A 46987-nucleotide genomic window follows, 5' to 3' on the forward strand; every position below is an offset into this window, starting at 1 on the left:
GTCTCGGCCAGGTCGCTCAACAGCGTGACCGCGGGGTGCTTGAGGTAGCTGCCGCCGAACACGTGGGTGAGCAGACGGGCGACCGGCGGCAGCAGCGAGTCGGCCATCGTGCCCAGGTGCAGCGGCGTCAGCGGGCGGCCGAGCGACTCCGACTCCAGCCGGGGCAGCTCCCGCTCGGCGTCGAGGGTGACGACCAGATCGTGCGGAGCGATCCGCGCGTGTTCCGGGGCGGCGGTCACCACGCCGGGGTAGTCGAGCTCCCGGTCGGCGGTCGGCCGTTTCCGGTTCAGCCCCGATCCGAACACGCCCGCGAGCTCGGCGGTCAGCGCGCCGTCCCCGGCGGCGGTGACGCCGATCGGTTCCGGTTCGGCACCGGCCGCCTCCAACTGGCGGTGCAGCCGGTTGCGNCGGCGTTCAGCACCAGGTGGGCGGAGTCGTCGGCGGTACGGCCGGGCACGTGCTGGACGAAGCACATCAGCGAGCGCGGCGGCCGGATCCACGCGGGCCAGCCGTCGGCCATCGCGGCGATCCGCGCGGGGTCGGCGTACACCTCGCCGCCGCTCCCGCCCTCGGTGAGCAGGGCGCGCGCGGCCGCGTCCTGCAGGCGGTAGAGCTCCCGCACGCGGTCCAGGCCGCTGGAGCGGCGCAGCAGCGGGTTCGTGGTGAACGCGAGCTCCATCGCGGCCCGCAGCTCACCGGCGTACGGCCCGCCCCCGTCGATCTCCTCGTGGATCGCGCGCTGCAGATCGACCACCGGCAGGCGGCATCCGGGCCCGAACCGCGCGGCCAGGAACGAGCCGAGCACCAGCCGAAGCGGCGCGACCGGGTCGTGGACGGCCAACCAGCGGCGGACGACGTCGAGGTCGTCCAGCGCCGCCCGCCACTCCGGCAGCGCGCACTCCGCGGGGACGCCGGTGTGGACGGCGTTCTCGTGCAGGGTGATCTGGTCCGCGGGGCGCTCCTCCGGGGCCGTCGCGGCCCCGGTCGCCTCCCGTACGGCGTCGGTGAGCGCGGCGACCGTCTCGCGGACAGCGCGCGCCCGGGCCGTTCCGGCGTCGAGGTCGGCGGGCGGGATCGTCCGGCTCAGCTCCAGGTCGAGCGTGCTCGCCAGCTTCCGGCAGGCGTCGAAGCCGTCCGGCGCGGCGCCCCCGAGCCAGTCGGCCAGCTCCGCGAACGGCCGCTCCGCCTGGTCGGCGACCGGCAGCTGCGCCTCCAACAGCCCGCCGGCGCGGAGCTTGTCGACGTACCGGCGGATCGCGTCGGGGTTCCCACCCGAGCGGCCGAGGTGCGCGCACAGCTCCGAGACCGTGAGCGGCCCGTGCTCACGGACGGCCCTCAGGACCGCGGCCACTGTCGCCGAAGCGGGGAGCGAGACGATCGGCTCGTCCCGGCTCGGCGCGAGGAACCGCACCGTGCCGTCGCGCTCGGACGCGCTCGGATTCACCCGTACGACGAGCTCACCGGCCAACCGCGGGTCGCGCGCGAGCGCGTCGCGGACCCGCTCGAAGACGAGCCGGTCGGTTTCGAGCAGCACCCGTGCCTCGCCGGGATCCGGGGGGCGCGTCGTGGGCCGGTCGGTCCACCGGCCGAGGCCGCTGATCGTGAAGGTGCTGTAGGGGCTGGTCTTCGCGGCTGCGCGCGCGACGTACTTCACCAGCCGGTTGACGCTCTTTCGGCGCGGTCGGCGCCCGGGGTCGGCCTGCCATTTCCGCAGCACCGCGTACAGCGACGGGCTGGACAGGGAAAGCGCGTGCAGGAACAGCGGGTCCGCGGTGAGGTCCCGCAGCCGGTCCCGGGCCGCGCGGGTCTCCGCCTCGAGAAGGTCGTGCGCGTCGGCGAGGTGCGCGTGGTGGGCGCGCAGGCGGGTCGCCCAGTCCTCGACCCGGTCGCGCAGCCCGTTCGGCAGCAGGGCCGCGATGTCGTCGTTCCACTCGCGTTCGCCGGGCACTCGGGTCTGGAACACGGCCCGGCGCAGGCCCACGAGCCCGGGTCTGGCGGCCGGATCGCTCAGGCCGCCGATCACGGGGTACAGCTCGTCCGACAGCAGTGCGCCCCGCTCGGTGAGCCGCTCGCGATCGGCGCGGCACGCGTCGAGCAGCGCGAGCGACTCGGTGCACCTCAGCTCGGAGAGCGCGGACAGCGGGAGACCGGCGATGCGTACGGCGGGCGGGGCCTCCACCCCGAGGAGGCCGCGGCGTGGGCCGGGATCGGTTGCTGGCAAGGCGGCTCTCGTCCCTCTCCTGCTGGGAGCCTGGGAGCCCACGCCGGTGGGGCCGCTGCCGACCCCACCGGCGTGGGCGGATCACGCACGGGTCGTCATCAGGAACACGAGCAGCAGGAGCCCTGGTCCAGGCTGCAGCATGACGCGCCGTTCTCCGGGAGGCCGTGTCCGGCGGTCAGCGATTCGACGGTGAGGCCCTTCGACGTCAGCGAGAACACGTCCATGGGCAGGTCGTCGACCTCGAAGTCCACTTGGTCCGGGCTGTCAGGGGATTGCATTGACCACTCCTTATGCCGGCACTCTGTGCTACCACACGCCACGGCTGGAAAGAAAGGATGGGATACCGATCGACTGCGAAGGGCGCGGCATTCTATGGCACTGGAACACAATGCACCAAGGAAAGCGCGGAACGCCTTTCTCAGCCCCCCTCCGCCCCTCGAACCGCCGCCTGCGGGCCGCCGGACCTTGCATGCCGCAGGATCCAGCGTTGGGCGGGAGCGTAAGCGAGATACGGACGATTCGTCAATACCGGAAAATTGCCCCGCGGGTCCGGCGTACGGGGGCGCGCCGGGCCCGGAGCGGGCACCTCCAGGTCAGGCGCTACCAGGCCACCGGAAGCTCGGCCGAGCCGACCGCGAGCCGGGGATCGCGGGGCCGGATCCGGCTCGGTGGAACGGCGAGCCGCATGGCCGGAAAACGCCCGATCAGGGCGTGGAAAAGAATGCCCAGTTGCATGCGGGCCAGCGGCGCGCCCAGACAATAATGCGCACCGGCCCCGAAGATCAGCGCGGTCTTTCCGGACCGGTGTACGTCGAGCCGGTGCGGCGCTTCGATGTGCCGCTCATCGTGGTTCGCAGCATGAATGTCGAGCAGCACCATCTCACCTTTTCGGATCGTGGTCCCGTCGACGGTGACGTCGGTGGCGGCCCAGCGGGGAATCCCGAACGGCGTCTGAGTTCCGGCGGCCGTGATCGCCGAGAGCCGGAGCAGTTCCTCCACGGCGTTCTCGACCAGCGCGGGGTCCTCGCGCACCGCGGCCCACTGGTCGGCGTCGGCCGACAGCCTGACCAGCGAGTCGTCGATCGCGTCCATCGTCGGGCCGACGCCCGCGAGCAGGATCAGGCAGGCCGCCCCGGTCAGCCGCTCCATCGTCCAGTATTCGGGGTCCTCGGTGTGCGCGGCCGCGAGATCGGTCGGCACATCACCGCGCGGCTCGTCGATCCGCCGCCGCACGAGCGTTCCGACGTACGCCGAAAGGCCGGTGAACCCGCGCACCATCCGGCCGGGGTCGTGGTCGCTGATCGCGTCGTACAGCCATCCGTCGAAGTCGGTGCCCTCGTCGTCGGGTACGCCGAACAGCTCGCGCAACACGAGCGGCGGCAGCGGGGCCGACACCAGGCGGTGGAAGTCGGCGGGCGGCGGGGCCGCGGCGAGGTCGTCGAGCAGGCCGTCCACGATCGCCTGGATACGCGGCCGCAGGCCCGCGAGCCGGCGCGCGGACATCGAGCGGCCGACCAGCCTCCGCATCCGCAGGTGATCCTCCGCGGCGTCGGGCGTCCACTGCTGCGGCGGGCCGAAGGGGCCGGACTCGAAGCAGCGCGGCGCGCCCGCCGGGTCCTCGTGGTAGACGTCCAGGCGCGGATCGGTGAGCAGCCGCCGCACCGTGCCGTGGTCGCTGACCAGCCAGGCCGGGTGGCCGCTCGCGGTGGTGGTGAGCCGGACCTCGCCGTGTGCCATCGCGCCGCCCCCGGAGCCGAAGAGAACCCGAAACAGGACCGCCACCCAACCAGGCGGGCCGAGGACCCGCAAGCGGTCGACGGCGCCGAAGCAGCAACGGAGATGGCCGGTCCGCGTCGCACCGACCGACCGGCTCAAGAGGATCGATGAACAGGGTCGCGTTCTTGATGTGCACTTGAGAGCGCACATGTCCGCGATGGGCCCGCCCGGCGAGGGGCCCACGATCCCTCGCCGGGCGGGGTGGCCGCCCTCCCCCTCCGTGCCGGGGCGGCCTGGGAGGCCGCCGGTCCGGGGGCGGCAGGCCATCCTCAACGGCCAAGACCGCCCTGAGCTCTGGGCCGTCATCGACGAAGCCGCGCTACTCCGCCTCGGGGACGGCGAGATGATGCGGGAGCAGGTCCAGCATCTGATCGACGTAGCGGAGGACACGTCGAACTCGGTCACGATCCAAGTACTGGGGATCGACGCCGGACTCCACGCAGGCGTGGGTGGCCCGTTCGTTCTCTTGGACTTCGACGAGGGTATGAACGCGCTCGTCTACATCGAGACGGACACGGACGGGCTCTACCTGGTAGAGGCTTCCGAGGTCGAGCGGTACCGCAAGCTCCTCCTTCACATACAGGTGGCGGCGATGAAGCCTCCGCGCTCCCTGGCGTATCTGAAGGACATGCTCACTTAGAGAGACAACGATGAAACCGATCCCAAGCACAGCGCCCGAACAGTTCCGCAAGTCGTCGTACTCCAGAACGAACGACTGTGTTGAAGTCGCTGACGGCATCGGAGTGAGCGCGGTGCGCGACACCAGACACCGTGCCTTCGGCACGCTGCTGTTCAGCTCCTCCGAGTGGCGAGCGTTCATCCAAGCGACCAAGCGCGGCGAGACCCGATCCCCCGAACCGCATAAAGAGGAGACCCCACCGAAGACAGTGGGGCCTCCTCCAACTCAATCCCGTGATCAGACTACCGTGGCCGACGCCGCGCGGTGGCGATCAGTGTGCCCAACAGTTCGGGGTCAGGGGCGGGGTGAACGCGCACGTCCACGTCGGTGAAGCCGTGCCCGGTCATAATGTCGGCCCACTGTTCGGGCTCGTAGGCCCACCTGTACAACCACACCGGCCGTCCTGTGAACCCGGCCCCGTACATGCCCTGCGCGCCATAGGCGCCGGGAACCGCCGGTGCGTGGGAGAAGACGATCCGTCCGCCCGGCTCCAGGCGGTCGAGAATCAGGGGCAGCAGCCGCCCCGGGTCGGTGAACCACACCGCGCCCCAGATGGAGTAGATGGCGTCCCAACGCCGTCCGCCCGCGCTGGACAGGAAGTCGACCACGTCGGAGCAGGCGAACTCCACGTTCGGCAGGTGCCCCCATCGTTCGGCCGCACGGTCGCACTGAACGGCGGAGACGTCGACCCCGGCGGCATCGATGCCCTTGGAGGCGAGCGCGGCGACGGCATTGCCGCGGCCGAAACCCAGCTCCAGGGCGGTGAGGGGTTCGCCGAGCAGTTCGTCGCCGGGTCCGTGCCCCTCGTACTGACACCAGCCGAAGGCGTTCTTCAGTGCTTCTTCGGGCGACGCGGTGTCGGCCTGGCCATGGCCGTAGCGGTCCCAGTAACCGGCGGGGCTGACGGTCTGCGCGGGGTCAATGCGTGTACTCATCGTCTCCGGTGTCCGTGTGGCGGCTGCGCGATGGCCGACACGGTAGCGCCGGACGCCCCATGATCGCCGGTGAACACGGCAACGGGACCCGAGCGGTGCTCGAGCCCCGCGTGGTCAGGGAGTCAGTGACAGTTGGAGCCGGGGTGGCAGGGGGTGCACTTGGCGCCGTCGCGCTCCCACAGCGGCCAGTCGACGGCGAACCCGTTGTTCTCGACGACGTGCGCAGTATTCATGACCGACCCGTCGTACTTGAATTCGATCTCGGGGGTGTGCTCCAGGAGGCGCCCTCCGAAGTGGCGGTGGCAGAACTCCCGGTAGTTGACCGTGTCGAGGATGAATCCGTGCACAGCGATGTCGATCAGCGGGCCGCAGCCGAGCCCGAGGTGCCGGCCGTGCTCCTCCATGGCGGTGATCAGGTAGGCCACGGCTTGGCCGAAGCAGCGCTCGGCCATGACGGTGTCCCAGGGGTGGTCGCGGGTGAGCAGGGCGATCTCGCGGTCCCACACCACGGCGGGGACGTAGTCGCGGGGGTCGCGGGTGGCGGTGCGGGCCGACTCCGTGGCAGTTGTGATCATCGGGATTCCTCCTTCGAGGGGGACCTGCCGGACACCTTCTAGGAGACGGCCCCGGGCGCGGGGGGCTCAATGACGCAGGGTGAGGGTGGCATTGCCCCGCGGGGCAATGTCTCCGCCGGTGCGGTCGGGCTAGCCTCACACCACCCCCTGTCGGAGGTGCCCATGCCGCCGATCACCCGTCGCCGCCGCGCAGAGCTGGCCCGCGCCGCCGCACAGATCCGTGTCGAGGGCCAGCGCTCAGGCCACAGCGTCCAGGCGGTCGCCGCCGAGATCACCAGGCGCCTGCCGCAGATTCGCCCGCTGGAGGCGCACCGGCACGCCCACGGATGGACCCGCCGCCAGCTCGCCGATGCCGTCGTGGAAGCGCTGCGTGCCCGCGGGCAGGCCGACCCTGGGCTCACCGAGGCACGGATCTGCCGCTGGGAGCACAACGGGGTTCGCCCGTCCGCCGACTACGCAGAGGCGCTGGTCGAGGTGTTCGGTGTTCCCCCGGCGCGCCTTGGCCTGACTGCCCCCGGGTCTGCTTGGTACCGTCAGCCCCACCCGTGCGCCCAGGGAGTCACCATGGCCGACCACTCGCCGCTGACCGCGGTGACCGACAGCATCGTGCTGCACCTGGAAGTGGAGGGCCCTGGCGGCGGACCGCAGAGCCGCGAAGAGGTGTATCGGGCGCTGGAGTACTTCGCCACCCGGTACGGTGACCACCCGCCGACGGTCATGGCCTCAGAAGTACACTGGTGCCGCGGCCTGGTCGTGGGCATGCTCGCCAGGCCCCAGACCGACCGGGACCGCAGAGAACTGCGCACCCTCGCCGGGTGGCTTTCGGTTTTGCTCGGGGACTTCGTGTTCTCGGGTTCCGACTACGAGGGGGCGCTCATCCACCTGGGTACCGGCGCCCGCCTTGGGGCCGACGTGGGTGATGGCCGTCTGGTGAGCTGGAGCGTGGGAGCGCAGTCCATGGTCACCGCCTTCCGCGGCAGGGACGCCGATGCCCTGGAGCTAGCGGTTCAGGCCGGCGATCTCGCCGCAGGACCGCTCCAACAGGCACAGATTGCCGCGTGGTGCGAACTACGGCCGCTAGCGCGCATGGGGCGGGCACGGGAGGCCCGGGACGCGGCCGGGCGGGCACAACGCAGCATGGACGCCGCCGAAGAGGACCCTCGGAACCGCTGGGGGTTCGACCGGCCGGAGTTGCACCAGCACTTGGCCGAGGCGCACCTGACGCTCGGCGACTCGGCGCAGGCGCGCCGCCACGCCGAGGCGGCCCGAAGGCTGAAGCGCACCGGGTCGGGCGGCTGGGCCGCCGCAACCGCGATCCTGGCGCGGGCGGCCGCCGCCGACCGCGACGCAGACGGGGCGGTGGCGCTCGCCGACCAGATCCTCGACACGGTGCCCGCCGAGTCGCTGCGCGAGACCACTCGGCGCCGCCTTCACGCACTTGACACCGACCTCGCCGCTGATCCCGTCCCGGGTTCGGCTGCACGAGCCCTGGCCGACCGACTTCGGACCCTGCCCACTCACGGCCCGATCCAGCGATCCAGCCCGGAGCCCAATGGCCGGTGAGAAGCAGCACTGCTTCGAAGAAGCGCGATACGCCCCTGCGCTTGCCCTTATCACCACAGCACATTAAGCGGACTGGGCCGGGAGCGGCCATGGCACCGAGGATGGCGACGTTCTTGAGCTCGGCTTCCTGGTGTCGCCGCCGTTCGCTGCCTGTATGACCTCCGGCAGCCCCAGCGGGGGGGCGCGGCGCCCGCACCACGGGGGTGGGGTGGGCCCGCCAAGCAGCGGTAACCCACTGCAACGGGCGGTGGGGATGCCTCCTGAACCGACGAACGTGGCAGAAGAACCGTTCATAAGACGATCACGTGGTGGAACCACCCCCTCAAGCGCCCCCGGCACCGCCCGCCTCGCTGACCACGCCGCCTGGTCGGACCGCGGGAGGCCTGCCGCCCGGCGAGCAGCGCCGGGGAACCGCTCAGCTCTTGCCGTCGCCGCCATCCACGGCGACCACGCACACGCCAATCGCCCGACAAGGCTGCCGGAAGGGCCACCAACCCGGGGCGTCAGCAAGAAGCGCGACGCCGCGCCACTGGGTGGTGGGGTGGGCCCGCCAAGCAGCATCGACCCGAAGCAACGCGCGGTGGGGATGCCTCCTGAACCCACTCCCCTGACCACAGCCGGGCGACACGACGGCCATGAGGGGCGGCGGGGGTGCCTCCTTGGGCGCGTTTTGGTGGAGGCGGCGGTCGCGGCCTCGCCCTGGCCGTGACCGCCGTCCTTCCTACTCGCTGTGGCCCTGGCGCATCAGGCCGTACCTCACGGCCTGCTCCAACGCCGTCCACGATGCGTCGATCACGTTCTCGCCCACGCCGACCGTCGTCCACTCGCTGTGGCCGTCGCCGAAGGTCACCAGGATCCGCGTCACCGCGCCGGTCCCTCCGCCCTCCAGGATGCGGACCTTGTAGTCCACCAGCCGCAGTGCCCCCAGCTCGGGGTACACCCCCTCCACGGCCTGGCGCAGGGCCCGGTCCAGTGCGTTCACCGGGCCGTTGCCCTCCGCGGTGGCGATCAGCCGCTCGCCCTTGACGTGCAGCTTCACGGTGGCCTCGCTGACGGCCACCCCGTCCGCGCGGCGTTCGGTGATGACGCGCCAGGACTCGGCGGTGAAGAGCTCGGGGGCTTGGCCCAGTTCCTCGCGTAGCAACAACTCCAAAGAGGCGTCCGCCGCCTCGAAGCTGTACCCGCGGGTCTCCAGCTCCTTGATCCGCTCGACCGCCCGTGCCGCCGGGGCCCGGTCGCCGCCCAGGTCCACGCCCAGCTCCTCGGCCTTCAGCTCGATCGAGGCGCGCCCGGCCATGTCCGAGACCAGCATCCGCATGTCGTTGCCGACCAGCTCCGGGTCGGTGTGCTGGTACAGGTCCGGGTCGACCTTGATCGCCGAGGCGTGCAGCCCCGCCTTGTGCGCGAACGCCGACACCCCCACGTACGGCTGGTGCGTCGCCGGGGCGATGTTCACCAGCTCGGCGACGGCCGTGGAGACCCGGGATGCCTCGGCCAGGCGCCCCTCCGGCAGCACCTTGCGCCCGTGCTTGAGCTCCAGCGCCGCCACGACCGAGAACAGGTCGGCGTTGCCCACCCGCTCCCCGTAGCCGTTGGCGGTGCACTGCACGTGCGTCGCCCCGGCATCGACCGCGGCGAGTGTGTTGGCGACCGCGCACCCGGTGTCGTCCTGGGCGTGCATGCCCAGCCGCGCCCCGGTCCCCTCCAGGGCCTCGGCGACGACCCGCCCGACCCCGGCGGGCAGCATCCCGCCGTTGGTGTCGCACAGCACCGCCACGTCGGCCCCGGCCCCGGCGGCGGTGCACACCGCCTCCAGGGCGTAGGACGGGTCGTACAGGTACCCGTCGAAGAAGTGCTCCAGGTCGACGAAGACCCTGCGCCCCTCGGCCCGCAGGTGCGCCACGGTGTCGGCGATCATCGCCAGGTTCTCCTCCGGCGTGGTGCGCAGCGCGCGTTCCACATGCCGGACGTCGCTCTTGGCCACCAGCGTCACCACGGGAGCACCCGAGTCGCGCAGTGCGGCGACCTGTGGGTCGTCCGCCGCCTGGGCCCCCGGTCGGCGGGTCGCGCCGAACGCGGTGAGCCGCGCGTGTTCCAGGTCGAGCTCTTGTGAAGCCCGCCGGAAGAACTCGGTGTCCTTGGGGTTGGCCCCCGGCCAGCCGCCTTCGATGAAGCCCACCCCGAAGGTGTCGAGCAGCCGCGCGATGGCGAGCTTGTCGGCGACGGTCAGGGTGACCCCCTCGCGCTGGGCGCCGTCGCGCAGGGTGGTGTCGAAGACGTGGAAGCTGTCGTCTGGCATCGGTGGTACTCCCGAGTCGGATGCTGCCCGTGGTGCCGGAGCCCGCCCGTGCGCCGCCAATAAAAAAGACCCCTCGTGGACACGAGAGGTCGGCGCGCCGGCGGGGTCCGTTTTCAGCCGGCGCGCCTGGCGATAATGATCACCTGAGACGGCACGCTGCCAGTCTGCCACAGGGGTTCGGGAAAGCCCGAGTTCACGGCCGAAATGTCTCAGAGTATGAGACCCATTGTCCTGGATCCGGACGTCGTGGCAGGTCCCGGCGGGAGCAGGGCCGGGCCGAGGGCACCACTCAGGCCTTGGGGAAGGTGCGGATCCACCCGTGGGTGTCGGGCCGCTTGCCGTACTGCAGCGCCACCAGCTCCTCGCGCAGCCGCATGGTCACCGGGCCCGGCGCGCCGTCGCCGACGGTGAACTCGCCCTGGGCGCTCTTGACGTGCCCGACCGGGGTGATGACCGCCGCGGTGCCGCACGCGAACACCTCGGTGATCTCCCCGCTCAGCGCGCCCTGGCGCCACTCCTCGGTGGAGATGCGCCCCTCCTCCGCGGGCACTCCCAGCTCCGGCGCGAGCTTGAGCAGCGAGTCGCGGGTGATGCCGGGAAGAAGCGTCCCGGTCAGCCCCGGGGTCAGGATGCGGGCGTCCTCGCCGGAGCCGAAGACGAAGAACAGGTTCATCCCGCCCATCTCCTCGACCCAGCGGTGCTCGACCGCGTCCAGCCACACGCACTGGTCGCAGCCCTGCTCCACCGCCTGGCGCTGGGCCAGGAAGCTGGCGGCGTAGTTGCCCGCGAACTTGGCCTCGCCGGTCCCGCCGGGCGCGGCGCGGGTGTAGTCCTCGCTCAGCCACACGGTCACCGGGCGGACGCCCCCGGAGAAGTACGGCCCCGACGGCGAGGCGATCAGCCCGAACAGGTAGCTCGACGAGGGCCCGTTGACGCCCAGGCCGACCTCGGTGGCGATCATGTAGGGACGCAGGTAGAGGCTGGCGTCCTTCTGGGTGGGGATCCAGTCCCCGTCGTGCTCCAGCAGCAGCTCGATGGAGCGCACGAACAGCTCCTCGGGCAGCTCGGGCATGGCCATGCGCCGCGCGCTGCGGTTCATGCGCTCGGCGTTGGCCTCGGGCCGGAACGCCGCGGCCGTGCCGTCCGGGTGCCGGTAGGCCTTGAGCCCTTCGAAGATCTCCTGTGCGTAGTGCAGTGCCTTGGTGGCCGGGTCGAGCGACAGCGGCCCATAGGGCTCCAGCCGCGCGTCGTGCCACCCCTTCCCCTCGGTGTAGCGGATGGTCACCATGTGGTCGGTGAACACGTTCCCGAACCCGGGGTCGCCCAGCAGCGCCTCTCGCTCCTGCGGGGTCCGCCGCGAGGCCGAGGGCTGGACGTCGAACGTCAACCCGCTTGTGGTGGTGCCGTTGCTCATGGGTTACTCAGGTCCTCTCACCTACGTCGGTCCGGCAGCGCTGCCGGTCCGAAGTCCAGTCTGACGGAATCGGCGCGCCCGCTGCCAGTGCCCGTTCCGGCCGGGCACCGGCGCACTCCGGGCGCGCCCCGAAGGGGAGAGGATCCCCGGCGCGGCCCGCCCGGCGGTGCAGGGCGGGCCGCGCTCACGGCTGCGGCTAGCCCTGCCCGGCTACTCGCCCGGCCAGGTCGTCGCCGATCTGGGCGGTGGTGCGCTCGCCGCCCTCCTTGGCCCGCACCTGCAGGTCCTCGGCGACCGCCGCCTCCACGCGGCGCGCGGCGGCGGGCAGCCCGAGGTGCTCCAGCATCAGGGCGACCGAGAGCACCGTGGCGGTGGGGTCGGCGACGCCCTGGCCCGCGATGTCCGGGGCCGACCCGTGGACCGGCTCGAACATGCTGGGGAAGTCCCCCTCGGGGTTGACGTTCCCGCTGGCGGCCAGGCCGATGCCGCCGGTGACGGCGGCGCCGATGTCGGTGATGATGTCGCCGAACAGGTTGTCGGTGACGATCACGTCGAAGCGCTCGGGGCGGTTCACGAAGAACATCGCCGCCGCGTCCACGTGGCAGTAGTCCACGGTGACCCGCGGGTACTCGGCGCCGACCTCCCGGACGGTGCGCTGCCACAGGTCTCCGGCGTAGGAGAGCACGTTGTCCTTGTGCACCAGGGTGAGGTGGCGGCGGGGCCGCTCGGCCGCCTTGGCGAAGGCGTAGCGCACGACCCGCTCCACGCCCATGCGGGTGTTGACGCTGTCCTGGGTGGCGATCTCGTCCGGGGTGCCCTTGCGCAGCACCCCGCCCATCCCGGCGTAGGGCCCCTCGGTGCCCTCGCGGACCACGAGCATGTCGATGTCCTCGGGGGCCCGGTCGGCCAGCGGGGTGGCCACGCCCGGGTACAGCTTGACCGGGCGCAGGTTGGCGTAGTGAGCGAAGGCGAAGCGCAGCCGCAGCAGCAGCCCGCGCTCCAGCACCCCGCTGGGCACCGAGGGGTCGCCCACGGCGCCCAGCAGGATCGCGTCGTGGCCGCGCAGCTCGGCCTCCACCGCGTCGGTGAGCGTCTCGCCGGCGGCGTGGTACCGGCGCGCCCCCAGGTCGTACTCGGTGGTCGCGACGGCGAGGTCGTCCCCGGCGGCGGCCGAGAGCACCTTCAGGCCCTCGGCGACGACCTCGGGGCCGATCCCGTCGCCGGGGATGACGGCCAGATTCACGCTGCGCGCAGCCATGTGCCCTGCCTATCGGGTCGGGCCGGCCCCGGCACGTCTCACATGCCGAGACCGGCGTTGCGGTCTCTGAGACAACTGTAGCGCCTCAGCGCTCCTGGGGCGCCCCGTTGTCCCTGCGCTCGAAGGCGTCCTGCAGCGCGCGGGCGGTCTCGTCGCGGTCCTCGGCCGGGGTGTCTGCGGTGTCGTACACGGCGGTCCTCACAAGCGTCGTGGAGTGGAGCGGAAAGAAGGAACGGCAGAAGGGATGACGCGTGCGGTCGCACTCGAAAGGTCGCGCATGGGTGGCACCCGCGGAAGTGGTCCTGCGGGGCGGCGCCGGACCCGGGCCCGAGTTGCGGGCGGGGGCGGCGGGGCGCGTGGCCGCGGCACGGAGTCGCGCCGACGGATTTACTCGGACGACAGAATATCGGATGTCCGACCTTCTTACCAGGCGCCAGGGGTGATTCGGCGGGGGGAATCCGAGCAAAAGCGGCGGGGGGGGGCCCNAGCGCAGAGGGTGCGCAGTGCCTTGCACCGCGCAGGAGGGATCAGTCCTCCAGGTCCACCTGGCGGGTGGTCTCGGCGCGGATCTCGGTGGAGATCGCCTCCAGCGTGGCGGCCGGGATCGCCGAGTCGACGGTGAGGATGATCAGCGCCTTGCCGCCCTGCTCGTCCCGGCTGACCTGCATGCCCGCGATGTTCACCGCGGACTCGCCGAGCAGCGCGCCCACGGTGCCCACGATGCCCGGGCGGTCGTCGTAGGACAGGAACGCCATGTGGTCGCTGAGCGCGATCTCCATGCTGTACCCGTTGACCTCGACGAGCTTCTCGGTGTGCCGCGGCCCGGTCAGGGTCCCCGACACCGCCACCCGGCGGCCGTCGGCCAGCACGCCGCGCACGGTGATCAGGTTGCGCCAGTCGGAGTCGCCGTCGCCGGTGGACAGCGTCACCTCCACCCCCCGCTCCTTGGCCAGCAGCGGGGCGTTGACGAAGGTCACCGCCTCCTCGACTACGGGTCCGAACACGCCCTTGAGCGCGGCCAGCTCCACGACCTTCACGTCGTGCGCGGCGATCTCGCCCCGCACCTCGACGTCGATGCGGTCGGGCAGCCCCCCGGCCAGCGAGGTGAAGATCCGGCCCAGCTTCTCGGCCAGCGGCAGCCCCGGCTTGACCTCCTCGGCCACCGAGCCGCCCTGCACGTTGACCGCGTCCGGCACGAACTCCCCGGCCAGCGCCAGCTTGACCGAGCGGACCACCTGGGTCCCGGCCTTCTCCTGGGCCTCGTGGGTGCTGGCGCCCAGGTGCGGGGCGACCACCACGTTCTCGAACTCGAACAGCGGGCTGTCGGTGCACGGCTCGCTGGCCCACACGTCGATGCCCGCGCCGGCCACCCGGCCCTCCTTGATGGCCCGGTAGAGCGCGTCCTCGTCGAGGATGCCGCCGCGCGCGGCGTTGATCACCCGCACCTCGGGCTTGACCTTGTGCAGCGCCTCGTCGCCGATCAGGCCCAGGGTGTCCTTGTTCTTGGGCAGGTGGATCGTGATGAAGTCCGAGCGCCGCAGCAGCTCGTCCAGGCTCACCATCTCCACGCCCATCTGCGCCGCCCGGGCGGGCTGCACGAACGGGTCGTAGGCGATGAGCTTGGTGCCGAACGCCGACAGGCGCTGGGCGACCAGGGCGCCGATGCGGCCCAGGCCGACCACGCCCACCGTCTTGTCGTAGACCTCCACCCCGGTGTACTTGGACCGCTTCCACTCCCCGTTCACCAGGGCGTTGTGCGCGGGGGCGGTGTTGCGGGCGCTGGCCAGCAGCAGGTTCACCGCCTGCTCGGCGGCGCTGACGATGTTGGAGGTGGGGGCGTTGACGACCAGCACGCCGGCCTTGGTGGCGGCGTCCACGTCGACGTTGTCCAGGCCGACCCCCGCACGGGCGACGACCTTGAGCTTCGGAGCGGCCGCGAGCGCCTCGGCGTCCACCTGGGTGGCGCTGCGCACGATCAGCGCGTCCACGTCGGCGAGGGCCGGGAGCAGCTGGGACCGGTCCGCGCCGGTGGTGTGGCGGACGTCGAAGTCCCCCTCCAGGAGAGCGAGTCCGGCGGGCGAGAGTTCTTCCGCGACGAGTACGGAGGGCTTGGGCACAGCGTGATCCTTATGGTTGCCAGTCGGTCTCTGTCGGGTGCGTCGGCCGTGAAAAGTCTAGTCCGCAGGTCGGGATCGCGGGCGGGGAGGGCGCGGGTTGTGATCCTTCCCCGCATGCGGCGGGGGCGGGCGGCGCGTGCGCCGCCCGCCCCCGGGGCCCAGCACCCGGCGCCGGTCCTCAGCCCTTCAGCCAGCTCATCAGCGGACGCAGCTCGGCGCCGACCTTCTCGATCGGCTCGGCCTGCTCGGCCTCGCGCCGCTTGAGGAAGTTGGGCCGCCCGGCGTCGAACTCGGCCACCAGCTCGCGCGCGTAGGTGCCGTCCTGCACCTCGGCCAGGATGCGCCGCATCTCCTCGCGGCTCTGCTCGGTGACCACCCGCGGGCCGCGGGTGTAGCCGCCGTACTCGGCGTTGTCCGAGACCGACCAGTTCATCTTGGAGATGCCGCCCTCGTACATGAGGTCGACGATCAGCTTGACCTCGTGCAGGCACTCGAAGTAGGCGACCTCGGGCTGGTACCCGGCCTCGGTGAGGGTGGAGAACCCGGCCTTGATCAGCTCGGCCAGGCCGCCGCAGAGCACGGCCTGCTCGCCGAACAGGTCGGTCTCGGTCTCCTCCTCGAAGGTGGTCTTCAGCGCGCCCGCGCGGGTGCCGCCGATGCCCTTGGCATACGACAGCGCCAGGTCCCAGGCCGAGCCGGAGGCGTCCTGCTGGACGGCGACCAGCACCGGCACGCCGCGCCCCTCCTCGAACTGGCGGCGCACCAGGTGGCCCGGCCCCTTGGGGGCGACCATGGCCACGTCCACGTCGGCCGGCGGCTGGATCAGGCCGTAGCGGATGCTGAAGCCGTGCCCGAAGAAGAGCGCGTCGCCCGGGCTCAGGTTGGGCGCGATCTCCTCGGCGTACAGGTCGCGGTGGATGTGGTCGGGGACCAGCACCATGACCAGGTCGGCCTCGCGGGTGGCCTCGGCGGGGGTGAGCACCCGCAGGCCCTCCTCCTCGGCCTTGGCCCGGCTCTTGGACCCCTCGGCCAGGCCGATGCGCACGTCCACCCCGGAGTCGCGCAGCGACAGCGCGTGCGCGTGCCCCTGGCTGCCGTAGCCGATCACGGCGACCTTGCGCCCCTGGACCGCGCTCAGGTCGGCGCTGTCGTCGTAGTACATCTGTGCTGCCACGTCGGCGTGCTCCTTGCTCGTGTTCTGCTTCGTCTTGTCGCGCCCGCTCTGTGCGCGCGCCCGGGGTCAGGCGCTCCGCTCCACCGGGCGCAGCGAGCGGTCCGTGATCGACCGCGGGCCCCGGCCCAGGGCCACCATGCCCGACTTGACCAGTTCCTTGATCCCGTAGGGCTCCAGGTTGCGGACCAGCGCGTCGAGCTTCTCGGGTTTGCCGGTGGCCTCGATGACGACGACGTCGGCGGAGACGTCGACGATGTTCGCGCGGAACAGCTCCGCGGTCTGGATCACGTGGGGGCGGCTGGCGGCGTCGGCCTTGACCTTGGCCAGCAGCAGCTCCCGGCGGACCGATGCGTCGTCGTCCATCTCGACGATCTTGATGACGTTCACGAGCTTGTTGAGCTGCTTGGTCACCTGCTCCAAGGGGTGGCGGTCGCAGTTGACCACGATCGTCATGCGGGACAGTCCCTCGTACTCGGTGGTACTGACGCTGAGGGAGTGGATGTTGAAGCCGCGGCGCGAGAACAGCGCCGAGGCGCGGGCGAGGATGCCCGGGGTGTCCTCGACGAGGACGGAGAGCGTGTGCTGGCTCATGGGGACGGGTGCCCTTTCTGCTCGTCTCGTCGCCTACTCAGTCCTCGTCGCCCCAGTCCGGCGCCATGTCGCGCGCGTACTGGATGTCGTCGTTGCTCACGCCCGGCCCGACCATGGGCCAGACCATCGCGTCGTGGTGGACGGTGAAGTCGACCACGACCGGGGCGTCGTCGACGGCCATCGCCTTCTCGATGGTGGCGTCGACGTCCTCGGGCCGCTCGCACCGCAGTCCGACACAACCGTACGCCTCGGCCAGGCGCACGAAGTCGGGGATGCGGACCTTCTCCTCCTCGGCCGGGGAGGTCTGCAGGTTCGTGTTGGAGTAGCGGCCCTCGTAGAACAGGGTCTGCCACTGGCGGACCATGCCCAGGTTGCCGTTGTTGACCACCGCGACCTTGATCGGGATGCCCTCGATGGCGCAGGTGGCCAGCTCCTGGTTGGTCATCTGGAAGCACCCGTCGCCGTCGACCGCCCACACGGTGCGGCCCGGCTCGCCGACCTGGGCGCCCAGCGCCGCCGGGACGGAGAAGCCCATGGTGCCCAACCCGCCGGAGTTGAGGAAGGATCCGGGGCGCTCGTGCCCGATGAACTGGGCCGCCCACATCTGGTGCTGGCCGACCCCGGCGACGTAGGTGGCCTCGGGCCCGGCGATCTCGCCCAGGCGGCGGATGACGTGCTGCGGGGCCAGCCCGCCCTCCTCGGCCGGCTCGTACCCCAGCGGGTACTCCTCGCGCAGCCGGTTCAGCTGCGCCCACCAGGACCCGTAGTCGCCCTGGCGGCCCTCGGACTGGTCCTTGCGCACGGCGACCACCAAGTCGGCCAGGACCTCCCGGCAGTCGCCGACGATCGGCACGTCGGCGTGGCGGTTCTTGGAGATCTCCGCCGGGTCGATGTCGGCGTGGACCACGGCCGCGTCCTTGGCGAAGCTGTCCAGCCGCCCGGTGACCCGGTCGTCGAAGCGGGCGCCGAGCGCGACCACCAGGTCGGCCTGCTGCAGGGCGCCGACCGCCGGGACGGTGCCGTGCATGCCCGGCATGCCCAGGTGCTGGGGGTGGGAGTCGGGGAAGACCCCGCGCGCCATCAGGGTGGTGACGACCGGGACGCCGGTCAGCTCGGCCAGCACCCGCAGCTCCTGGTGGGCCCCGGCGCGCAGCACCCCGCCGCCGACGTAGAGCACCGGGCGGCGGGCCTCGGCGATCAGCCGGGCGGCCTCGCGGACCTGCTTTCCGTGCGGCTTGGTCACCGGCCGGTAGCCGGGCATGTCGAGCCGCTGCGGCCAGGCGAACTCCGACTCGGCCTGCAGGGCGTCCTTGGCGATGTCGACCAGGACCGGCCCGGGGCGGCCGGTGGAGGCGATGTGGAACGCCTCGGCGATGGTCCGCGGGATCTCGGCCGCGTCCTTGACGAGGAAGTTGTGCTTGGTGATGGGCATCGTGATGCCGCTGATGTCGGCCTCTTGGAAGGCGTCGGTGCCGATCATGGGGGTGGCGACCTGGCCGGTGATGGCGACCATCGGGACCGAGTCCATGTGGGCGTCGGCGATGGGGGTGACCAGGTTGGTGGCGCCCGGGCCGCTGGTGGCCATGCAGACCCCGGGGCGGCCGGTGGCGTAGGCGTACCCCTCGGCCGCGTGCCCGGCGCCCTGCTCGTGGCGCATCAGGATGTGCCGGACCCGCCGGGAGTCGTAGAGCGGGTCGTAGGCCGGGAGGATCGCCCCGCCGGGGATCCCGAACACCACGTCCACGCCGGCGTGCTCCAGTGACCTGATCAGCGAACGTGCTCCGGTCATGCGCTCGGTCATCGAAAGATCCTTCGGTCGCGATCCAGGGGGTCCAGCCGTGGCAACAAAAAACCCTCCACCGCGGGTGCGGTCGGAGGGTGGCGCGCAGCAGCGTCGACTCGGTCAGCTGGCTGCGCGCCGACCAAGTACGAGAATGAGGGTGGTGTTGCTCTGCACGGTGTCAACCTTGGCGAACGCGGGGGCGGGCGTCAACCGAATCCGGATTTTGTCTCACCATTCGAGATGTGATGTGTCGCATACCGACCCCGCGAAGGCGTCGATATCCCCCACTTGACCTGCACAGATACCGCACTCATGCGAGCGTGCCGCACCATGGGTCCACATTTCGGACAGGAAGGCACCCGTCAGAGCGGGATGCCCGCGCCGCCGCCCACGAGCGCCTCCACGCCCGCGGCCGCCATCGGGCGGGCCACCAGGAACCCCTGGCCGTGGCCGCACCCCATGGAGCGCAGCTTCTCCAGCTGCTCGGGCCGCTCGATCCCCTCGGCCACCACCTGGACCCCCAGGTCCTGGCCGAGCCGCACGATGGTGTGGGTGAGCAGCGTGACGGTGCCGTCGGCGCCCAGGTCCCGCACGAACGACGGGTCGATCTTGATCTCGTCCACCCGCAGCTCGCGCAGGTGCGCCAGGGACGCGTACCCCATCCCGAAGTCGTCGATGGCCAGCCGCACCCCCAGCCGCCGCAGCGCCGAGAGCCGCTCCACGGCCTCCCCGGGGTCCTCCAGCAGGACCTCCTCGTCGACCTCCAGCGTCAGCACCCGCGCCGGAAGGCCGCTCTCCTCCAGCGCGTCGGCGACCGTCTCCACGAAGCGCGGCGAGAGGATCTGGCGCACCGACAGGTTCACGCTCAGCCCGATGTCCCACTCCGCGGCCCGCCACAGCGCCACCTTGGCGCAGGCCTCCCGCAGCACCCACTCGCCCAGCGGCACGATCAGCCCGGACTCCTCGGCGGCGCCGATGAACTCCTCGGGCAGGAGCAGCCGCTCGGCGCCCTCGCCGCCCCCGTCCCCGTCGGCGTCGGCGTCGGCGTCGGCGTCGGCCGGGTCGGTGCGGCGCCAGCGCACCAGCGCCTCGACCGCGGTCACCTGCGAGCTCTCCAGGTCCACCACCGGCTGGTACTCCAGGGTGAACTCCCGGTCGGCGAGCGCCTGGCGCAGCCGCGCCTGCAGCTCCAGGCGCCCCACCACCTGGGCGTGCATGTCGGCGGCGTAGACCTCCAGCCGCCCGCCGCCCTGCTCCTTGGCGCGCGCCAGCGCCATGTCGGCGTTGCGCATCAGCTCACCGGCGTCCATCCCGGACTCGGCGAAGGCCACCCCGGAGCTGGCGGTGAGCACCACCTCGCGGTCGGCCACCTGGAACGGCTCGGCGGCGATCGCCCGCCCGAGGCGCTCGGCCAGGTCGACCACGCGCTGGGCGTGCGCGCCGCCCTCGACCAGCACCGCGAACTCGTCCCCGCCCCACCGGGCCAGGGTCATGCCGGAGGCGGCCGCCGCGCGCAGCCGCCGCGCCGCCTGCGCCAGCAGGTAGTCGCCGAAGGTGTGCCCGGCCGAGTCGTTCACCGCGGTGAACCCGTCCAGGTCGAGGAAGATCGCGGCGATCTCGCCGTGCGCGGGCTCCTCGCCCGAGGCGGCCGCCCGCTCCCGGCGGGCGATCATGTCCCGGGCCCGCTCCTCCAGGTAGGCCCGGTTGGGCAGGCCGGTGATGCCGTCGTGGAACGTCAGGTGGTTGACCTGGTCCTCCAGCGCCACCTGGGCGCTGATGTCGCGGGTGGTCACCAGCAGCCGGTCCGGCTCGCCGGGCTGCTCGTACAGCGACAGGGTGGACTCGGTGTGCCGCCAGGTGCCGTCCCCGGCCCGCACCCGCAGCCGCAGGTGCACGCTGTCGGCGCCGCCGTGCCCCCGCTCGAACAGGCGCGCCGCCTCGGCGGTGCGCGGCAGGTCCTCCGGGTGCACGATCGCCGTCACCGGCTCGGCCGCCAGGTCGTCCAGCGTGTAGCCGAACGCCTCGGGCGCGCCGGGGCTGACGTAGAACACCCCGCCGTCGTCCTCCAGGATGAGGATGACGTCGCCGCTGTTGCGCGCCAGCTCGTGGAAGTGCGCCTCGCGGGTGAGCACCATCCGGTTCAGGGTGCCGTTCTCCTCCAGCATCCCCGACATGCGCACCAGCAGCACCAGAACCGCCGACCCGGCGGCCAGCGGCAGCACCGCCGCCACCCCGGGCAGGCCCAGCGCCGCCACCGTCAGCACCACCGTGGCCACCCCGATCGCGGCGATCGCCGCGATCTCGGGGGCGAAGCGGTACAGCCCGCGGCCGGTGATCCGGCGCGGGCGCGCCCCGGCCCGGTCCCGGATCAGCCACGGCAGCGCGCCCAGCAGCGCGAAGCCCAGCAGCCGCACCGGGTACTCGATCCCCCCGGCCGGGGCGTCGCCGGTCAGCCGGGTGACCGCGCCGATCAGGTCGGCCCCGGCCACGATGACGAACGCCGCCATCGCGATCACCACGGCCCGGCGGGTGCTGTGCGGCGAGGTGAAGGCCAGCGGCGCGATCAGGCACAGCACCGCGATGTCGGCGACCGGGTAGACCAGCGCGAAGCCCAGGTACTCGCCGCCCTCGCCCAACTCGCTGTACAGGCGCGCGAACAGCAGCAGCCAGACCACCGCGAACAGCGCGGCGGCCGCCACGTAGGAGTCGGTCAGGTGCCGGGTGGCCGGGCGCAGCCCCTGCGGCAGCGGGGCCAGCCGGGTGAACCCGAGCGCGAACAGCGCCAGCGCCACCAGGCTGAACAGGTCGCCCAGGGTGAGCGAGACCGCCGGACTGGTGGTGAGCAGCCCGGTCACGGCCGAGGTGGCCGCCCCGGCGCTCCAGGCGGCCGCGGCCAGCCCCAGATAGCGCAGCGCGGCGGTGCCGTCGGCGCCGTCGGAGACCATCGGGTCGTCGGCGGCGGTCCCCGCCCGGCGCCGGGCGCTGGTCAGCAGGGACACCGCGGCCAGCGCGGCGGCCACCGCGATGGGCCAGTGGCCCAGCCGCGAGGTCAGCGTCGTCCCCGGCGCCACCTGCACCAGCGTGCCCAGCGCGTAGACCACGGTGAGCACCGCGACCGCGCCGAGCCAGAGCCGCTGGTCGCCCTTGGCGACGGCCGTCTTCATGGGCACCCTTCCGGTCGTTGGCGCAGGGCGTGCCGCCTCCGCGGCACGGGCCGGGAGCGACCAGGCTATTCACCCAAGGTCACGCTCGGGTTGAGGGACGGCACCGGCCCTTGATCAGGAGCCGATCCGCTCCAGGATGAGCTCGCGCGCGCGGGCCGCGTCGGCCTGCCCCCGGGTCGCCTTCATCACGTCCCCGACCAGCTTGCCCGCGGCGGCGGCCTTGCCGCCGCGGATCTTCTCCACGACGTCCGGGTTGTCGGCGATCACCTGGTCGACCACCGCGCCCAGCGCCGAGTCGTCGCTGACCACCTTCAGCCCGCGCGCCTCGACCACCTCGTCCGGGGAGCCCTCCCCGGCCAGCACCCCGTCGACGACCTGGCGTGCCAGCTTGTTGGTCAGGTCGCCGGAGGAGACCAGCGCGCACACCCGGGCCACCTGCCCGGGGGTGATCGCCAGCGCCGCCAGCTCCGTCTCGGACTCGGCGGCGCGGCGGGACAGCTCGTTCAGCCACCACTTGCGGGCGTCGCCCGAGTCGGCCCCCGCCGCCACGGTCGCCTCGACCAGCTCGATGGCGTCGGCGTTGACCAGGTCCCGCAGCTCCTCGTCGCTGAGGCCCCACTCGGCGCGCACCCGCGCGCGCTGGGCCGCCGGAAGCTCGGGCAGGCCCGCGCGCAGCTCCTCGACCCACTCGGCGCCCGGCGCGACCGGCACCAGGTCGGGGTCGGGGAAGTAGCGGTAGTCCTGCGCCTCCTCCTTGCTGCGGCCCGAGACCGAGGTTCCGGTGTTCTCCTGGAAGTGGCGGGTCTCCTGGACGATGCGGCCCCCGGCGTCGAGCACCCCGGCCTGCCGCTCGATCTCCGAGCGCACCGCGCGCTCCACCGAGCGCAGCGAGTTGACGTTCTTGGTCTCGGTGCGCGTGCCCCACTCCCCCGCGCCGTTGGGGTTGACCGACACGTTCACGTCGCAGCGCAGGGAGCCCTCCTCCATGCGCACGTCCGAGATGCCCAGCGAGCGCGCCAGTGCGCGCAGCTCGGCCACGTAGGCGCGGGCCACCTGGGGTGCCAGGTCCCCGGCGCCCGGGATCGGCTTGGTGACGATCTCCAGCAGCGGGATCCCGGCGCGGTTGTAGTCCACGTTGGAGTGGCTGGCGCCGTGGATCCGGCCGGTGGCGCCGCCCACGTGGGTGCTCTTGCCGGTGTCCTCCTCCATGTGGACCCGCTCGATCTCCACGCGGAAGGTGCGCGGCCCCTCGGGCGTGTCGACCTCCACGTCGAGCGCGCCGTCGCTGCACAGCGGCTCGTCGTACTGGGAGATCTGGTAGTTCTTCGGCATGTCCGGATAGAAGTAGTTCTTCCGGGCGAAGCGGCACCAGGAGGCGATCGAGCAGTCCAGCGCCAGGCCCAGCCGGATCGCGCTCTCCACCGCCTTGGCGTTGGCCACCGGCAGGGCGCCGGGCAGGGCCAGGCACACCGGGCACACCTGCGTGTTGGGCTCGGCGCCGAACGCGGTCGGGCAGGAGCAGAACATCTTCGAGGCGGTGCCCAGCTCGATGTGCACCTCCAGCCCGAGGACCGGCTCGTACCGCCGCACCGCGTCGTCGTACGCCACCGGCGCCGCGCCCGCGGCAGTGCCGTTCGTTACCGCGCTGACCATCGCCGCACTACCCGTTTCCGTCGTCGAATCTCCTCCCGCGCACCTGCGGGACCTCGGTGAGAAGCCTACCGATGGCCGGGCACCGGCGACGACGCCCCGGCCCGGGGGCCCACACCCTGTGTCGGAACCGTGTCGCACACCGAGCGCGGAATGTCACAGCACGCGCACGATTCGGCTCCGACGCGCGGTTCCTCCTGGACGCGGGCGCCCCTCCGGTTACCCTGGCCGCGACCCCGACCGAACCGAAGGAGCCAGCAGCGCCGTGCCCCGCGTCCCGACCGCCCCCGCCCGCCCGGCCGCAGCCGCCGCGGCGCTGCTCTGCGCGGCCGCACTGGCCCTCGCCGGGGCCCCGGCCGCCGCGGCGGCCCCCGACGGCCCCGCCCGGGTGGAGCGGGCCGTGGCCGAGGGCGCCCGCGTCCGCCTGGACAGCGGCGAGGACGTGGCCACCGCGCTCTACAGCCTGCGGATCGACGACGCGGCCTCGGTCGCCGCCTACGGCGCCGCCCTGGACGGGGAGGTGGACCACTCCGCCGCCTACGTCGAGTCCGGCTTCGAGGCGCTGGAGGCGCCCGAGGACGCCGCCGGGCCGGTGGCCTGGGTGGTCGCCCACTCCTACCCCGCCGTCGACTTGGAGGACCTGGACGCGCCGGGCGCCGGGGGCCTGGACGAGGGCCAGGCCATCGCCGCCACCCAGGCGGCGGTCTGGCACTTCACCGACGGCGCCGAGCTGGCCGGGCCCGGCGGCAGCGGCGGCAACGACCCCCGGGTGGAGCGGTTCTACCGGCACCTGGTCGCCGGGGCCGAGCGGGCCTCCGAGGCCCCCGCCGCGCCCACCCTGGCCCTGGAGCCGGGCCGGATCACCGGCGCCGACCCGGCCGCCCCGCTGGGCCCGCTGCGGGTCAGCACCACCGGCACCGGCCCGGTGCGGGTGGAGGTCAACGGGGCGCCCGGCGCCCGGCTGGCCGACGCCGAGGGGGAGACGGTCGCCGAGGTCGCCGACGGCGAGGAGTTCTACCTGCACGTGCCCGCGGACCCGGGCGCCGGGGTGGCCACCGTGCACGCCCGCGCCGGTACCGCCGCGCTGTCCCCGGGCCGCGCCTTCTCCGGGCGGGACGGGGTCGCCACCCTTCCGGTGGTCGCCGCCGAGGAGGCGCTGACGGGGGCCTCGGCCGAGGTGAAGGCGGACTGGGCGGCCCCCTCCGCGGACGGCGGCGCCTCCGGCCCCGGAGCCCCGGCGATGCCCGAGGCATCCCCGCACACCCCCGCCCGCGAGCGGCCGGAGGCCGCGGCGCCCTCCGCCGCACCGTCCGCCTCCCCCTCCCCCGCCGCCCCGGGCGGCGGGGCGGCCCAGGCCGAGGACTCCGGCGGCCTGGCGCTGACCGGGACCTGGCTGGGCGGGCTGCTCGCCATCGGCGGGGGGCTGGCGGCCGCGGGCCTCGCGGCGGTCGTGGCCGCGCGGCTGCTCAAGCGCCGCTAGAGCACCGCCGGAGCGCCACTGGAGCACCATCGGGTGGTTCCGGTCACGTTTCGCGTCTGTCCGTTTTCGGACCAAATACCGTTGCTCACCATTCCTGAGCTGCACGAACAGCACAGAGCGGGCATTGTTACCGAGAATTCCGCGAACACGGTTGGAAGTCCGGAATCGGGTCGCTAGGATCGGGCGGTGCGGAAGTGACGCATTCGCCCCGCGGCCCCGAGACACCCCGCGGTTCAGGCGATCCAGGCGCGCCCGATACGACCCGTTCACGTAACCCCGGGTGCGCGCTTCCCCGGCCGACCCCTTCCGATCTCCTCTTTCGCAGGTCCGGGAGGGCCCGGCGCATCATTCCCCGATACGAGACCCGGGACGCGATTTGATGACTACGGTCCACCCCCACACCGCCCGCCGCGGGCGCCGCTTCGTCTCCGCCACCGCGGTGACCGCCGCGGCCGCCCTGGCCTTCGGGCTCTCCTCGGCCCCGGCCCTGGCCGACGGCGCCACCGGAAAGTACGTCGGCAACGGCCCCGGCGGCATCTCGGTCGAGACCGAGACCCACGGCAGGATCCAGACCAACCTGTTCGAGCTGAAGCTCGACGACGGCGCCAAGCTGCAGACCTACTGCATCGACGCCGAGACCGCGATCCGCAAGGGCGCCGACTACCGCGAGGACGCCTGGGACACCTACCCCGGCAAGGGCGACTTCGCCCAGCCCGGCAAGGTGCACACCGTCCTGCAGTCCTCCTTCCCCACGGTCGGCGTGGACGCCCTGGCCGAGCAGGCCGGCATCGAGGGCCTGACCGCGGAAGAGGCCGTCGCCGGCACCCAGGCCGCCGTCTGGCACTTCAGCAACGGCACCGTGCTGACCGAGGGCGGCAAGCACGGCGCCAACGTCGACGCGCTCTACGCCCACCTGCTGGAGCAGGCCGAGAAGTCCGACACCCCCGAGCCGGAGGCGTCGCTGACCATCACCCCGGAGACCGCCGAGGGCGCCGCCGGGGAGACCATCGGCGAATTCACCGTCGAGACCAGCGCCGACTCGGTGCCGCTGGTCCTGGACGCCCCCGAGGGCTTCCAGCTGGTCGACGTGGAGAGCGGCGAGCCGGTCGAGGCCGCCGCCGACGGCGACACGCTGGGCGTCAAGGTCCCCGAGGGCGCCGAGGACGGCGAGGCCTCCTTCTCCGGCACCATCACCGCCACCGTCGAGGTCGGCCGCCTGTTCCGCGGCGTCGACGGCCAGCCCGCCACCCAGACCCTGATCACCGCCGACAGCTCGGAGACGGAGATCACCGCGAGCGCCTCGGTCTCCTGGGCCTCCGGCGGCGAGACCCCGCCCGGGGACGACGAGGACGAGGAGGAGCAGCCCAGCCCGTCGCCCTCCCCCTCCACGCCTGACGAGGGCGGCCCCGGCGGCGACGAGGGCGACGAGGACCAGGGCGAGGACAAGCCCGCGCCCGACGACGACAAGGACCAGGGCGGCGGCCTGCCGGTCACCGGCGGCGCGCTCTACGGCCTGATCGGCGCGGCCGTGGCCGCGGTCGGCGGCGGCGCCGCGGCGATCTACTTCGGCCGCAGGCGCAAGGCCTCCAGCGAGGTCTGAGGCCGCGCAGGCCACCGGGCCTGAAGCGCACGGAAGGGGCGGAGGGTGTTCCCTCCGCCCCTTCTGCGTGTCCGACCCGTGTGTCCGGCCGGGCGTCCCGCTCAGAGCGCGTACGGGCTGCCGCTGAGGAAGTCGGCCCCGCTGCGGTCGCGGAGCGCGGCCTCCAGCGCGGCGCCCACCCGGTAGGCGCGGTCGTCGGCCATGGCCGGGGCCATCACCTGCAGCCCCACCGGGAGCCCGTCCTCGGGCGCCAGCCCGCAGGGCACCGACAGCGCCGCGTTGCCCGCCAGGTTGGTCGGGATGGTGCACAGGTCGGCCAGGTACATCGCCATCGGGTCGCCGGTCCGCTCGCCCAGCGGGAAGGCCGTGGTCGGCGCCGTCGGCGAGACCAGCACGTCCACGCCCTCGAACGCCGCCTCGAAGTCCCGCTTGATGAGCGTGCGCACCTGCTGCGCCGACCCGTAGTAGGCGTCGTAGTATCCGCTGGACAGCGCGTAGGTGCCCAGGATGATGCGGCGCTTGACCTCCGGCCCGAAGCCCTCGGCCCGGGTCAGCGCCATCACCTCCTCGGCGCCGCGGGTGCCGTCGTCGCCGGTGCGCAGCCCGTAGCGCATGGCGTCGAACCGGGCCAGGTTGGACGAGCACTCGCTGGGCGCGATCAGGTAGTAGGCGGCCAGCGCGGTGTCGAAGCTGGGGCAGGACACCTCGACGACCTTGGCGCCCATCGACTCCAGCAGCTCGACGCTCTCCTGGAACCGGCTGAGCACCCCGGCCTGGTACCCCTCCCCGGACAGCTCCTTGACCACGCCCACGCGCAGCCCGGCCACGTCCGCCCGGCGGGCCGCCTCGGCCACCGGCGGGACCGGGGCGTCGATCGAGGTGGAGTCGCGCGGGTCGTGCCCGGAGAAGGCCTCCTGCAGCAGCGCCGCGTCCAGCACGTTGCGGGCGAAGGGGCCCGGGGTGTCCAGCGAGGAGGCGAAGGCGATCAGCCCGTACCGGGAGGAGCCGCCGTAGGTGGGCTTGGCGCCCACCAGGCCGCACACCGCCGCCGGCTGGCGGGTGGGGGCGCCGGGGNGCCAGCGGCGCCTCGAAGGCGGCCACGGCCGCCGAGGAGCCGCCGGAGGAGCCGCCCGGCACCCGGGAGGTGTCCCACGGGTTGCGGGTGGGGCCGAAGGCCGAGTTCTCCGTGGACGAGCCCATCGCGAACTCGTCCATGTTGGTCTTGCCCAGCACGACCAGGCCCGCCTCGCGCAGCCGCGCGGTGACCGTGGCGTCGTAGGGCGGCCGGTAGCCCTCCAGGATGCGGGAGGCGGCGGTGGTGGGCATGTCCGTGGTGGTGAACACGTCCTTGTGCGCGACCGGTACCCCGGCCAGCGGCCCCAGGTCCTCCCCGGCGGCGCGGCGCTCGTCCACCGCGCGCGCCTGGGCCAGGGTGGTCTCCCGGTCCACGTGCAGGAACGCGTTGACGCCGGGCTCGACCTCCTCGATACGGTCCAGGTAGGCCTCGGCCGCCTGCACCGCCGACACCTGCCCCGAGGCGATCGCCGAGCCCAGCTCGGCGGCGGTCATGCGGATCAGTTCGGCGCCCATCACTCCTCCTCCCCCAGGATCTGCGGGACCCGGAAGCGCTGGTCCTCGACGGCCGGTGCGGCGGCCAGGGCCTGCTCGGGGGTGAGGCCGGGCCGGGCCTCGTCGGGGCGGTGGACGTTGGCCAGCGGCAGGGCGTGCGAACTCGGCGGAATGTCGCCCTCGGCGGCCTGCTGGACCTTGGCCACCGCGGAGATGATCTCATCGAGCTGGGCGGCGAGGTGGTCGAGTTCGTCCTCGTTCAGCGCCAGCCGCGACAACCGGGCGAGGTGCGCGACCTCATCGCGGGTGATGGCGGACATGGATTGCTAACCGTTCTCTTCTTGCAGTCAGGGCGCCTCAATCCTATGGCCGTCGTGGGCGCCCCCGTGCGCGCGCAGCCAGGCGGCCGCCTCGGCGGCCTCCAGCGGCGGGGCGAACAGCCGCCCCTGGGCGGCGTGGCAGCCCATCGCGGCCACCGCCTCGGCCACCCCCTCGGACTCCACGCCCTCGGCCACCGCCCGCATGCCCAACGTGCCCACCAGGTCGATCGCCGAGGCGACGATCACCCGCCCGTCGGCGTCCTCCTCCACCCGGCGCACGAACGAGCCGTCGATCTTGATCTCCTGCACCGGCAGCCCGTTGAGCCGGGCCAGGGTGAAGTAGCCGGTGCCGAAGTCGTCCAGGGACAGCGGCACCCCCAGGTCGGACAGGGCCAGGATGACCGGGGCCACCGCGTCGGCCTCGGCGACCATCACCCGCTCGCCGATCTCCAGGCGCAGCGCCGCGGGCGGCACCCCGTGCCGCCGCAGCCCGGCGGCGACCACGTCGGGCAGGGCCGGGTCGAGCAGCTCGCGGGCGGACAGGTTCACCGACACCGGCAGCTCCACCCCCTCCGCGCGCCACCGCGCCACCTGGGACAGGGTCTGCTCCAGCACCTCGTGGGTGAAGCCGCGCATCAGGTAGGACTGCTCGATCAGCGGCACGAACTCGTGCGGGTCCAGCACCCCGCGGCGCGGGTGGCGCCAGCGCACCAGCGCCTCCACCCCCACCGCCCGCCGGTCCGACAGGTCCACGGTGGGCTGGTAGAACATCTCCAGCTCCTTCTCCACCAGGGCGCGGCGCAGCTCGCCGAAGAGGCTGAGCCGGGCGGTGGAGTTGCGGTCCTTGTGCGGGGCGTACAGCTCCACCCCGGTGCGCTGCTCCTTGGCCACGTACATGGCCACGTCGGCGCGCTGCATGAGCAGCTCGAAGTCGGGGGCGTGGTTGGGGTAGAGCGCGATGCCGACGCTGGCCTCCAGGTCGAAGTCCATCCCGTCCAGGCGCACCGGCTCGGCCAGGGCCACCCGCAGCCGGGCGGCCACCTCGCGGGCCGAGGCCGCGTCGCGCACCTGCGGCAGCAGCACCGCGAACTCGTCCCCGCCGAGCCGGGCCACCAGGTCGCCGGGGCGCACGCTGTGCGTCAGGCGCAGCGCCACGGTCTGCAGCAGCCGGTCCCCCGTGGGGTGCCCCAGGGTGTCGTTGACCTCCTTGAACCGGTCCAGGTCGAGCAGGAGCAGGCCGACCCGGTGGTGGCGCTGGCGGGCCTCGCCCAGCGCCTGCTGGGTGCGCAGGATGAGCAGCTTGCGGTTGGCCAGCCCGGTGAGCTCGTCGTGGTTGGCCTGGTGCTCGCGCTTCACCGACAGGGTGGCGCTGGTGTACAGCGCGGCCAGCGGGAACGCGAACAGCGGCACCAGCCAGATGGAGTTCACCATGGCCGCCACCACCAGCGGGGCCAGGCTGAGCAGCACCGCGTTGACGAACAGCCGCTGGCCGATGTCCTTGCCCAGCACGCTCTGCAGCGGCACCCGCTCGTGCATGGCCACCGCGCACTCCACCAGCACCAGGTTGGTGACGAAGTAGGCGGCCCCGGCCAGCCCCACCAGCAGCAGCTCGGCGCCCTGGGGCACCCACGGGCCGACCGAGGCCGCCGGGTGGAACAGCCGCATGACGGCGTCGGCCACCCCGAAGCTGAGCACGTACTGGGCCAGGTTGAAGGCGGTGCGGTGGGCGGCGTGCCGCCGGGCGATCCCGGCCACCACGGTGGCCACCGCCTGCACCAGGGCCGCGGCGGGCAGCCCGAAGAAGATCAGCAGTGCGAAGGAGAACGGCAGCGAGGTGGGGGCGCCGCTGGTGGCCGGGGCGTTCGGGGTGGCGATGGGCCGCAGCTCGCCGATGACGACCATGCACAGCACGACCCAGACCAGCGGCTGGTCGGCCAGGGCCACCAGGCCGCCGGGACCGGTCCACACCAGGGACCCGCCGAGGAGGCCGCACCCGGCCACCGTGGTGCCGGCCAGGTACAGCCAGAGCGGCGTGCCGACCCGCGGGCCCACGTCACGGGTGTTGTTCGGGTCCTTCATAGCGTCCTCGGGGAGTCGGGATCCGCGGCGGAGCGGAGGTCTCACCCCTTCCGGCCACCCCCTCTCGTACCTTCCAGGCACAGCTTACGACGCTTCATCACCTGCTGTCGCCGCACAAGGACTTTAGGTGAGCCTTGGAGGTTTGCGCCCGAATCCGCGGGGATGGCCCGCCGTGTCCCCCGCCGCACCGGCCCGACCTGCGCCGACACCCGGACGGCGCCCCGCCGCCTCAGCCGCCGTCCGCCTCCTCGGCGACCTGCGCGACCTTCCTGGCCTCATCCGGCCCGGCGGCGAGCAGCACCCCGAACCCCTCCTCGTCGAGGACCGGAACCCCCAGCTTCAGGGCCTTGTCGTACTTGCTCCCGGGGCTCTCCCCGGCCACCAGGAAGTCGGTCTTCTTGGAGACCGAGCCGGTCACCCGGCCCCCGGCCTCGGCGGCGGCCTCCTTGGCGCCGTCCCGGGTGTAGCCCTCCAGCGACCCGGTCACCACCAGGGTCACGCCGTCCAGCGGCCGCGGCCCCGACCCGGCGCCCTCGTCCTCCATGCGCACCCCGGCCTCGCGCCACTTGCGCACGATCTCGCGGTGCCACTCCTCGCCGAACCACTCGCGGATGGAGGCGGCGATGGTGGGGCCGATCCCGTCCACCGAGGCCAGCTCCTCCTCGGTCGCGGCCTCGATGGCCTCCAGCGACCGGAAGTGGCGCGCCAGGTCCTCGGCGGCGCGCGGCCCCACGTGCCGGATGGACAGCGCCACCAGCACCCGCCACAGCGGCCGCTCCTTGGCCGCCTCCAGCTCCTCGAAGAGCTTCTCCACGGTCTTCTTGGGCTCGCCGTCCTGGTTGGCGAAGAACGTCACCACCTTGCGCTCGCCCGTCGCGGGGTCGAGCTTGGGCTCGGTGGTGTCGGGGTCGAGCACCAGGGTGCGGATGGGCAGCAGCCGCTCCACCGACAGCCCGAACAGGTCGCCCTCGTCCTTGAGCGGCGGCTCGGCCGGCTCCAGCGGCTGGGTGAGGGCGGTGGCCGCCACGTACCCCAGCGTCTCGATGTCCAGCGCCTTGCGCCCGGCGATGTAGAAGAGCCGCTCGCGGAGCTGCCCCGGGCAGGAGCGGGCGTTGGGGCAGCGCAGGTCGACGTCGCCCTCCTTCTGCTGCCCGAGCGGGGTGCCGCACTCGGGGCAGGTCTCGGGCATGGAGAAGGGCCGCTCGGAGCCGTCCCGCGCCTCGGTGACCGGGCCGAGGATCTCCGGGATGACGCCCCCGGCCTTGCGCAGCCGCACGGTGTCGCCGATGAGCACGCCCTTGCGCTCGACCTCCTGGGCGTTGTGCAGCGTGGCGAACTCCACCTCGGACCCGGCCACCCGCACCGGCTCCATCACGCCGTAGGGGGTGACCCGGCCGGTGCGCCCCACGTTCACCCGGATGTCCACCAGCCGGGTGGTGACCTCCTCGGGCGGGTACTTGTAGGCGATGGCCCAGCGCGGCGCCCTGCTGGTGGAGCCCAGGCGCCGCTGCAGCGCCACGTCGTCGACCTTGACCACCACGCCGTCGATCTCGTAGGCGGGGTCGTGCCGGTGGTCGCCGTAGTGGGCGACGTATCCGGCCACCGCGTCCAGGTCGGGCAGCACCCGGTAGCGGTCGCTGACCGGCAGGCCCCAGTCCCGCAGCATGTCGTACACGTGCGACTGGCGGGCGAAGTCCACCCCGCGGTGCTCCCCCACCCCGTGGCAGATCATGGTCAGCGGCCGGGTGGCGGTGACCCGCGGGTCCTTCTGCCGCAGCGACCCGGCGGCGGCGTTGCGCGGGTTGGCGAACTCGGCCCTGCCGTCGGCCGCCAGGCGCCGGTTCAGCGCCTCGAACTCGGCCACCGGCAGGAAGACCTCGCCGCGCACCTCCAGCAGCTCGGGGGCCGGGCGCACGCTCTCGTCCAGGCGCTCGGGGACGGCGGCGATGGTGCGGGCGTTGAGGGTGATGTCCTCGCCCACCCGGCCGTCGCCGCGGGTGGCGGCGGGGGTCAGCCGCCCGTTCTCGTAGACCAGGTCGATGGCCAGGCCGTCGATCTTCAGCTCGCACAGGTAGGCGTCGACCGGAGCCTCGCCCTCCACCCGCGCGGCCCAGGCCGCCAGCTCCTCGGCGTTGAAGGCGTTGTCCAGGCTCTCCATCCGCCGCAGGTGCTCCACCGGCGCGAACAGGTTGCTGATCGGCGCGCCGACCTTCTGCGTCGGCGAGTCCTGCGTGACCAGCTGGGGGTAGCGGTCCTCGATCGAGCGCAGCTCGCCCATCAGCCCGTCGTACTCGGCGTCGGAGATGACGGGCGTCTTCATGTAGTACCGGTAGCTGTGGTCGTCGATCTCCTGCGACAGCTCGGCATGGCGCTCGCGCACCTCATCGGGGACGGAATCGACTGCGGTCGACCTCTCCGCGCTCACCCAGGGCGTCCTTTCCTCATCCAGCGCCGTGTCACCGCCGCGGCTCGTCGCGCAGCACCCGCGCGGCCGCCCGGCAGACGGCCAGTGCCTCGCGGGCGCCGTCCGGGGACGCGCCCGCCAGTCCGCACGCGGGGGCGCACACCACCGCGTCGGCGAGCGCCTCCGGACCGAGCCCGATGCGGTTCCACAGCTCCCGTACAGGATCGACGGTACTGCCCAGGTCGGACAGTCCCTCCCCGCGACGCGGGCCCGTGCCCGGAACCACACCCATAATGAGACCGACACCGTCCTCCAGGGCCGTACCCAGGGCCTCGTCGTCCTCGCGGCCGAGCAGCGCGGCGTCCAGCGCCAGGGCGCGGAAACCGCACCGGTGGAACAGGGAGACCGGCGCGCCCGGGGCGCAGCAGTGCACCGCCGGGACCGCTCCGGCACCGGCGACGGCGGCGCTCAGCGCGCGCAGCCGCTCCTCCACCCGCACCCGGTCGGGTGCGGGGATGCGGCGCAGCCCGCTGGCGGTGGGCACCTGCCCGGCCGCGACGGCGGGCAGCCCCGGCTCGTCGACCTGCACCACCAGGTGGGCCCCGGGCAGGCGCCCGGCCACCTCGGCGATGTGCGCGCGCAGCCCCTCCTCCAGGGAGGCGGCCAGGTCGGCCACGGCGCCGGGGTCGCTCAGCATCCGCTCGCCGCCGCGCAGCTCCACGGAGGCCGCCAGCGTCCAGGGCCCGGCGACCTGGAGCTTGAACGCGCCCTGGAAGGCGGCGCCGTGCCGCTGCACCGCGTCCAGGTCCCAGGACAGGAAGCTGCGGGCGCGCGCCAGGTCCCGGCCGGGGGCGCGGGCCACCCGCCACCCGGTCGGCTGCACCTCCAGCGGCAGGTCGACCAGCAGGGCGGCGGCGCGGCCGACGGTGTCGGCCCCGGCGCCGCGGGCGGGCAGCTCGGGCAGGTGCGGAAGGTCGGGCAGCTCGCCGAAGACGGTGCGCGCGGCCTCGTCGGGGTCGGTCCAGGGGTAGGACCCCATGCCGGTGGCGCTCGCGGCGGGCCAGGGATAGCGTCGGGGCTCAGTCACGTCCGACAAGGGTAGGCGAACCCTCGTCGGAAGCGGTGCCCTCGGCCGCCCGAGCGGCGCGGCGCCGCCGGTACACCAGCACCCCGGCCACCGCGGCGGCGGCCGCCNGGGCGAATGGGTGAAGGCGTTCCACCAGGCGGCGATGACCGCCATCCCGCCCAGGCTGTACAGCGCGGCCCACAGGGCGCACCCGGGCAGCATCGCGGCCAGGTAGCGCGCGAAGTGCATCCGCATCGCCCCGGCCACCAGGTGCACGGCGGTCTGCACGCCCACGGTCAGGTAGACGGCGGTGACCACGGGCGGGCCGAACCGGTTGATCAGCCGCTCGGCGCGGTCCAGGCGCGTCCCCAGCCGCTCGCCGAGCCGGGACCGGTGCACCCCGGCGCCCAGCCCCCGCCCGATCCAGTAGGTGGCCATGGTGCGGGCGAAGACGATCGCGAACAGCGCCGAGTAGACGATCCAGAAGGGACGCCCCTCCAGGAACCCGTACTCCATGCGCCCTCCCGGTGCCCGCGCCGCCCGGACCTCCCGGACGGCATTGTTAAGGCTAACCTAACCGGAAGTGGCCATGGAAGGGGCCGCCTCGGTGGCCCCGATCGTCGCCGAGCCGAGCACCGCCGGGCCGTCGTAGAACACCGCGGTCTGGCCCGGCGCCACCCCCGCGGCCGGCTCGTCCAGCTCGATCCGCAGGCCCGCGCCCTCGGAGCGCACCGTGCAGCCGTAGACCTCGCCGTGCGCGCGCAGCTGCACGGTGCAGGCCAGGTCCCCCTCGTCCGCGGTCAGGACGGCGCGGCCGCTCCACACCGGGCGGTCGCCGCGGATCGCCGCGACCCGCAGCGAGGAGCGCGGCCCCACCGTCACCGTGTTCTCCACCGGCTCGATGGACAGCACGTAGCGGCGCTCCGGGGCCCCGCCCAGGTCCAGCCCCTTGCGCTGGCCCACGGTGAAGGCGTGCGCGCCCCCGTGCTCGCCCACCACGTTCCCGGCCTCGTCCTTGATCGGGCCCGGGGCGCCGCCCAGGCGGTCCTTGAGGAACCCGGCGGTGTCGCCGTCGGCGATGAAGCAGATGTCGTGGCTGTCCGGCTTGTCGGCCACCGCCAGCCCGCGCCGCGCCGCCTCGGCCCGCACCTCGTCCTTGGCGACATCGCCCAGCGGGAACATCGCGTGCCCGAGCTGCTCGCGGGTGAGCACCCCCAGCACGTAGGACTGGTCCTTGCCCTGGTCCACGCTGCGCACCAGGCGGCCGTCCACCTTGCGCACGTGGTGGCCGGTGCACACCGCGTCGAAGCCCAGCGCCACCGCCCGGTCCAGCACCGCCTCGAACTTGATCTTCTCGTTGCAGCGCAGGCACGGGTTGGGCGTGCGCCCGGCGGCGTACTCGGCGACGAAGTCCTGGACCACGTCCCGGTCGAACTCCTCGGCCATGTCCCACACGTAGAACGGGATGCCGATCACGTCCGCCGCCCGCCGGGCGTCGCGGGAGTCCTCCACCGTGCAGCACCCCCGCGCCCCCGTCCGGTAGGACTGCGGGTTCTTCGAGAGCGCCAGGTGGACGCCGGTGACATCGTGGCCCGCCTCGGCGGCACGGGCCGCGGCCACGGCCGAGTCGACGCCGCCGGACATGGCGGCCAGTACACGCAGAGTCATAGCCCCTCCAGGGTATGCGCCCCCGGGGCGGGCCCAGGACACCTCCCGCTTCTGCGAAAATCGGACCATGGCTCTGTTCCGTCGCCGCCGCTCCCCCGCGTCCGAGTCCGCCGTCACCATCGACGCCTTCTGGGCCGCCTGGCCCGAGCTGCGCCCCGCGCTGGCGTCGGCCGTCGACGCCGGAGAACCCGTGCCCGAGGAGGCGGCGGCGCGGCTGACCGAGCTGGTGCACCGCATCCACCCCGCCCTGGGGTGGGACGTGGGACGCGCCCCCGAGCCCGCCGAGCCGGGCCCGGCGGACCTGGACGCCCCGCTCGACGCCGACCCCGACGACCTGCTGCGGCGGCTGACCGAACAGGACGCGGCGGCCGGAGGCCCGGCCCCCGACTACGCCCTCACCCTGCGCCCCGGCCCCGACGACGAGGCGCGGGTGCTCTCCGAGCGCTGGTCGCGCGCGGCCCCCGAGGAGCCGGAGTGGGCGTTCCGCCCCGCCGTCCCCGCCGACCACCGGGCGCTCGCCGGGGGCCTGGACTGGAACGGCCACGAGCTGGACCTGTCGCACGCCACCGTGGAGCTGCGGGTGGACCAGCGCCGCGGCCGCGTCGACGCCGGGGTCTACCACCCCGACTTCATGTTCCTCTCCGAGGAGGACCGGGCCGGGGTCGCCGAGCACGTGGTGCTGCTCGCCGTGGGCGAGGACGACCGGGTGCGCGCCGTGGGCGAGGTCCGGCCGCTGGTGGAGAAGCCGCTGGACCCGCTGCCGCCCACCGCCGTGCCCTCGGTCGTCGAGCAGATCACCGGCGGCTCGGGCGGATCCTGGGTGTCCTTCCGGGCGCGGGTGCCGCTGCGCGGCGTGATCGAGGTCCAGGCCCGCCACCCCCTGCGCCGCCGCGACTTCCCCGCCTTCACCCTGCTGGCCCGCGTCGAGCTGGCCTACACCGACTCCGACGACGAGCGCCAGCCCACCGCCGAGGCCGCCGCCGAGATGGACGCCTTCTCCCAGCGGCTGCAGCGGGTGGCCGGCGGCGACGGCGCGCTTTTCGGCCAGGAGACCTCCGCCGGGAAGCGGCGGCTCTACCTGTACCTGGACCCCGAGGCCGGGGTGATGGGCCCGCTGGAGGAGGCCGCGCGGCAGTGGCCGCACGGCGCATCGGTCGGCAGCAGCATGGACCCGGACTGGCGGTTCATCGGCGCGCTCACCCAGCCCATCCGGCGCCAGCGCTAGATCATCGATGGGAGATCTCCGAACCTGCCGCGGACACGGCGAGGGGCGCCCGCGGTCGGTGCGTGCGAGCCGGGTGCGCCAGAGGACCGCGGCGTCGGGCGGGTGGTCCGCACGCCGAAGGGCCGGCTGGGGCCGGAGTGTGCCCGAGGGGCCGCGCGCTCTGCGCCGCGGTCCGACGCCGGGCTGATCGGTGTCCCGGTCAAACGGTTACCGGCGGTCGTCGACCACTGATCGGGGCACACGTCTCCCATCAACGATCCAGCAGCACCGGGGGTCAGCGCCGCCGGGTGCCGCGCGCGGCGCGGGCCCGCTCCACCGCGGGGCCGATCGCCGCGCCCAGCGCCTCCACGTCCGCCGCCGTCGACCCGCGCCCCAGGCTGAAGCGGAGCGAGCCCAGCGCGGTGTCGGTGTCGGCGCCCATCGCCAGCAGCACGTGCGAGGGCCGGGCCACCCCGGCCGTGCACGCCGACCCGGTCGAGCAGGCGATGCCCTGGGCGTCCAGCAGCATCAGCAGCGCGTCGCCCTCGCAGCCGGGGAAGGAGAAGTGGGCGTTGCCCGGCAGGCGGTCCTCCGGGTCGCCGTTGAGCACCGCGTCCGGCACGGCCTTGTGCACGGTGCGCACCAGCTCCTCGCGCAGCCGCGCCAGATGCCCGGCGTGCTCGGCGCGCTCGGCCGCGGCCAGCCGCGCCGCCTCGGCGAACCCGCGCAGCAGCGGCGCCGCCAGGGTGCCCGAGCGCACGTCCCGCTCCTGGCCCCCGCCGTGCAGCACCGGCTCCGGGTCCACCCCGCGCGCCAGCACCAGCGCGCCCGCGCCCACCGGCCCGCCGATCTTGTGCGCCGAGGCGGTCAGCGCCGCCAGGCCCGCGTGCGCGGAGAAGTCCACATCGAGCGCGCCGACCGCCTGGACGGCGTCGGTGTGCATCGGCACCCCGAACTCGGCGGCCGCCTCGGCCAGCTCGGCCACCGGCTGCACCGTGCCGACCTCGTTGTTGGCCCACATCACCGAGACCAGCGCCACACCGCCGGGGTCGCGCGCGATCGCCGCGCGCAGGTCCTCCGGGCGCACCGCGCCGCGCCCGTCCACCGGCAGCTCCTCGACCACGGCGCCCTGGCGCCCGCCCAGCCAGTGCGCCGGGTCCAGCACCGCGTGGTGCTCGACCGCGCTCACCAGCACCCGGCGCCGCCGCGGGTCGGCCGCCGACCGGGCCCAGTACAGGCCCTTGACCGCGAGGTTGTCGGCCTCGGTGCCGCCCGCGGTGAACACCACCTCGTTCGGGGAGGCCCCCAGGGCACCGGCGATGTCCTCGCGGGCCTCCTCCACCACCCGGCGGGCGGCCCGCCCGGCCCCGTGCAGTGCGGAGGCGTTCCCCAGGCGCCCGAACTCCTCGGTCATCGCGGCGAGGGCCTCGGGGCGCACGGCCGTCGTCGCGGCGTGATCCAGATACACCATGGCGCCCCCAAGGATACGGCGGTCCGGAAGGGGTGAAACGCCCGGAGGGGTGCCGGACGGGTACCCGGGTGACAGAGGACGGCCGCCCGAAGGAGGGGGACGCCGCGCCCCGCACTCCACGGGACGGCACGGGGCGGCCGCAGGGGCCGGTCGAGCGCTTCGAGGCGCTCTACGACGCCTGCTACGCCGACGTCCTGCGCTACCTGCTGCGCCCGCCTGGACGACACCGACGCCGCCGACCCGGTGGCCGGGGTGTTCACCGCGGTGTGGGCGCGGATCGCCGACGTCCCCGCCGGGGACGGCGTCCGCCCCCGGGTGTTCGGCGTGGCCCGCCGGGTGCTCGCCGACCACCGGCGCGGGCGCACCCGGCGCGGCGCGCTGGCCGCCCGGCTCCGGGCGCACCTGCGCGACGCCCGCGCGGTCCGCCCCGAGTGGAGGACGGCGGGCCGGCCGACGTGGGCCGGGTGTTCCACGCCCTGCCCGACCGGGACCGGGAGGTGCCGACCCTGGCCGGGTGGGAGGGGCTGGACGCGGGCGGGGCCGGCCGGGGACGTGCCCGGCGACCGGTACGCCGTCGACGTGGTGATCGACGGCCCCGAGCCCGTGTACCCGACGGTCGCTCCGGGCGCCCCGGGCGAGGGCGGCCCCGTCCCCCGGCGATGATCCCCTCGCCTAGGACGGCATGAGGCGGGCCCCGGGCGCATCGCCCGGGGCCCGCCTCGCGGTGCGGGAGAACGCCCTACTTGCGCTTGCCGATCTCCTCGGTCAGCTGCGGGGCGACGGTGTGCAGGTCGCCCACCACGCCGAAGTCGGCGATCTCGAAGATCGGGGCCTCGGGGTCCTTGTTGACCGCCACGATGTTCTTCGAGGTCTGCATGCCGGCCCGGTGCTGGATCGCGCCCGAGATGCCCAGCGCGATGTACAGGTTCGGGCTGACCGTCTTGCCGGTCTGGCCGACCTGGAACTGGTTGGGGTACCAGCCCGCGTCGACCGCGGCGCGGGAGGCGCCCACGGCCGCGCCCAGCGAGTCGGCCAGCTTCTCGACCACGGTGAAGTCGTCCGAGCCGACGCCCCGGCCGCCGGAGACCACGATCGCGGCCTCGGTCAGCTCCGGGCGCTCGCCCTGCTCCTGGGCCACGCGCTCGACCACGCGGGCGCCCTTGGCGGCCTCGGGGACCTCCACCTCCACGGCCTGCACAGCGGCCTCGCCCGCCTGCGGCTCGGCCGGGACCGAGTTGGGCCGCACGGCCACCACGGCGGCGCCGGAGCGCACCTTGGCCTTGGTGACCATGGCCCCGCCGAAGATGCTGTGGTCGGTGACCAGGTCGGCCGAGACGTCGACGACGTCGGTGAGCACGCCCGAGCCCAGCTTGACCGCGGTGCGCCCGGCGACCTCCTTGTTCTGGGCCGTGGCCGAGACCAGCACCGCCGCCGCGCCCGTGTCCCGGGCCAGCTTCGCCAGCAGCTCGGCGGTGGGCGCCACGACGTAGTCGTTCAGCTCCGCCGGGGCGGTGTAGACCTTCTGCGCGCCGTACTCGGCCAGCTTGGCCGTGCCCGAGTCGGACGCCTCGCCGACCCACACGGCCGACGGCTCGCCGATCCGCCGCGCGGCGGTCAGCAGCTCGGTGGTGACCTTCTTGACCTCACCGTCGACGTGGTCGACGAGGACGAGGACCTCAGCCATTGGTAAAACCCCTCTTTCGTCTCCGCCGGACCTAAACGAACTTCTTCTCGGCGAGGAAGTCGGCCGCCTTGGCGCCGCCGTCGCCCTCGTCCTTGACGATCGTTCCGGCGGCCCGCGGCGGGGCGGGGCTGGCCTCGACGGTCTCGGTGGCCGCGGCGGCCGTGCCGACCCTGTCGGCCTCGATGCCGGCGTCGGCGATGCCGAGCTTGGCCACCGGCTTCTTCTTGGCCTGCATGATCAGCTTGAAGGACGGGTAGCGCGGCTCGTTGATCTTCTCCACGACCGAGACCACGGCGGGCAGCTGCGCCTCGACGACGTCGTAGCCGTAGTCGGTCTGGCGCTGGATCTTCACCGCGGTGCCGTCCACGTCGACCTTGCCCGCCAGGGTGAGCTGGGGCAGGCCCAGGTACTCGGCCAGGGCGGCGCCGACCACGCCGGTGCGCGCGTCGGTGGACTCCGAGCCCAGGACGACCAGGTCGAACTCCAGGGTGCCCAGCGCCTTGGACAGCGCGTAGGCGGTCTGCAGGGCGTCCGAGCCGTGCAGCGCGTCGTCGACGAGGTGCACCGCCTTGTCGGCGCCCATGGACAGCGCCTTGCGGATGGAGTCGGTCGCCTGGTCCGGACCCATGGTCAGGACGGTGACCTCGCCCCCGTGCTTCTCGCGGAGGAGGAGGGCCTCCTCGATCGCGTACTCGTCGAGCTCGTTGATGACCCCGTCCGACGCGGCGCGGTCCAGCGTGAAGTCGTCGGACGTCAGTTTCCGCTCGGTCGCCGTGTCCGGGACCTGCTTGACCAAAACGACAATATTCATGGCCGGTGGCCGACCTCCCTGCACTCCGATGCGTCGCCCTCCGGCGGCGCGGACGCGGGCGCGTCCGTGGTCCCTAAGGGTGCCAAATGCGCTGGTCGCATCCGGCGCCGGGGGCGCGTTCCGGTCCCGCGCCCCGCACTTCGTCGTCTCCGACACCCCCGATGTTACTGACTAGTAGCCAGGACGGCGAACGCGGGTGTGCGCTCAGAGCGAACAGGGGCCCACCGCAGCCTCAGCCGCCGAACGGCTGGGAGGGCGACCAGCCCGTCCACACCGGGGCCGAGGTGAACCCGAAGGAGAGCACCAGCAGCGCGAACAGCACGGTGAACACGATCACGCCCCAGTAGACGTAGACGTTGCGGAAGCCCGCCTTGTCCACCAGCTCCATCGCCTGGCGCCGGGCGCCCCTGCCGTTGGGGCCCACCATGGTGCCCAGCACCATGAAGAACACCGCGTAGGAGCCCACGTTGTTGGCGGTGTTGGTATCGGTGACCAGCCCGATGATGATGCCCAGCACGACGCCGACGACCAGGTAGAGCAGCCCGAGGCCCACGTTGACCCCCAGCGACCGGATCAGCGCCACCGGCATGCTCAGCGCCACCACCATGGTGTCGGAGCTGCGCGGGCCGCGGGTCTGCAGCCGCCGGGCGTGGTCGGACTTGACCTTGTCCAGCGCGCCCAGGACGCTCACCGCCAGCAGCCCGACCACCAGGCCGATGGTGGGCACCACCAGCGCCAGCCCGGCGGTCAGCGCCGCCACCGGCAGCAGGTAGAGCCTGGGCAGGTGCCAGCGCTCGTCGTCGTAGGAGTCGCCGTCGTGGCCGCCGAAGTAGTCCGACCACCGGTCGGTTCGGCTGCGGCGGCCGCCCCCCTNCGCGGGAGGTGGTGTAGCCCTCCTCGACGCCCTCGCCGCCGAACATCGCGGTCTGGTCGGGGGAGCCGCCGCGCCCCTGCTCCTGGCCGACCGGGGTCAGGATGTCGCGGAAGTCCTCAGGGCGCAGCGTGGAGTTGAAGTACTGGGTGTGCGGCCCCTGCGCGGCGCCGTCCGCCTCATCGTCGTCGGCGTAGTAGGTGCGCACCTGCGGTTCGGGCTCGGACTCGGCCGGGACCGCCTGCGTGTGCTGCGTCCGCTGAGGCTGCGCCTGCTGCGTGGAGGAGGGGTCGTACGCCTGCGTCCGGGGAGCCTCGGGCGCCTCGGGTGCCTCGGGCTCGGCGTACAGAGCCTGCTCCTGCTGCTGCGGGGGCCGCTCCTGCATCGGCGCGTGCACGGTGTGGCTGCCGGTCGTCCCGGACGCCGCATAGGCCGCCATGTCGTCGCTGAGCGGCAGGTCCAGGTTGAGCCGGGCGGTCTCGGCCACGAGCTGGGCCGCGGTGGGGCGGGCCGCCATGTCCCGGGAGACCGCCGCGTTCACCAGCGGGCGCAGCTGGTCGGGCATCCCGTCCAGGCTGATCTCCCCGTTGAGGATGCGGAAGAAGATGACCTCGAACGAGCCGGCGCCGTAGGGCGCGGTGCCGGTGGAGGCGAAGGCCACGGTGGCGCCCCAGGCGTGCACGTCGGTCGCCGGGCCCAGCGCCGTGCCCTCGATGACCTCCGGCGACAGGTAGCTCGGGGTGCCCACGAAGGTGCCGGTCTGGGTGAGCTTGGCGCCGTCCACCGCGTGGGCGATGCCGAAGTCGATGACGATGGGCTCGCCGTTGGAGATGATGACGTTGCCCGGCTTGAGGTCGCGGTGGATGACCTCGGCGGCGTGGATGTCGTCGATGGCCCGTGCCAGGCCGCCGACGAAGCGGGTCAGGGCGCGCCCGCGCAGCGGGCCGTGGTTCTCCACGGTGGCGTCCAGGGTCGGCCCCGGGATGTACTCGGTGACCACCCACGGCAGCTCGGCCTCGGTGTCGGCGTCGATGACCTCGGCGACGTTGCGGCTGCGCACCCGCCGCATGGTCTCCACCTCGCGGGCCAGCCGGGCGCGGGCGATCGCGTCCCCGGCCACCTCCGAGCGCAGCACCTTGATCGCCACGAAGCGGTCCTGCCGGGGGTCGTGCCCCTGGTACACCACGCCCATGCCGCCCTGGCCGATGCGCCGCCGAATGGTGTAAGGGCCGACGCGTTCCGGCAGCTCCTCGCCCTCGGGGAAACCTGCCGTCATAGCCATTGCCTGCTCATCCCCTCAAACCCCGCATACCACCACACCAGCTTAGTCGTCGGCCGGGGGCCGTCCGCGGCCGACGGCCGCCGGGCCCCGAAGTTCGGGCAACCCCACGAGTATGACGGAAATCCGGGGCGCCCGGTTCCTCAGCCCGCGGCCGCGACCCCCAGCCCGTCGACGACCTGGGCCCCCGGCAGCCGCGCCAGGGCGGCGCCGGGCACGATGAGCTTGGCCGACCGCACCCCGGCGCCGATCACCGCGCGGGGGCACTCGGCGGCGGCCGCATCGACCAGGACCGGCCAGTCCGGCGGCAGTCCCACGGGGGTGATGCCGCCGAAGGCCATGCCGGTCGCCTCCACCGCGTCCTCCTGGCGGGCGAAGGAGGCCTTGCGCGCCCCCAGCAGGCGGCGCACCGCCCCGTTGACGTCGGCCCGCGTGGTGGCGAGCACGACGCAGGCGGCCATACGCACCTCGCCCGCCCGCCTGCCCGCCACGATCACGCAGTTGGCCGAGGCCTCCGGCGGGACGCCGTAGCGCTCGCAGCACGCCGCCGTGTCGGCCAGGTCCGGGTCGATGGGCGCCACCAGCGGCGCCTCCTCGCCCTCGGCCCCCTTCCACCCCTCCAGGGCGGCGGCGACGGGCGGGGCGAGCAGATCGGCCCGCTCGCGGGCGGGCACGGCGTCGAACCCCCACACCTGCATCGGCTCACTCCTCTCAGCGGCCGGTGAACTCGGCCTTGCCGGGGCCCTGCTCCACGAAGCTGCGCATCCCGGCCTTCTGGTCGTCGGTGCCGAACAGCCCGGAGAACCGGCCGCGCTCGATCTCCAGGCCGGTGTCCAGGTCGGTCTCCAGGCCCCGGTCGATCGCCTCCTTGGCGGCGCTCAGCGCCACCGCCGGACCGCCCGCGTACCGGGCCGCCATCTCCACCGCGGTGGAGTACACCCGGTCGGCCGGGACCACCCGGTCGACCAGGCCGATCCGCTCGGCCTCGGCGGCGTCCACGTGCCGACCGGTGAAGATGAGGTCCTTGGCCCGGGCCGGGCCGATGAGGCGCGGCAGGCGCTGGGTGCCCCCGGCGCCCGGGATGATGCCCAGCTGGATCTCGGGCTGGCCCAGCTTGGCGTCCTCGGCCGCGACCCGGAAGTCGGCGCACAGCGCCAGCTCGCACCCGCCGCCCAGGGCGTAGCCGGTGATCGCGGCGACCACGGGCTTAGGCACCCGCGCCACGGCCGTGAAGCAGTCCTGGAGGGTGCGCGCGTGGGCGCTCATGTCGGCGAACGACATGTCGGCCATCTCCTTGACGTCCGCCCCGGCGGCGAAGACCCGCTCGCCGCCGTAGACGACCCCCGCCGCCACCGAGGCGTCGGCGGCGACCTCCTCGGCGGCCGCCCCGATCTCCCGCTGCACCTGCGCGTTGAGCGCGTTCATCTTGGGGCGGTCCAGCCGGACCACCGCCACCGCCGGGTGGGTCGGGTCCTTCTCCACGCGCACGAACTCCGGCACGACTCTCGCCTCCTGTACCCGCTGTTGCCCGCTGCCTGTCACCCAGGTGTCTACCACGCGCTCACGCGAACAGCGGGCGCCAGGCCCCCAGCCACAGGGAGAGGCCGTAGGCGGCGGCCAGCACGGCGGCCGTGGCCGCCAGCAGCGCCGTGTCGGCCCCCGTCCACACGCTGTACCGCGCACGGGTGCGCGGCCCGGTGCCGAACCCGCGCGCGTCCATCGCCGCCGCCAGCTGCGTCCCGGTCCGCACCGCCCGCACCAGCAGCGCGAACACCTTCCCCGCGAACAGGCGCACCGCCGCGGCCGGGCGGCCGCCCGCCTCCAGCCCGCGCGCGCGGCGGGCCAGGGTGAGGGTGCGCCACTGCTCGGCCAGCAGCGGCACCAGGCGCAGCGCGGCCAGCACCCCCAGGGCCGGGCGCTCGGGCACCCGGAGCCGCTGCACCAGCGCGTCGGCGGTCTCGGTGGGGTCGCTGGTGAGCACCGCCAGCACGCAGGGCAGGGCGATGGCCGCCAGCCGCACCCCCAGGCCGAGTGCGGCCATCGGACCGGCGTCGCCGTAGAGCAGGTTGACCACCGCCACCGACCCCGCCGCCAGCAGCAGCGGCGGGGACAGCANAACAGCACCAGCGCCGCCCGCGCCGGGAGCCCGGCGAACGGCAGCAGCACGACGACGGCCGCCAGCACCACGCCGGGGGTGACCGGGTCCACCACCGGCGCCAGCGCGAGGGCGACCAGCAGGGCGGCCGCCAGCTTGGCCGCCGGGTTGCGGCGTTTCAGCACGGGTCCCCCCGCTCCCCCGCCGCCAGCCGCAGCTCGGTGTCGGCGAACCCGTCGAGCAGCCGCTCGTCGTGGGTGGCCGCGACCACGGCCCGGCCCTCGGTGCGCAGCCCGTGCAGCAGGTCGGCCAGCTCCGCCCAGGTCACCGCGTCCTGCCCGAAGGTCGGCTCGTCCAGCAGCAGCACGTCGGGGGCGTGCCCGGGGCCCGCGCTCAGCGCGGTGGCCACCGACAGGCGGCGCTTCTCCCCGCCGGACAGGGTGAAGGGGTGGGCGTCGGCCAGGCCCTCCAGGCGCAGCCGCCCCATCAGCTCGGCGGCCCGGTCCCCCGCCCCCCGCGCACCCAGCCCGGCGCGCAGCGGGGCGAACTCCAGCTCGTCGCGGACCGAGCCGGTGACGAACTGGTCCTCGGCGTGCTGGAAGACGGTGCCCACGCGCCCGGCCAGCCGCCGGGCGGGCCAGCGCCCCAGGTCGCGCCGGTCGGCCCCGGCCAGCGCCCCCGAGGGGCGGACCCGGCCGCCGTCCGGGCGGGCCAGTCCGCCCAGCAGCCCCAGCAGGGTCGACTTGCCCGCGCCGTTGGGCCCCGTCAGCGCCGTGACCGCGGCGGCGGGCACATCGGCCTCCACCCCGTCCAGCACGGCGCGGCGGCCGCGCGCGGGCACGCCGGGGCCGCGCGGCTCCAGCGCACGCACGGCGCGGGCCTCGATCAGCGCCTCCCCTGGGCGGCCGTGGCCGCGCGGGGCCTCGGGCTCGCGCCCCGGGACCCACACCCCCCGCGCCGCCAGGTCGGCGCCGCGGGCGGCGAACACCCGCTCCGGCGGGCCGTCGGCGGCCACGCCGCCGCCCGGCTCCAGCACCACCACCCGGTCGACCAGGCCGACCGCCTCGGCCACCCGGTGCTCGACCAGCACCAGGGTGGCGCCGCTGCGCGCGGCCAGGTCGGCCACGACCCCGCGGACCAGCGCGGCACCGGCCGGGTCGAGGTTGGCGGTGGGCTCGTCGAGCAGCAGCAGCCGCGGCCGCATCGCCAGCGCCCCGGCGATCGCCAGGCGCTGCTGCTCGCCGCCGGACAGCGCGGCGGTGGGGCGGCCGGTGCCGTAGGGGAAGCCCACGTCCTCCAGCGCGGCGCGCACCCGCGGGCCGATCTCCTCGGGCGGCACGCCCAGGTTCTCCGGCCCGAAGGCCACGTCGTCCCCGGCGCGCGCCATCACCAGCTGTGCGTGCGGGTCCTGGCCCACCAGCGCCACGCCCCCGCGCCCGCGCCGGGCCGGGGCGCCGTCCAGCAGCAGCTCCCCCTCGGACTCGCCGGTGACCGCGGCGTCCGGCCCGGTCAGACCGGCCAGGGCGTGCAGCAGGGTGGACTTGCCCGCCCCGGACGGGCCGAGCAGCAGCACCCGCTCCCCCGGTTCGACCGCCAGGTCCACCCCGCGCAGCGACCAGGCCCGGCGCCCGGCGTAGCGCCACCCCCAGCCGGTGAGCTCCACGCGGGCGCCCTGGAGGTCCTCCGCGCTCATCCGCGCGCCGACGGGAACGGCGACAGCGCCCCGGCGCGGGCCAGCGCGGTGGTGAGCGCGCGGCTTCCGGCGCCGCCGATCGCGGCGGCGCTGACCACCACGATCACCCCGTAGGCCAGCATGAAGTGCGGCGGCCAGGTCGGGTAGTACAGGGTCAGGTCCATGGCCACCGGCGCCAGCCCGGCCACCGCACCGGCGGCCACGGACACGCCCATGCCCCAGCGGCGGTACCGGGTGGCGGCGAACACCAGCTCGGGCAGCAGCCCTTGGAGCAGCCCGGCGACCAGCACCATCAGGCCCCAGGAGGTGCCCAGCAGGGCCGAGACGGCCGCGGCGGCCACCGAGGTCAGCACGCCCGCTCCCGCCTTGCGGACGACCAGCATCCCCAGCACGCCCGGCACCAGCCACATGCCGTAGATCACGGCCTGGGCGGGCGGGAAGAACAGGAACAGCGGCTGGGGCGCCGACCAGAGCATTCCCCAGACCCAGAACAC

General features: G+C 73.8%; 34 protein-coding genes and 5 pseudogenes. 7 read left to right on the top strand and 32 right to left on the bottom strand.

Going from position 1 to position 46987, the window contains the following annotated elements; all coding sequences use genetic code 11:
• From D476_RS33905 to D476_RS0119735, 4 genes are all read right to left on the bottom strand, one after another.
• The coding region (locus D476_RS33905) for a hypothetical protein (protein ID WP_040726701.1) at positions 1 to 386 on the bottom strand (386 nt) is incomplete at its 3' end.
• Positions 323 to 2263 (bottom strand): lantibiotic dehydratase, encoded by a 1941-nt coding sequence (locus D476_RS0119725; protein WP_083939583.1) that lies wholly within the window; start codon positions 2261 to 2263, stop codon positions 323 to 325. The genes D476_RS33905 and D476_RS0119725, both read right to left, overlap by 64 nt.
• 56 nt (positions 2264 to 2319) lie before the next feature.
• Positions 2320 to 2499 carry a thiomuracin/GE37468 family thiazolyl RiPP peptide gene (locus D476_RS0119730; protein WP_017625652.1) on the bottom strand — a complete coding sequence of 60 codons (180 nt, stop codon included), beginning with the start codon at positions 2497 to 2499 and terminating at the stop codon, positions 2320 to 2322.
• A gap of 322 nt (positions 2500 to 2821) precedes the next feature.
• Positions 2822 to 4096, bottom strand: a complete 1275-nt coding sequence (locus D476_RS0119735) for a cytochrome P450 (protein WP_152529396.1) — start codon at positions 4094 to 4096, stop codon at positions 2822 to 2824.
• Positions 4097 to 4145: 49 nt separating this feature from the next.
• Between D476_RS0119735 and D476_RS0119740 the strand changes: the two genes are divergently transcribed.
• Both D476_RS0119740 and D476_RS39945 read left to right on the top strand, forming a co-directional pair.
• On the top strand, positions 4146 to 4637 hold the full coding sequence (locus D476_RS0119740) for a DUF5753 domain-containing protein (protein ID WP_239648764.1): 492 nt from the start codon (positions 4146 to 4148) through the stop codon (positions 4635 to 4637).
• A 10-nt stretch (positions 4638 to 4647) separates the two neighbouring features.
• Positions 4648 to 5007 (top strand): DUF397 domain-containing protein, encoded by a 360-nt coding sequence (locus tag D476_RS39945; protein ID WP_083939585.1) that lies wholly within the window; start codon positions 4648 to 4650, stop codon positions 5005 to 5007.
• On the opposite strand, the gene D476_RS0119745 is transcribed toward D476_RS39945, so the two are convergent.
• Entirely contained in the window at positions 4919 to 5611 is a 693-nt protein-coding gene (locus D476_RS0119745) for a class I SAM-dependent methyltransferase (protein ID WP_017625655.1), read from the bottom strand. The two genes, D476_RS39945 and D476_RS0119745, sit on opposite strands and share 89 nt — an antisense overlap.
• Before the next feature lie 122 nt (positions 5612 to 5733).
• A complete protein-coding gene (locus tag D476_RS0119750; protein ID WP_017625656.1) occupies positions 5734 to 6186 on the bottom strand; it encodes a glycine-rich domain-containing protein in 453 nt (150 codons plus the stop codon).
• 162 nt (positions 6187 to 6348) lie between these two features.
• Between D476_RS0119750 and D476_RS0119755 the strand changes: the two genes are divergently transcribed.
• Entirely contained in the window at positions 6349 to 7749 is a 1401-nt protein-coding gene (locus D476_RS0119755; protein WP_017625657.1) for a helix-turn-helix domain-containing protein, read from the top strand.
• Positions 7750 to 8470: 721 nt separating this feature from the next.
• Here the strand turns inward: D476_RS0119755 and cimA are convergent.
• The 9 genes and pseudogenes from cimA to gatB all read right to left on the bottom strand — a co-directional run bounded on the left by cimA (position 8471) and on the right by gatB (position 23202).
• The gene (gene cimA / locus D476_RS0119760; RefSeq protein WP_017625658.1) at positions 8471 to 10048 is read right to left on the bottom strand and encodes a citramalate synthase; all 1578 of its coding nucleotides are present in this window, start codon (positions 10046 to 10048) and stop codon (positions 8471 to 8473) included.
• Positions 10049 to 10337: 289 nt separating this feature from the next.
• Positions 10338 to 11462 carry a branched-chain amino acid aminotransferase gene (locus D476_RS0119765; RefSeq protein ID WP_017625659.1) on the bottom strand — a complete coding sequence of 375 codons (1125 nt, stop codon included), beginning with the start codon at positions 11460 to 11462 and terminating at the stop codon, positions 10338 to 10340.
• Between the two features lie 196 nt (positions 11463 to 11658).
• The gene (locus D476_RS0119770; protein WP_017625660.1) at positions 11659 to 12720 is read right to left on the bottom strand and encodes a 3-isopropylmalate dehydrogenase; all 1062 of its coding nucleotides are present in this window, start codon (positions 12718 to 12720) and stop codon (positions 11659 to 11661) included.
• 527 nt (positions 12721 to 13247) lie between these two features.
• Positions 13248 to 14837 (bottom strand): phosphoglycerate dehydrogenase, encoded by a 1590-nt coding sequence (gene serA / locus D476_RS0119780; RefSeq protein ID WP_017625662.1) that lies wholly within the window; start codon positions 14835 to 14837, stop codon positions 13248 to 13250.
• A 178-nt stretch (positions 14838 to 15015) separates the two neighbouring features.
• Positions 15016 to 16017 (bottom strand): annotated as a pseudogene (gene ilvC / locus D476_RS0119785) (ketol-acid reductoisomerase); the annotation flags it as partial.
• A gap of 60 nt (positions 16018 to 16077) precedes the next feature.
• Positions 16078 to 16602 (bottom strand): acetolactate synthase small subunit, encoded by a 525-nt coding sequence (ilvN, locus tag D476_RS0119790; RefSeq protein WP_017625664.1) that lies wholly within the window; start codon positions 16600 to 16602, stop codon positions 16078 to 16080.
• Between the two features lie 37 nt (positions 16603 to 16639).
• Positions 16640 to 18403 carry an acetolactate synthase large subunit gene (locus D476_RS0119795; RefSeq protein ID WP_017625665.1) on the bottom strand — a complete coding sequence of 588 codons (1764 nt, stop codon included), beginning with the start codon at positions 18401 to 18403 and terminating at the stop codon, positions 16640 to 16642.
• Positions 18404 to 18747: 344 nt separating this feature from the next.
• Positions 18748 to 21549, bottom strand: a complete 2802-nt coding sequence (locus tag D476_RS0119800; protein WP_017625666.1) for a putative bifunctional diguanylate cyclase/phosphodiesterase — start codon at positions 21547 to 21549, stop codon at positions 18748 to 18750.
• 114 nt (positions 21550 to 21663) lie between these two features.
• Entirely contained in the window at positions 21664 to 23202 is a 1539-nt protein-coding gene (gene gatB, locus D476_RS0119805) for an Asp-tRNA(Asn)/Glu-tRNA(Gln) amidotransferase subunit GatB (RefSeq protein WP_017625667.1), read from the bottom strand.
• A gap of 262 nt (positions 23203 to 23464) precedes the next feature.
• Here gatB and D476_RS0119810 point away from each other — a divergent pair, with 262 nt between their 5' ends.
• Complete coding sequence (locus D476_RS0119810; protein ID WP_017625668.1) at positions 23465 to 24679, top strand: thioester domain-containing protein; 1215 nt, start codon at positions 23465 to 23467, stop codon at positions 24677 to 24679.
• 379 nt (positions 24680 to 25058) lie between these two features.
• Positions 25059 to 26279 carry a Cys-Gln thioester bond-forming surface protein gene (locus D476_RS0119815; protein ID WP_017625669.1) on the top strand — a complete coding sequence of 407 codons (1221 nt, stop codon included), beginning with the start codon at positions 25059 to 25061 and terminating at the stop codon, positions 26277 to 26279.
• A gap of 101 nt (positions 26280 to 26380) precedes the next feature.
• Here the strand turns inward: D476_RS0119815 and gatA are convergent.
• From gatA to mnmA, 7 genes and pseudogenes are all read right to left on the bottom strand, one after another.
• Positions 26381 to 27869, bottom strand: a pseudogene (gene gatA, locus D476_RS33910) (Asp-tRNA(Asn)/Glu-tRNA(Gln) amidotransferase subunit GatA).
• Positions 27869 to 28168 carry an Asp-tRNA(Asn)/Glu-tRNA(Gln) amidotransferase subunit GatC gene (gatC, locus tag D476_RS0119825; protein WP_017625672.1) on the bottom strand — a complete coding sequence of 100 codons (300 nt, stop codon included), beginning with the start codon at positions 28166 to 28168 and terminating at the stop codon, positions 27869 to 27871. The pseudogene gatA and the gene gatC overlap by 1 nt, the downstream one beginning before the upstream one ends.
• Positions 28169 to 28195: 27 nt before the next feature.
• Positions 28196 to 30247 carry a putative bifunctional diguanylate cyclase/phosphodiesterase gene (locus D476_RS0119830; protein WP_017625673.1) on the bottom strand — a complete coding sequence of 684 codons (2052 nt, stop codon included), beginning with the start codon at positions 30245 to 30247 and terminating at the stop codon, positions 28196 to 28198.
• 229 nt (positions 30248 to 30476) lie between these two features.
• Complete coding sequence (ligA, locus tag D476_RS0119835) at positions 30477 to 32672, bottom strand: NAD-dependent DNA ligase LigA (RefSeq protein WP_017625674.1); 2196 nt, start codon at positions 32670 to 32672, stop codon at positions 30477 to 30479.
• A gap of 31 nt (positions 32673 to 32703) precedes the next feature.
• Complete coding sequence (locus D476_RS0119840; protein ID WP_026123675.1) at positions 32704 to 33738, bottom strand: uroporphyrinogen decarboxylase/cobalamine-independent methonine synthase family protein; 1035 nt, start codon at positions 33736 to 33738, stop codon at positions 32704 to 32706.
• A 213-nt stretch (positions 33739 to 33951) separates the two neighbouring features.
• Positions 33952 to 34233: pseudogene (locus D476_RS39200) on the bottom strand (DedA family protein); the annotation flags it as partial.
• A 57-nt stretch (positions 34234 to 34290) separates the two neighbouring features.
• Entirely contained in the window at positions 34291 to 35385 is a 1095-nt protein-coding gene (gene mnmA / locus D476_RS0119845) for a tRNA 2-thiouridine(34) synthase MnmA (RefSeq protein ID WP_017625676.1), read from the bottom strand.
• Between the two features lie 67 nt (positions 35386 to 35452).
• Between mnmA and D476_RS0119850 the strand changes: the two genes are divergently transcribed.
• Positions 35453 to 36610, top strand: a complete 1158-nt coding sequence (locus tag D476_RS0119850) for a hypothetical protein (protein ID WP_017625677.1) — start codon at positions 35453 to 35455, stop codon at positions 36608 to 36610.
• 274 nt (positions 36611 to 36884) lie between these two features.
• Here D476_RS0119850 and D476_RS0119855 read toward each other — a convergent pair whose 3' ends face one another.
• On the bottom strand, positions 36885 to 38060 hold the full coding sequence (locus tag D476_RS0119855; protein WP_017625678.1) for a cysteine desulfurase family protein: 1176 nt from the start codon (positions 38058 to 38060) through the stop codon (positions 36885 to 36887).
• Between the two features lie 252 nt (positions 38061 to 38312).
• Here D476_RS0119855 and D476_RS33915 point away from each other — a divergent pair, with 252 nt between their 5' ends.
• Entirely contained in the window at positions 38313 to 38723 is a 411-nt protein-coding gene (locus tag D476_RS33915; protein WP_152529397.1) for a hypothetical protein, read from the top strand.
• Between the two features lie 76 nt (positions 38724 to 38799).
• Here D476_RS33915 and D476_RS0119865 read toward each other — a convergent pair whose 3' ends face one another.
• The 9 genes and pseudogenes from D476_RS0119865 to D476_RS0119915 all read right to left on the bottom strand — a co-directional run.
• A complete protein-coding gene (locus D476_RS0119865) occupies positions 38800 to 39744 on the bottom strand; it encodes an electron transfer flavoprotein subunit alpha/FixB family protein (RefSeq protein ID WP_017625679.1) in 945 nt (314 codons plus the stop codon).
• Positions 39745 to 39775: 31 nt separating this feature from the next.
• The gene (locus D476_RS0119870) at positions 39776 to 40555 is read right to left on the bottom strand and encodes an electron transfer flavoprotein subunit beta/FixA family protein (protein WP_040726705.1); all 780 of its coding nucleotides are present in this window, start codon (positions 40553 to 40555) and stop codon (positions 39776 to 39778) included.
• A gap of 232 nt (positions 40556 to 40787) precedes the next feature.
• Entirely contained in the window at positions 40788 to 41315 is a 528-nt protein-coding gene (locus tag D476_RS39205; protein ID WP_017625681.1) for a hypothetical protein, read from the bottom strand.
• 652 nt (positions 41316 to 41967) lie between these two features.
• Positions 41968 to 42708, bottom strand: a pseudogene (locus D476_RS39210) (serine/threonine-protein kinase); the annotation flags it as partial.
• Positions 42709 to 42848: 140 nt separating this feature from the next.
• Positions 42849 to 43403: a YbaK/EbsC family protein gene (locus D476_RS0119895; RefSeq protein ID WP_017625685.1), complete on the bottom strand. Its 555-nt coding sequence runs from the start codon at positions 43401 to 43403 to the stop codon at positions 42849 to 42851.
• A gap of 13 nt (positions 43404 to 43416) precedes the next feature.
• Entirely contained in the window at positions 43417 to 44205 is a 789-nt protein-coding gene (locus D476_RS0119900) for an enoyl-CoA hydratase-related protein (RefSeq protein ID WP_017625686.1), read from the bottom strand.
• Positions 44206 to 44266: 61 nt separating this feature from the next.
• Positions 44267 to 44985: pseudogene (locus D476_RS33920) on the bottom strand (energy-coupling factor transporter transmembrane component T).
• Positions 44979 to 46493 (bottom strand): ABC transporter ATP-binding protein, encoded by a 1515-nt coding sequence (locus D476_RS0119910; protein WP_017625688.1) that lies wholly within the window; start codon positions 46491 to 46493, stop codon positions 44979 to 44981. The pseudogene D476_RS33920 and the gene D476_RS0119910 overlap by 7 nt, the downstream one beginning before the upstream one ends.
• Positions 46490 to 46987 (bottom strand): ECF transporter S component (locus tag D476_RS0119915; protein ID WP_017625689.1); only part of this gene is annotated, 498 nt, incomplete at its 5' end. The genes D476_RS0119910 and D476_RS0119915, both read right to left, overlap by 4 nt.

Source organism: Nocardiopsis chromatogenes YIM 90109 (assembly GCF_000341185.1).
GTDB lineage: Bacteria > Actinomycetota > Actinomycetes > Streptosporangiales > Streptosporangiaceae > Nocardiopsis_A > Nocardiopsis_A chromatogenes.

Coding starts and splice junctions, on each gene's coding strand:
- D476_RS0119730 (WP_017625652.1), bottom strand. CDS start 2,499: ATGCAATCCCCTGACAGCCCGGACCAAGTGGACTTCGAGGTCGACGAC.
- D476_RS0119740 (WP_239648764.1), top strand. CDS start 4,146: ATGTCCGCGATGGGCCCGCCCGGCGAGGGGCCCACGATCCCTCGCCGG.
- D476_RS39945 (WP_083939585.1), top strand. CDS start 4,648: ATGAAACCGATCCCAAGCACAGCGCCCGAACAGTTCCGCAAGTCGTCG.
- D476_RS0119745 (WP_017625655.1), bottom strand. CDS start 5,611: ATGAGTACACGCATTGACCCCGCGCAGACCGTCAGCCCCGCCGGTTAC.
- D476_RS0119750 (WP_017625656.1), bottom strand. CDS start 6,186: ATGATCACAACTGCCACGGAGTCGGCCCGCACCGCCACCCGCGACCCC.
- D476_RS0119755 (WP_017625657.1), top strand. CDS start 6,349: ATGCCGCCGATCACCCGTCGCCGCCGCGCAGAGCTGGCCCGCGCCGCC.
- cimA (WP_017625658.1), bottom strand. CDS start 10,048: ATGCCAGACGACAGCTTCCACGTCTTCGACACCACCCTGCGCGACGGC.
- D476_RS0119765 (WP_017625659.1), bottom strand. CDS start 11,462: ATGAGCAACGGCACCACCACAAGCGGGTTGACGTTCGACGTCCAGCCC.
- D476_RS0119770 (WP_017625660.1), bottom strand. CDS start 12,720: ATGGCTGCGCGCAGCGTGAATCTGGCCGTCATCCCCGGCGACGGGATC.
- ilvN (WP_017625664.1), bottom strand. CDS start 16,602: ATGAGCCAGCACACGCTCTCCGTCCTCGTCGAGGACACCCCGGGCATC.
- D476_RS0119795 (WP_017625665.1), bottom strand. CDS start 18,403: ATGACCGAGCGCATGACCGGAGCACGTTCGCTGATCAGGTCACTGGAG.
- D476_RS0119800 (WP_017625666.1), bottom strand. CDS start 21,549: ATGAAGACGGCCGTCGCCAAGGGCGACCAGCGGCTCTGGCTCGGCGCG.
- gatB (WP_017625667.1), bottom strand. CDS start 23,202: ATGGTCAGCGCGGTAACGAACGGCACTGCCGCGGGCGCGGCGCCGGTG.
- D476_RS0119815 (WP_017625669.1), top strand. CDS start 25,059: ATGACTACGGTCCACCCCCACACCGCCCGCCGCGGGCGCCGCTTCGTC.
- gatC (WP_017625672.1), bottom strand. CDS start 28,168: ATGTCCGCCATCACCCGCGATGAGGTCGCGCACCTCGCCCGGTTGTCG.
- D476_RS0119830 (WP_017625673.1), bottom strand. CDS start 30,247: ATGAAGGACCCGAACAACACCCGTGACGTGGGCCCGCGGGTCGGCACG.
- mnmA (WP_017625676.1), bottom strand. CDS start 35,385: ATGACTCTGCGTGTACTGGCCGCCATGTCCGGCGGCGTCGACTCGGCC.
- D476_RS0119850 (WP_017625677.1), top strand. CDS start 35,453: ATGGCTCTGTTCCGTCGCCGCCGCTCCCCCGCGTCCGAGTCCGCCGTC.
- D476_RS0119855 (WP_017625678.1), bottom strand. CDS start 38,060: ATGGTGTATCTGGATCACGCCGCGACGACGGCCGTGCGCCCCGAGGCC.
- D476_RS0119865 (WP_017625679.1), bottom strand. CDS start 39,744: ATGGCTGAGGTCCTCGTCCTCGTCGACCACGTCGACGGTGAGGTCAAG.
- D476_RS0119870 (WP_040726705.1), bottom strand. CDS start 40,555: ATGAATATTGTCGTTTTGGTCAAGCAGGTCCCGGACACGGCGACCGAG.
- D476_RS0119895 (WP_017625685.1), bottom strand. CDS start 43,403: ATGCAGGTGTGGGGGTTCGACGCCGTGCCCGCCCGCGAGCGGGCCGAT.
- D476_RS0119910 (WP_017625688.1), bottom strand. CDS start 46,493: ATGAGCGCGGAGGACCTCCAGGGCGCCCGCGTGGAGCTCACCGGCTGG.